Source organism: Ureibacillus suwonensis (assembly GCF_042655065.1).
GTDB lineage: Bacteria > Bacillota > Bacilli > Bacillales_A > Planococcaceae > Ureibacillus > Ureibacillus suwonensis.
This window is the reverse complement of the sequence record NZ_JBHSNQ010000013.1, coordinates 1-57,671: the sequence shown is the minus strand read 5'-3', so window position 1 is coordinate 57,671 and position 57,671 is coordinate 1. Positions and strand designations below refer to the sequence as shown.

The 57,671-nt window shown below is 43.8% G+C and carries 51 protein-coding genes (1 of these 51 running past the window's edge); 8 read left to right on the top strand and 43 right to left on the bottom strand.

Annotated elements, in window-relative coordinates:
- From ACFPOH_RS01440 to ACFPOH_RS01420, 5 genes are all read right to left on the bottom strand, one after another.
- On the bottom strand, positions 1–23 hold the 5' portion of the coding sequence (locus ACFPOH_RS01440) for a nitrous oxide reductase accessory protein NosL (protein WP_390308657.1). It extends 433 nt beyond the left edge of the window; the window shows 23 of its 456 coding nt (coding positions 1–23); its start codon is at positions 21–23; the stop codon falls past the left edge of the window.
- Positions 20–1,303, bottom strand: a complete 1,284-nt coding sequence (locus tag ACFPOH_RS01435; protein ID WP_342470100.1) for a right-handed parallel beta-helix repeat-containing protein — start codon at positions 1,301–1,303, stop codon at positions 20–22. Before ACFPOH_RS01435 ends, ACFPOH_RS01440 begins: the two co-directional genes overlap by 4 nt.
- Before the next feature lie 130 nt (positions 1,304–1,433).
- The gene (locus ACFPOH_RS01430) at positions 1,434–2,063 is read right to left on the bottom strand and encodes a nitrous oxide reductase accessory protein NosL (protein ID WP_390308656.1); all 630 of its coding nucleotides are present in this window, start codon (positions 2,061–2,063) and stop codon (positions 1,434–1,436) included.
- A gap of 284 nt (positions 2,064–2,347) precedes the next feature.
- Positions 2,348–2,656 (bottom strand): metal-sulfur cluster assembly factor, encoded by a 309-nt coding sequence (locus tag ACFPOH_RS01425; protein ID WP_340705477.1) that lies wholly within the window; start codon positions 2,654–2,656, stop codon positions 2,348–2,350.
- A gap of 69 nt (positions 2,657–2,725) precedes the next feature.
- Positions 2,726–3,502: a prolyl oligopeptidase family serine peptidase gene (locus ACFPOH_RS01420; RefSeq protein ID WP_342470102.1), complete on the bottom strand. Its 777-nt coding sequence runs from the start codon at positions 3,500–3,502 to the stop codon at positions 2,726–2,728.
- 124 nt (positions 3,503–3,626) lie between these two features.
- Here ACFPOH_RS01420 and ACFPOH_RS01415 point away from each other — a divergent pair, with 124 nt between their 5' ends.
- Together ACFPOH_RS01415 and ACFPOH_RS01410 are read left to right on the top strand one after the other, a co-directional pair.
- A complete protein-coding gene (locus ACFPOH_RS01415) occupies positions 3,627–4,436 on the top strand; it encodes a Cof-type HAD-IIB family hydrolase (protein ID WP_340710253.1) in 810 nt (269 codons plus the stop codon).
- Between the two features lie 83 nt (positions 4,437–4,519).
- Positions 4,520–5,377: a DegV family protein gene (locus ACFPOH_RS01410; RefSeq protein ID WP_342470103.1), complete on the top strand. Its 858-nt coding sequence runs from the start codon at positions 4,520–4,522 to the stop codon at positions 5,375–5,377.
- Positions 5,378–5,517: 140 nt separating this feature from the next.
- Here ACFPOH_RS01410 and ACFPOH_RS01405 read toward each other — a convergent pair whose 3' ends face one another.
- The 14 genes from ACFPOH_RS01405 to ACFPOH_RS01340 form a co-directional block, all read right to left on the bottom strand.
- Positions 5,518–7,266 (bottom strand): oligopeptide ABC transporter substrate-binding protein, encoded by a 1,749-nt coding sequence (locus ACFPOH_RS01405; RefSeq protein WP_342470105.1) that lies wholly within the window; start codon positions 7,264–7,266, stop codon positions 5,518–5,520.
- 30 nt (positions 7,267–7,296) lie between these two features.
- Positions 7,297–8,190, bottom strand: coding sequence for an ABC transporter permease (locus ACFPOH_RS01400; protein ID WP_342470106.1), 894 nt, complete (start codon positions 8,188–8,190; stop codon positions 7,297–7,299).
- Positions 8,191–8,211: 21 nt separating this feature from the next.
- Complete coding sequence (gene opp4B / locus ACFPOH_RS01395; RefSeq protein ID WP_342581056.1) at positions 8,212–9,174, bottom strand: oligopeptide ABC transporter permease; 963 nt, start codon at positions 9,172–9,174, stop codon at positions 8,212–8,214.
- 34 nt (positions 9,175–9,208) lie between these two features.
- Complete coding sequence (locus ACFPOH_RS01390) at positions 9,209–10,153, bottom strand: ATP-binding cassette domain-containing protein (RefSeq protein ID WP_342470108.1); 945 nt, start codon at positions 10,151–10,153, stop codon at positions 9,209–9,211.
- A complete protein-coding gene (locus tag ACFPOH_RS01385; RefSeq protein ID WP_390308654.1) occupies positions 10,150–11,148 on the bottom strand; it encodes an ABC transporter ATP-binding protein in 999 nt (332 codons plus the stop codon). Before ACFPOH_RS01385 ends, ACFPOH_RS01390 begins: the two co-directional genes overlap by 4 nt.
- Before the next feature lie 217 nt (positions 11,149–11,365).
- Entirely contained in the window at positions 11,366–12,829 is a 1,464-nt protein-coding gene (locus ACFPOH_RS01380) for an alpha-amylase family glycosyl hydrolase (protein WP_390308652.1), read from the bottom strand.
- A gap of 122 nt (positions 12,830–12,951) precedes the next feature.
- On the bottom strand, positions 12,952–13,098 hold the full coding sequence (locus tag ACFPOH_RS01375; protein ID WP_390308649.1) for a hypothetical protein: 147 nt from the start codon (positions 13,096–13,098) through the stop codon (positions 12,952–12,954).
- A gap of 151 nt (positions 13,099–13,249) precedes the next feature.
- Positions 13,250–13,612: a YisL family protein gene (locus tag ACFPOH_RS01370; protein WP_342581052.1), complete on the bottom strand. Its 363-nt coding sequence runs from the start codon at positions 13,610–13,612 to the stop codon at positions 13,250–13,252.
- Positions 13,613–13,803: 191 nt separating this feature from the next.
- Positions 13,804–14,706, bottom strand: a complete 903-nt coding sequence (locus tag ACFPOH_RS01365) for a fumarylacetoacetate hydrolase family protein (RefSeq protein ID WP_342470113.1) — start codon at positions 14,704–14,706, stop codon at positions 13,804–13,806.
- Positions 14,707–14,776: 70 nt separating this feature from the next.
- Positions 14,777–15,952: a DUF418 domain-containing protein gene (locus ACFPOH_RS01360; RefSeq protein ID WP_390308648.1), complete on the bottom strand. Its 1,176-nt coding sequence runs from the start codon at positions 15,950–15,952 to the stop codon at positions 14,777–14,779.
- A gap of 75 nt (positions 15,953–16,027) precedes the next feature.
- The gene (gene addA / locus ACFPOH_RS01355) at positions 16,028–19,765 is read right to left on the bottom strand and encodes a helicase-exonuclease AddAB subunit AddA (RefSeq protein WP_390308660.1); all 3,738 of its coding nucleotides are present in this window, start codon (positions 19,763–19,765) and stop codon (positions 16,028–16,030) included.
- Complete coding sequence (addB, locus tag ACFPOH_RS01350; protein WP_390308647.1) at positions 19,743–23,252, bottom strand: helicase-exonuclease AddAB subunit AddB; 3,510 nt, start codon at positions 23,250–23,252, stop codon at positions 19,743–19,745. Before addB ends, addA begins: the two co-directional genes overlap by 23 nt.
- 134 nt (positions 23,253–23,386) lie before the next feature.
- A complete protein-coding gene (locus ACFPOH_RS01345) occupies positions 23,387–24,034 on the bottom strand; it encodes a TVP38/TMEM64 family protein (RefSeq protein WP_342581048.1) in 648 nt (215 codons plus the stop codon).
- A gap of 11 nt (positions 24,035–24,045) precedes the next feature.
- Positions 24,046–24,597 carry a helix-turn-helix domain-containing protein gene (locus ACFPOH_RS01340; RefSeq protein ID WP_390308646.1) on the bottom strand — a complete coding sequence of 184 codons (552 nt, stop codon included), beginning with the start codon at positions 24,595–24,597 and terminating at the stop codon, positions 24,046–24,048.
- Between the two features lie 260 nt (positions 24,598–24,857).
- On the opposite strand from ACFPOH_RS01340, the gene ACFPOH_RS01335 reads away from it, so the two are divergent.
- Together ACFPOH_RS01335 and ACFPOH_RS01330 are read left to right on the top strand one after the other, a co-directional pair.
- Positions 24,858–25,571 carry an AzlC family ABC transporter permease gene (locus ACFPOH_RS01335; RefSeq protein WP_390308658.1) on the top strand — a complete coding sequence of 238 codons (714 nt, stop codon included), beginning with the start codon at positions 24,858–24,860 and terminating at the stop codon, positions 25,569–25,571.
- Positions 25,568–25,891, top strand: coding sequence for an AzlD domain-containing protein (locus ACFPOH_RS01330; protein WP_342470119.1), 324 nt, complete (start codon positions 25,568–25,570; stop codon positions 25,889–25,891). The genes ACFPOH_RS01335 and ACFPOH_RS01330 overlap by 4 nt, the downstream gene beginning before the upstream one ends.
- Before the next feature lie 369 nt (positions 25,892–26,260).
- Here the strand turns inward: ACFPOH_RS01330 and ACFPOH_RS01325 are convergent, their stop codons facing one another.
- The 6 genes from ACFPOH_RS01325 to ftsE form a co-directional block, all read right to left on the bottom strand.
- Positions 26,261–27,427, bottom strand: coding sequence for a PDZ domain-containing protein (locus ACFPOH_RS01325; protein WP_342581046.1), 1,167 nt, complete (start codon positions 27,425–27,427; stop codon positions 26,261–26,263).
- A gap of 292 nt (positions 27,428–27,719) precedes the next feature.
- Positions 27,720–29,159 carry a S41 family peptidase gene (locus tag ACFPOH_RS01320; protein ID WP_390308645.1) on the bottom strand — a complete coding sequence of 480 codons (1,440 nt, stop codon included), beginning with the start codon at positions 29,157–29,159 and terminating at the stop codon, positions 27,720–27,722.
- A 69-nt stretch (positions 29,160–29,228) separates the two neighbouring features.
- Complete coding sequence (locus ACFPOH_RS01315) at positions 29,229–29,816, bottom strand: peroxiredoxin family protein (RefSeq protein WP_390308644.1); 588 nt, start codon at positions 29,814–29,816, stop codon at positions 29,229–29,231.
- A gap of 164 nt (positions 29,817–29,980) precedes the next feature.
- A complete protein-coding gene (locus tag ACFPOH_RS01310) occupies positions 29,981–31,210 on the bottom strand; it encodes a murein hydrolase activator EnvC family protein (RefSeq protein WP_342470123.1) in 1,230 nt (409 codons plus the stop codon).
- Between the two features lie 20 nt (positions 31,211–31,230).
- Positions 31,231–32,130 (bottom strand): permease-like cell division protein FtsX, encoded by a 900-nt coding sequence (gene ftsX, locus ACFPOH_RS01305; RefSeq protein ID WP_342581043.1) that lies wholly within the window; start codon positions 32,128–32,130, stop codon positions 31,231–31,233.
- A complete protein-coding gene (gene ftsE / locus ACFPOH_RS01300) occupies positions 32,120–32,806 on the bottom strand; it encodes a cell division ATP-binding protein FtsE (protein WP_342470125.1) in 687 nt (228 codons plus the stop codon). Before ftsE ends, ftsX begins: the two co-directional genes overlap by 11 nt.
- A 740-nt stretch (positions 32,807–33,546) precedes the next feature.
- Between ftsE and ACFPOH_RS01295 the strand changes: the two genes are divergently transcribed.
- Complete coding sequence (locus tag ACFPOH_RS01295) at positions 33,547–35,016, top strand: transglutaminase domain-containing protein (protein ID WP_342581042.1); 1,470 nt, start codon at positions 33,547–33,549, stop codon at positions 35,014–35,016.
- Positions 35,017–35,185: 169 nt separating this feature from the next.
- Here ACFPOH_RS01295 and ACFPOH_RS01290 read toward each other — a convergent pair whose 3' ends face one another.
- The 7 genes from ACFPOH_RS01290 to ACFPOH_RS01260 all read right to left on the bottom strand — a co-directional run bounded on the left by ACFPOH_RS01290 (position 35,186) and on the right by ACFPOH_RS01260 (position 45,617).
- Positions 35,186–36,916, bottom strand: coding sequence for a methyl-accepting chemotaxis protein (locus tag ACFPOH_RS01290; protein ID WP_390308643.1), 1,731 nt, complete (start codon positions 36,914–36,916; stop codon positions 35,186–35,188).
- A 238-nt stretch (positions 36,917–37,154) separates the two neighbouring features.
- A complete protein-coding gene (locus tag ACFPOH_RS01285; protein WP_342581040.1) occupies positions 37,155–38,369 on the bottom strand; it encodes a DUF4097 family beta strand repeat-containing protein in 1,215 nt (404 codons plus the stop codon).
- A 213-nt stretch (positions 38,370–38,582) separates the two neighbouring features.
- The gene (locus tag ACFPOH_RS01280; RefSeq protein WP_390308642.1) at positions 38,583–39,062 is read right to left on the bottom strand and encodes a VanZ family protein; all 480 of its coding nucleotides are present in this window, start codon (positions 39,060–39,062) and stop codon (positions 38,583–38,585) included.
- Between the two features lie 350 nt (positions 39,063–39,412).
- Positions 39,413–39,955, bottom strand: a complete 543-nt coding sequence (locus tag ACFPOH_RS01275) for an ECF transporter S component (protein ID WP_342581038.1) — start codon at positions 39,953–39,955, stop codon at positions 39,413–39,415.
- A 318-nt stretch (positions 39,956–40,273) separates the two neighbouring features.
- On the bottom strand, positions 40,274–43,141 hold the full coding sequence (gene uvrA / locus ACFPOH_RS01270; protein WP_342581037.1) for an excinuclease ABC subunit UvrA: 2,868 nt from the start codon (positions 43,139–43,141) through the stop codon (positions 40,274–40,276).
- A gap of 73 nt (positions 43,142–43,214) precedes the next feature.
- The gene (uvrB, locus tag ACFPOH_RS01265) at positions 43,215–45,197 is read right to left on the bottom strand and encodes an excinuclease ABC subunit UvrB (RefSeq protein WP_342470137.1); all 1,983 of its coding nucleotides are present in this window, start codon (positions 45,195–45,197) and stop codon (positions 43,215–43,217) included.
- Between the two features lie 180 nt (positions 45,198–45,377).
- Complete coding sequence (locus ACFPOH_RS01260; protein WP_342581036.1) at positions 45,378–45,617, bottom strand: IDEAL domain-containing protein; 240 nt, start codon at positions 45,615–45,617, stop codon at positions 45,378–45,380.
- A 346-nt stretch (positions 45,618–45,963) separates the two neighbouring features.
- Between ACFPOH_RS01260 and ACFPOH_RS01255 the strand changes: the two genes are divergently transcribed.
- On the top strand, positions 45,964–46,485 hold the full coding sequence (locus ACFPOH_RS01255; RefSeq protein ID WP_342470139.1) for a competence protein ComK: 522 nt from the start codon (positions 45,964–45,966) through the stop codon (positions 46,483–46,485).
- Here the strand turns inward: ACFPOH_RS01255 and ACFPOH_RS01250 are convergent.
- From ACFPOH_RS01250 to thiD, 6 genes are all read right to left on the bottom strand, one after another.
- Complete coding sequence (locus tag ACFPOH_RS01250; protein WP_342470140.1) at positions 46,440–46,820, bottom strand: YhjD family protein; 381 nt, start codon at positions 46,818–46,820, stop codon at positions 46,440–46,442. The two genes, ACFPOH_RS01255 and ACFPOH_RS01250, sit on opposite strands and share 46 nt — an antisense overlap.
- Positions 46,821–47,214: 394 nt before the next feature.
- On the bottom strand, positions 47,215–47,424 hold the full coding sequence (locus ACFPOH_RS01245) for an MbeD/MobD family mobilization/exclusion family protein (RefSeq protein WP_390308640.1): 210 nt from the start codon (positions 47,422–47,424) through the stop codon (positions 47,215–47,217).
- Between the two features lie 89 nt (positions 47,425–47,513).
- Positions 47,514–48,624, bottom strand: a protein-coding gene (prfB, locus tag ACFPOH_RS01240) for a peptide chain release factor 2 (RefSeq protein ID WP_342470142.1) whose coding sequence is annotated in 2 segments (ribosomal slippage) — positions 47,514–48,551 and positions 48,553–48,624 — 1,110 coding nt in all. Because the reading frame shifts where the segments join, the coding sequence is not laid out codon by codon here.
- The gene (locus ACFPOH_RS01235; RefSeq protein WP_390308661.1) at positions 48,550–48,750 is read right to left on the bottom strand and encodes a hypothetical protein; all 201 of its coding nucleotides are present in this window, start codon (positions 48,748–48,750) and stop codon (positions 48,550–48,552) included. The genes prfB and ACFPOH_RS01235 overlap by 75 nt, the downstream gene beginning before the upstream one ends.
- Before the next feature lie 47 nt (positions 48,751–48,797).
- Positions 48,798–51,305 carry a preprotein translocase subunit SecA gene (secA, locus tag ACFPOH_RS01230; protein WP_342581034.1) on the bottom strand — a complete coding sequence of 836 codons (2,508 nt, stop codon included), beginning with the start codon at positions 51,303–51,305 and terminating at the stop codon, positions 48,798–48,800.
- Positions 51,306–51,565: 260 nt separating this feature from the next.
- A complete protein-coding gene (gene thiD, locus ACFPOH_RS01225) occupies positions 51,566–52,390 on the bottom strand; it encodes a bifunctional hydroxymethylpyrimidine kinase/phosphomethylpyrimidine kinase (protein WP_390308639.1) in 825 nt (274 codons plus the stop codon).
- 157 nt (positions 52,391–52,547) lie between these two features.
- On the opposite strand from thiD, the gene ACFPOH_RS01220 reads away from it, so the two are divergent.
- Together ACFPOH_RS01220 and ACFPOH_RS01215 are read left to right on the top strand one after the other, a co-directional pair.
- Complete coding sequence (locus tag ACFPOH_RS01220) at positions 52,548–53,528, top strand: DMT family transporter (RefSeq protein WP_342470145.1); 981 nt, start codon at positions 52,548–52,550, stop codon at positions 53,526–53,528.
- 161 nt (positions 53,529–53,689) lie between these two features.
- On the top strand, positions 53,690–53,827 hold the full coding sequence (locus tag ACFPOH_RS01215) for a hypothetical protein (protein ID WP_342581033.1): 138 nt from the start codon (positions 53,690–53,692) through the stop codon (positions 53,825–53,827).
- Between the two features lie 153 nt (positions 53,828–53,980).
- On the opposite strand, the gene hpf is transcribed toward ACFPOH_RS01215, so the two are convergent.
- The 5 genes from hpf to ACFPOH_RS01190 all read right to left on the bottom strand — a co-directional run.
- A complete protein-coding gene (gene hpf, locus ACFPOH_RS01210; RefSeq protein ID WP_342581032.1) occupies positions 53,981–54,535 on the bottom strand; it encodes a ribosome hibernation-promoting factor, HPF/YfiA family in 555 nt (184 codons plus the stop codon).
- 489 nt (positions 54,536–55,024) lie between these two features.
- Positions 55,025–55,429: a flagellar export chaperone FliS gene (fliS, locus tag ACFPOH_RS01205; RefSeq protein ID WP_342470147.1), complete on the bottom strand. Its 405-nt coding sequence runs from the start codon at positions 55,427–55,429 to the stop codon at positions 55,025–55,027.
- A 213-nt stretch (positions 55,430–55,642) separates the two neighbouring features.
- On the bottom strand, positions 55,643–56,782 hold the full coding sequence (locus tag ACFPOH_RS01200) for a flagellin (RefSeq protein ID WP_390308638.1): 1,140 nt from the start codon (positions 56,780–56,782) through the stop codon (positions 55,643–55,645).
- Positions 56,755–57,384, bottom strand: a complete 630-nt coding sequence (locus tag ACFPOH_RS01195) for a flagellin (RefSeq protein ID WP_390308637.1) — start codon at positions 57,382–57,384, stop codon at positions 56,755–56,757. The genes ACFPOH_RS01200 and ACFPOH_RS01195 overlap by 28 nt, the downstream gene beginning before the upstream one ends.
- A 24-nt stretch (positions 57,385–57,408) precedes the next feature.
- Positions 57,409–57,671 (bottom strand): ATP-binding protein (locus ACFPOH_RS01190; protein ID WP_390308636.1); only part of this gene is annotated, 263 nt, incomplete at its 5' end.

Here is a 57,671-nt window from a genome sequence, read left to right as displayed (position 1 = left end):
AAAATAAACGTTTTCCATTTCATATTAGGACACTCCTTCTCCAAATAGCGATGCATCCGATTGTAAGAATCAATCCAATGATGAGTTGAGGCAAATGGAATTGAAAATGGAAGGCTTTGTCCCTTTCAAATTGGGTTGCCGGTGTTTCATCCACCAACAGCTGTTTGGCGGTTTTATTGGTTTGTTGATCGATTTGATTCAATAAAACCACGCTCGGCGCTTCCACATAATATTGGTACACCGGTTTTCTCACCATCCACTGGCCAAAGCTTTGCAATGCCACATAGGACTCGTCCCCGATTCCATCATCGTCGATATCAATCCCTGCATAGTCATCGTAATAATTTTCCTGCAGCTGAATGCCTTTCACATCTGAACGGACATTCACCAAATTCCCTACAAAATAGTTTTTGACAACCTGGTTCGTGCCCGATTGAATGGATTCAATCGCCGTTTGATTCATTTGAAAAATATTGTCGGAAATCGTGACTCCATCGGATTTTTGAATGGAAAGGGCAACCCGGTTTCCTGAAACGGTATGTTTTTGTATTTCGATATTCTTGACCTCATATAGGGTGATTCCCGTCCCGTTAAACCCATTTTGATAGGAAATATCGTTATTGAATAGGCTTACATTTTCCGTCATCATAATCATAAAACCTGTCACATTTTTCCGGAACTTGTTTTCTGATGCTTCAGCATCTTCACTATACATAAAATGGGTTCCGTACCGGCTGTTTTCCACTCTATTGCCTTTTACGGTGATTCCCTTTGCGTTTTCAATGTAAATTCCGTCCTGCACTTTGGAAATTTTATTATGTTTGATGGACAGGTCGTAACTGTCATAGATGGCGATGCCGTTTCGTTTATTGGCAAAATCTTGATCATTACCCGTAACGGCAACTTGCCGGATATCGATTTGTTTGGAATTGTAGATTTCGACCCCGCTGTATACATGGTTCATTGATACGTTTGAGAGCTGAACATTTTCCGAATTTTTAATGAGAATCCCTGTTCCGGATGTGCGCAATTGCAAATTTTGAATGGACACATCCTTTGCCCCCGTAACCGCAATGACCGGTTCTTCTGGATTTTTGGGAAGAAGGATGACTTTCTCATCCCCAATCAATGTAATCCCCTTGGATATGGATACATTCCCTTCATATGTACCTGCCGGAAGATGAATCGTTGCCCCTTCCCCGGCATCATCGATGATTTGCTGCAAATCCATGTTGGCGTCCGCTTCATGGACAAAGGCTACAAAGCAAATCAAGAATACGAGGTGGCTTATTATATAACGCACGCTGATCAACTACTTTCAAACGGTATTGGGCCGTCCAGAAAACTCTAAAGACGGCCTTCACAATTTTTACTTTAGTTCTTTTTTCAATGATTTTTCAAGATGGATTTCATTAATGGTTATGTCCATCGTGTTACATATTTTGCATGTTTTGCATATTTCCTTGTTGTTGCTGTTGTTGTTGTTCCGCTTGTTTTTTCAATTTAGCTTCGCGTCTTTCTTTTGCTTCTTGTTTTACGACATCAAGCGCTGTGATTTTGTAGCTAGGGTTGTCTGCGATGAATTGATCTGCATCTTCTTTGTTTTTAAAGAATACGTAACCCCAGTTCATTGGAGATTTTAAATCTGTTTTTACGATCGTTGCATCATCCACAAGTACCCATTCCAATGTATTGTAATCACGCACATATTTTTGGTTCTTTTCATTGTGCGCCAACTCCGCGTTCAATAAGCAGCCGATATCATCATAGAAAGCAATCGTGCCATCTTCTTTGATCGCTTGACCGCTGAATTTTCCTAAATCATCTGTCACTTCATAAACTTTCATATTACACATTTCACATTTCGTATCGGCAGTCGGTTCTTCAAGGCGTGCATCCGGTTTGGATACGGTAACTTTCTCATCTTGTTTGTCTTTGCTTACTTCCGTTTGTTTTGTGTCGTCATTTGCATTTTTTGAATCGTTACTTGCGTCATCCGATTGTCCACAAGCAGCCAATGTGAACAAGGCGAGCAACATCATGAGTGTCAATAATTTCTTCATTCTGATAAGACTCCTTCCAAAATATTACTAGTATAAGTTCTACGCCTATTACTTTACTAAGAAGTTGTGAAAAAAGATGAAAGTGTCTGTTAAAAAAATGAGAAATAAAATTGGCAATTTTGTTGCATGCCCGTTTCATTCCAAACAAAAAGAGCGAACCGGAAAACTCAACGTTTTCCCAATTCGCTCTGCATTTACAATCAAACGAGGTGTCGGAAATGCCTTTTTCGCGCTTATATTTTAACCAAATTATATGATTCAATACATCCGTTTGATTACTGCAATCATCGGATTCCCAATGCCATTTTTGCGTAGCGGGACATCATATCTTTATTCCATGGCGGATTCCATACAATATTGACATCCACATCTTTGATTTCCGGAAGTTCGCTCAACACCGTTTTAATTTGATCCACAATGATTGGACCAAGCGGACAGCCCAATGAAGTCAGTGTCATGGTAATTTTGCATACACCTTCATCATCCATATCCACATCATATACCAAACCGAGATTGACAATATCGATTCCCAATTCAGGGTCAATGACGTTTTCCAAAGCACCAAGAATACTTTCTTTCATATCCGCATCCATTGCCATCAGCCATCGCTCCTTTCAATCCGAAAATGATAACTGTTCTCAATCATCATACTATACTAAAAATCAAAATACAAAAGTTTCGTCTTCTGTCAAATGTTTTGCAAGGAATTCTGTCACTTTCAGCATCCCTTCCCGATTCACTTTATGCCCCTGGTTTTCATCAATGATCAATTGCAAATGTTCCGGCTGTTGATAGTATGGACGGGCCTGTTCATAAAAATGTACCGCGTTTTCCATAGGAACGGTCACATCTTTTTTTCCATGCCAGAATATCACAGGGCGATTGTTTAATCGTTCCGGCGTTTTTGATATATCATATTCAGAAAGAGCGGTATGTATCTGTTCGATTTGCTCATCGCTCAAAGGAAGCGGAATCCCCGCTTTTTCAAACTCCGCCAGCTGATAATCCGCAAAGGCGTTGTATCCCGGTGCACCCATGCAAATGCCGGCCGCATCAATCCAATCATATTTCTTCAAACAGCCGCATGTTGTAATTCCGCCCATGCTTGTTCCTGCAATACCCAATTTTTTCGGTTGGAAACGGGACCGGATTTCATTGTATAACTCCCCAACCTCATGTATAGAATTCAATACGATGTTCCAAAATTGCAAATTCATTTTTTCTTCGGATAATCCCTCGCATCTGTCGCCATGCAATAGGGCATCCGGCAAAATCACGCGAACCCCTTTTTTCACTAGTTGATAGGCATAATGTAAGTTGTGTTCTTTCGCACTTGTAAATCCATGTAAAAAAATGAGAACGGGTGAACATTCATTCATTTCTTCATTATAAAAATGAATCAGCGGAATATCCTGCCATAATTCTTCATCTATTAACATTAACGCTTCACTCCTCAACAACTCTCTCTAATCAATTATGTTACCAAAAATTATAACTGGTGACAAAATTTTGACGAACTCCAATCGTCGCGATAAAATCGTAAAGACAGAAAGGGGACTTTCCATGAAACAACATCTAATTGTTTTGGACCTGGATGGCACTCTATTGACGGACAATCATACCATTTCGCCTAAAACAAAACAAACCTTGATGAAGGCGAAAGAAGCCGGCCATCTAATCATGATCGCCACAGGAAGACCATTCCGGGCGAGCAATATTTATTATCAGGAATTGGGATTAACCACTCCGATTGTCAATTTCAACGGAGCTTATATACATCATCCAAAAAATCCGTCTTGGCAGGCCATCCACTCCCCCATCGATATGCGGGTGGTGCACGACGTCATAGATTCAGTGGATAAATACCAGTATGAAAACTTAATTGCCGAAGTCATTGATGATGTGTATATACATGTGGAAGATCCGACGATGATGAACATTTTCAAAATGGGGGATCCTAAAGTGACCATCGGAAATTTGCGCGGCAACTTGAATGAAAATCCAACAAGTTTGCTCATCCACGCCAATGAAAACAACGTGCCTTTGATCCGCCGGCATTTGCAGGAGGTGCATGCGGAACTCATTGAACATCGGCGCTGGGGAGCACCTTTCAATATTATCGAAGTGGTGCGGAAAGGATTAAATAAAGCGGTCGGCGTTTCCCTCATTGCAAAAGATTTGGGCATCCCAAGGGACCGCATCATCGCCTTTGGGGATGAAGACAACGACTTGGAAATGATCGAATATGCCGGCATCGGGGTTGCAATGGGCAACGGCATCAACGAATTAAAAAGCATCGCCAACGAAGTGACCGGAACAAACAATGAAGATGGCATTGCAAATTTCTTATCAGAAAGATTAAAATTATCATAACATGATTCCATCATGAGGCACCCTTCCTTACCAATTTTTGAGAAGGGTGTAATAATTTTATAAAGGATGGAAAGGAGAGTAAAATGATTCTATTCACAGATAGCGCGAGCGATTTGCCAAAAGCTTATTATGATGAGCATAATGTGGTCTTTTTCCCGCTGAGAGTCCACCTCAATGATACAGAATATGATGATGTCATCGGCATTGATCCAAAAGAAGTTTACGATGAAATGAGAAAAGGCGCTGCACCAAAAACTTCCCAAGTATCGCCTGAAATGTTCTACAATACCTTCGAAAAATACGCCCAAAGCGGTGAAGAAGGGGTTTATATCAGCTTTTCTTCCCAACTGTCCGGCACTTACAACACGGCTGTCATGATTGCCGAACAATTGCAGGAAAAGTATCCGGATTTCAAATTAAAAATCATTGATACGAAATGCGCTTCCCTTGGACAAGGCCTTGTTGTGAAAAAAGCCGTAGAATTGAGAGATGCTGGAGTCCCTTTCGATGAGCTCGTTGAAAAAGTGGAACATTACGCAAAACATATGCAACATATTTTCACCGTGGAAAATCTGGATTATTTGGCAAGAGGAGGGCGCATTTCAAAATCAAGTGCGTTTTTCGGCGGCTTATTGAGCATCAAGCCCATCCTGCATGTGGAGGACGGGAAGCTCATTCCTCTTGAAAAAATAAGAGGAAGAAAAAAAGCCCTTGCCCGGATGGTTGACATCATGGCGGAACGCGGCGGAGATTTTTCGGATAAAATCGTCGGAATCTCCCACGGGGATGATTTGGACACGGTGGAAGAAGTGAAAAAGTTGATTGAAGACAAGCTCCGTCCGAAAGGCTTTGATGTCACGATGGTGGGCGCTGTGATCGGTTCCCATTCCGGCCCTGGCACATTGGCGATCTTCTTTACGGATAAAGATTATCAGGAATAAATGTTTAAAGCACCTTCCCTGATTGACGAAGGTGCTTTTGATTTTGTGCTATATTCAACAATATCCACGCTGAATGTGTCCATATCGACCATTTTTGTGACAATATCCTCTGATTTTGTATACATCATGACCGTTGTCCATTATTTACTCTTGATCGGCTCCTTCGCCAACAGCTCGATTTCATGCAATTCAGTAGGATTTTCAAAATCGATGCTGTAATTTTTCACCCGCTTGTTCACCGGAACGATTTCATAGCTGAACTGAAGGGGAATCACCGGCGCTTTTTCCGCCATATATTGCTGCCAAATGCGGAACTGCTCCGCGCGGTAAGATTGGTCAAAGGCTTCCGGTGAATCGATTTTTTGGATCGTTTCTTCTAAAAACTCAGAAGTAAACCGGCTAAAATTAAAGGCATCGGATTTGCCGTACAATCCGGATGGCGAAGGGTTTGTCCCCGTTCCCCATGCCGCCATAAAGACATGGATTTCCGGATCATCGGCCTCCACTTTATCGTAAAAAGCATTCACTTCAATCGGCCTTCCTGTTGTTAAAGTGACGTTCAAACCGACATCCCGCCAGTTTTGCAAATAGTAAGCGGCAATTTCATCCTGGATCGTATCCCCCGCCATTGTGGCAAATTTGATTTCCAGCTTATTCCCTTTTGGATCTTCCCGGAAACCGTCTCCATCAATATCGATGTAGCCTGCTTTGTCCAAAATCTTTTTTGCCTTTTCGGGATTATACGTATATCCTTTCAAGGTTGCATCATGGTAGGTTTTAAAGGCTGGCGGAATCAATGAATTGGCCCGTTGCCTGAAATTGAAAAAGAGCACTTCGCTAACCGCTTCCACGTCCAACGCGTACCCCATCGCCTGCCGTAAAGCCTGATCCCCCACCGGCGTCGAATTTAAATCGGTCACCACTTCCCGCTTTTTCGGATCCCATTTTCCCAGCTTGAATCCCAAGTAAGAATAATATAATTCCGGACGCCCCAAAATCTCGATGTTGTCATATTTTTGGATTTCAGGCCATTTGGTTGCGGTGAATCCCGACACAATATCATACTTTCCGGAGCCGATCGCGACAGATACGGAACTGGATGGAACAACTTCCACAAAGACGCCGTCCAGCTTCGGTTCGCCTTTCCAATAGTACGGATTTTTCACGAATTGCACCGATTCGCCGGGAACGATTTTATGAAATTTGAATGGCCCGAGGGTCACGGGGTTTTTCCGCACGGCGTCGCTTTCAATCAGCTTCTTTACAGGAATGCCTTTCAGCTGGTGGCTGGGCGCCGCATAGGTCCATAAACCGTCCCCGCCGGAAAATATCGCAGGCGACAACTTTTTGAACCGGATTTCCAATGTGCGCTCATCAATTTTCCGGATGCCGGAGATGGTTTTCGCTTTTCCTTCGTGGTATTCTTCCACCCCTATGATATTCTTGAATTCCGTATCGTAGCGGACGCCCGTATAATCCGGATGGGCAATGATTTCATAAGGCAGAATCAAATCTTCTATTTTCAGCGGCTCCCCATCGGACCACCGGACACCTTCCCGGATGGTGATGGTCACTTTATTCTCCTTTTGGTTCACATCCATGGAAGCGATGCCTTCATCATTGATCAAAAAATCGCCGTCCATTTCAAAAATGGCGTTTGAGGCATAGCTCATAATCGCGCCATCATAGCGGTTTTCATATAGTTCCGCCAAAAACACCCCTTGGAAAGGTTCATCTTTGACAATCCCTACTTTTAAGATGCCTCCTTTGATGGGTGTCCCTTCATTTGTGACGGAAGTTGGGAGCGTCACGTTTTTTGAAAAGGCATTTGAACCCGTCAGTGCTGTGATCAGTAAGACTGCGATGCAGAGTGAAATGATTCGTCTCATGATGTCCTCCCTTGATGCTGTTATATTCCATTAGCCCAACCGCTGCTTCACATCCACGGATCTCCTTAATGCTTGGCCGATATAGTTGATGGCGAGCATCATGAATAATATCAATAGGGATGCCGGAAGCCATACCCACCAATATTGTTGCAACACGGCCGGATTGTTCGCATAGCTCACCAATGTGCCCAATGAAGGGGTGGTTGGCGGCAGACCGAATCCCAAATAAGAAAGACCCGTTTCAATCCCCACGTTTCCCGCAAAGTTCAACGTCATCTCGACAATCAACAAAGAACTTAAATTTGGCGCCACTTCCCTCCGGATGATGGCAAAATCGCCCGTTCCCAACGTTTTTGATGCGCTCACATAATCCCTTTTGCTTTCGGACAACGCCTTTGAACGGACAAGCCTCGCCGTCCCTGTCCATAAAAACAGGCTCATAATCAAAATGAACGTTGTGACCGAATACTTTGGCACAAGGGTCACAAAAACGATGATGAACAATAATGAAGGAATCGTAACGAAGAAATCGATGATCCTCATGATGATATAATCGACCCAGCCGCCGAAATAACCGCAAATGAGCCCCACAACAATCCCGATCAAACCGGTGATCAGCGTGATGGCAAGGGCGATGAAAATGGAGTTTCTGGCCCCGATGATGAGCTGCCCTAAAATATCTTTGCCGCCCTGGTCCGCACCCAACAAATACTTTTCCCCCGGCGGACTGTAACGGTCATACAAATTGATGCGCATCAACTGCTCCTGATCGATGAAGAGAGAGGCAATAAAAACAAATAGAATGAAGAATACTAATAACATGAATGAAGTCATCGCGATACGATCCTTCTGAAACTCCCGAAATACCACCTGCATGCCTCGGGCGCGCCCTTTTTTGCGATATCGTTTCTTCTTACGTCTCATTGTTCCACCATCCCCTCCTCTCTATTCAATACGAATGCGGGGGTCCACAATGCTTAATATGATGTCGGAAAGCAGACTTCCAAGCAAAGTCAAAAATCCGTAGAGCATGACCAAAGCGCAAATGACGCTGTAATCCCTTGAAGCGATGGAACTGACAAACAACTGTCCCATCCCCGGATAGCCGAAGATCGTTTCAATAAAAATGGAGCCGCCCAAAAGCCCGGTGATGGTAAACCCCAAAAAAGCGGCAATCGGAATAAAAGAGTTTCTAAAAATATGCTTCGTATAGATTTTTCTCATCGGTACCCCTTTGCTTCTTGCGGTTCGTACATAATCCATCGTTTTGGCATCGATAATTTCCGAACGCAAATACTGGATCACCCCGGTTGTCCCTAAAATGGCATAGGTGATTGCCGGCAGAAGGATGTGGTAGAATCGGTTCCATATGTACTGGATGGTTCCTGGTTCCACTTCAATGTCGACGCTTCCGCCCGTCGGAAACCATTGCAATTTGTAGCCGAAAATATATAAAAACAATAAGGAGAGCACAAAAGTCGGAATGGCATAAGTGATGAAACTGTAGAACACGATGGTTTTATCCAACCTCGATTGTTGGTACCTTCCCGCCAAAATCCCCAATGGAATGGCGATCAGATACAATAAAATGACGCTGACAAAAGACAGCCAAAAAGTGTTCAACGCCCGCTCTCCAATGAGGGAAGCCACATCCCGCTGAAAGGTGTAGCTCTTGCCGAAATCCCCCTGCAGCGCGTTTTTCACCCACCGGATGTATTGCACCGGCAACGGATCGTTCAATCCCAATTCTTCCTTCAATTCTTCAATCCGCGCAGGATCCGTTTCCGGCGTAATCATGCCAGTGAACGGGTCCCCCGGCATCATCTTCGCCATCCCAAACACGAGGATGCTCAGTGCAATCAATTGGGGAATCATCAGGAGGAGACGCCTTATAATCGTTTTCCACATTGTCCCGACCTCCCTTGAACGTGAAATTCCATACTCATACAATTTCTTTTTTGCTTGAAGCGGAAACGTAATGGGTATCCGAAAGGGGAATCAGGTCATACACTCGTCCATTTTCATCAAAGGCTTTATGGATATGCTTTTCATACACTTTTTCAAAGGCTTGTCGGGCGGATTTCCGTTTTTCCCTTCCGACCGGTGTTGATGCCGGTATGGATGAAAGTAGCCGTTTGGTGTATAGATGTTTCGGATTTTCGTATATATCCTCCTTCGTGCCGCATTCCACAAACCTTCCTTTATACATGATGTAAATATAGTCGCACATATGCTTTACGACCCCTAAATCGTGGGAGATGAACAAATAGGTCAATCCGAATTCCTTCTGCACATCTTTCATAAAATTTAACACTTGTGCTTGTACGGATAGATCAAGGGCGGAAACCGGCTCATCGGCAATGATCAGTTTCGGGTTCGTGGCAAGGGCCCGTGCGATATTGATGCGCTGCTTTTGCCCTCCTGAAAATTCGTGCGGGTATTTCTCTTTCGAATCGGCGGGCATCCCCACAATTTCAAGGAGTTCATCGATTTTCTTCATTTCTTCCCTTGGCGGCAAATGCAAAAAATTCCGGATCGGTTCTGCAAGGATATCCGCGATCCGTTTTCTCGGATTTAAGCTGGAATGGGAATCCTGGAAAATCATCTGCACTTCCCGGTGAAAATGGGAGGTGCGCGATTTCCGATCCTTCGTCACATCTTCCCCTTCAAAAAGGATTTTTCCTGATGTAATTTTCTCAAGGCCGATCAGCGCTTTTCCCGTCGTCGACTTCCCGCAGCCCGACTCCCCCACAAGCCCGTACGTTTTTCCCTGTTCAAACTCCATATCAATCCCGTCCACCGCATACACCCAATCGATGACGGAATTAAAAAATCCCCCACGGATCGGATAATGCACTTTTAAATCAACGACTTGCATGAAGCTCAATCAGCTTCCCCCTTTTCATCACGGAAACGGAAATACTTCCAGCACGTACATTTGACGAAATGGTCCTTTGAAATTTTGTGAAACTTCGGCTGTTCTTCATGGGCTTCTTTTGGAATCCATGGAATGCGATGGGAAAATCTGCATCCGCTTCTCGGCAAATTGATCAAAGAGGGTACGATTCCTTCAATGACATGGAGGCGTTTCTTTGTGGAGTGAAGTTGTGGCATGGAGTGGAATAATAATCTTGTATATGGATGTCTCGGATTGGAGAACAACTTCTGCACCGGCGCTTCTTCAATGATTTCTCCCGCATACATCACCATCACCCGGTCGGCCATTTCCGCAACCACCCCCAAATCATGGGTGATTAAAATGATGCCTGCACCGGTTTCTTTTTGCAGCTCCTTCAACAAATCCAATATTTGTGCCTGAATCGTGACATCCAAAGCCGTCGTCGGTTCATCGGCAATGATGATTTTCGGTTTGCAAGAGATGGCGATCGCAATCATCACCCGCTGCCGCATTCCCCCGGACAGCTGATGGGGAAATTGTCTGGCCGTCTGTTCCGGCCGATGGATGCCGACTTGCTTCAACAATTGCAAAACTCTCTCTTCCCGTTCCACTTTTGACAATTCCGTATGATAGGTCAACGCTTCTTCGATTTGATCGCCTATTCGCATCAACGGATTCAAAGCGGATAAAGGATCCTGGAAAATCATCGCAATTTCCGCCCCTCGGATATGATCCATTTCCTCTTCGGACAATTCCAAGAGATTGCGCTCCCCGTAAAGGATTTCTCCCGTCACCCGCACATTCCGCCCGTGATGGAGCCTGATGATGGAAGTGGCCAGGGTGCTTTTCCCGCAGCCAGACTCCCCGACGATGGCAAGAATTTCGTTGTTTTTTAACGTGAAGGAAACCCCATCCACCGCATCGTAAAATGCGTCATTTATCCGGAATCCGACATGCAAATTTCGGACGGCCAACAAGTCCATTGGGAAATTCCCCTTTCCCTTGCAATCGATGTTAATGAATTGTATGAATCGAAGTGGAAAATCATTAACTTGGGCAACCGGTTACAAGGGGAAAATTGAATGGCCATCCCCCTAAACACACCAGATTTTTCCACTCTAATACAAAAGCATCTTTTCCGGAAAAAATAAAACAGCGAAAACCCAACCATTTGGATTTCGCTGTTTTATTTCATTTCAATTATTCCGCTTTAGAGCGTTGACGTTTTCCCCGTTTGATCAATGCCACGACAAAGGCGATGAAAATAATATAAACAAATGCCAATGCGATGATATATGAAATATTGATGCCTTGTTCATCAATCACTTGATAAATTTCAACAACTTCCCGATCCTGGACAATTCTGAAAATGCCGTCATCGCCTTCGCGGAATATTTCACCTTCCAAAGTTCCTCGGATTTCTTTATTCTCGCCGACCAGCTCTTTTGGAATTTCAATTTTCTTTCTTTCGCTTGTATTGTTGATGACGACGATCCAATTTTCTTTATCGGATTTGCGTTGGAAAACGATTAATCCACTGTCGTTCTGAATGAGATTAAACTCCCCTTTGCGGAGGGTTTCCGATTGATTTCTCAATGTTTGAATATCTTCAATATAACCTTTCAGTTCTGTATCCGTTTTAAAATTATAAAGTTGGTGCGCTTCCGGACCCGCCTTTCCGTTCATGGCGATTTCCGTACCATACTGCATGACAGGTACCCCCGGCAAAAGCAAAGCCGCACCCAATACCATTTTCAACCGTGTCGGAGGATAAATTTCAGCAGTATATAAAAAGCGGTCCGAATTGATATGATCGATCATGATTTGCGCAGGGACGTCCGTTTCCCCCTTGGCGAACGCATTGAAATATTTCATTAAATCCGCCGTATCTTCATCCACATTTTTGAATGCATAACGGAAAATATCGCTCACTTCATTGAAATATTCCGCATCAAAATGTGCATCGCTTTCACTGTTGGAAATCACATAAATCGACTCATCGATGGATTTGATGGCATCAATCATTTCGTTCAAAAAGTCTGTATCCGCATCTTCCATATTGGTTAAGCGGACACCATCCAACCCGTATGTGGAAACGAAATCAACAACCGCATCAATCAATGCCTGTTGCACTTCTTCATTATCCAAATCCCAGCGAACTTTTCCATCCGCTTTCTCCAAAATCCAGGAAGCTTTGGATGGATCCTTCGCCCACTCATGATTTTCGCTCACATTGGAAAGCGGGAAATCCACCATGACGGACATGTCATTGTCTTTCACGAATTGGATCAACTTCTTGAATTCATCTTCCGTGCCAAAGTTTGGCTCTATTTCACGGTAGCTTGTCACAGATGAACCATTATAAGTTTCCGTTGCAAAGACCGGTCCAAGGGAAAGGATGGAAAATCCCATATCTTTGATTTGGGAAAATTTATCTATGATTCCTTGGAAATCCCCTCCGGCAAACTTCTCTACATCTTTCGGATCGGTTTTTGAGCTGTCATCATTGCTGTTCGTGGCGTTAAAATACCGGTCAACCAATACATCGTATATACTTTCATCAGCAATTGAGCGCTTCTCTTCCGCGCTTGCTACTGGCGTCAATAAACTTGCAGACAATAATGTAGCCATTGCTGTCGTTTGAATCCATTTCTTGAGTTTCAAAATAATCCCTCTCCTTTAAAACCAATCAACGACATTTTACCAAAAATGTGGACACTGCTCTCCATAATTAAGAAAAGTTTTATCAATTCCGCTTGTATATTTGACGAAATTGTGACAAATAATCATGACCATTTCCCGTGCCCGCCTTGCTCTTCCTCCAATTCATCCCCTTCTTCCTTCCGGGTATGCACCGGGTTTTGCAAAAAAGCGAAAACAAGGAAAAATATCATCAGACAAGCGGTGAATACAAGCATGAAAATTGAAATCATCATCCATTCCCCTTCATTTTCTCAGTTGAATTCATTTTAGAGGAATTGAGAAAGAATTTCTATTACTTCCGCTCCATTTCTTGCGCAACGACCAAAGATTCCAATAAAAAACGCAAAGTACGAATCCTTGTACTTTGCGAATCGCAATCATTTAAGCTAAGAAGTTCATACCCATCGGCAATTTGAATCCGTAGAATAATGTCAAAAATAAGAAAATGACAAACAGAATCCAAAATGCAGTCGCTGATTTCCCTTTGGATTGGCGGACAAGCACCATTTCCATCATACTGATCACCAAAATGCCCAAAATGAGCTTAATGCCATAGTTCATGCCTTGGCCGTAATCCATCGCTTCAATAAATAAAGCGCCGCCCGTGATAATGATTAAAATATAGAATAGACGCAATGCCATATGTAACCCTTTATTCGGTTTGATGGCCCCAATAAGGAACAAGATGATTCCGATAAACCATGTTGTAATGTGTAAATGTGTCGAGCTAGTCAAAAAATCCATTAATTCCCCCACCTCTTGTTCATTTTTCATTCATTGTCCATGCTATCATGGGATTTAGTTTAATTCAAATATAATAACCTTTATTACTTGGAAGTCATTTTAATATATAGAAAAAGAACCCGCAAGTTTTTTGCATTTTATTGCAAATATTTACGGGTTCTTCCATTCATTTTAGCGAAATTCAAAGGTTTTTATTCAAAACGGTTTGTCAATGTACCGATTCCTTCAATGGAGATTCTCACGACATCCCCGGATTTTAAGAACTGTGGAGGATTCATGCCTTTCCCGACCCCTTTAGGCGTTCCCGTCAAAATGACATCGCCGGGCTCCAACGTTACATGATGGGAGATGATGGAAATCAATCGATCGATCGGGAACATCATATCTGCGGTATTTCCGTTTTGCCGCACTTCCCCATTCACCTTTGTCACGATCGTCAAATTTTGAGGATTTGGAATTTCATCTTTCGTCACAATGTAAGGGCCCATCGGACAAGTGGCATCCAAACTTTTGCCCAAGAAATATTGTTGATGGCGCTCTTGAACATCACGGGCTGTTAGATCATTGGCGATCGTATAGCCGAAAATATAATCATAGGCCAAATTGACAGGAATGTTTCTGCCAACTTTTCCGATGATCACCGCCAGCTCCCCTTCGTAGTCAAGGGAGTCGGTTTTGTCCGCATGGATGGACAGCACTTGATTGTCAGCCGCAATCGCTGTCGGAGATTTTGTGAAAATGACCAAATCGGACGGAGCAGCTTCTCCTCCCATTTCCTTTGCATGTTCATCATAGTTTTTCGCCACACAAATAATATTTTTTGGGGTTCTTGGGATCGGCGACAACCATTCAATCTCGCTGAAAGATAATTTGAACTTATCCGGTTTGTCCGATTTTTCCGCTACTTCCACCAATCTGCGGATCTTCTCAACAAAATCATACCCCAATGCAACGCCTTCAATAATCGTTTGCGGGAAGGATGGGAACACTTCAAGGGATTCCTGGATCGCCAATACATCCCAAACGGCTTCTTCTTTTTTTACTTTTGGACCAAATTTCAATTGATTATTGAATTTAAAGGATAGAATCTTCATCAGTAATAGCCCCTTTTCATTTTCACAAATTATTTCTGATATTAATAACAATATTACATGAAAAAAACCGTTATTGCTCCATTTTCTTTAACGTTTTTCCGTACGTCATCCGTTTGACCAGGTATTCCAGCGGACCTTGCCGGAACTTGATGAACCATAGCTCGGCAAAGGCGGCTTGAATCACATAAATGCTGATGGCAATCACTATTCCCATCAAGACATCCACTTTGCCGTAAAGGCCGAAACCGTAATTGTAGAACAACAACGTACAAATGACGGACTGCATGAGATAAAGGGTCAAGGACATGCGGCCCGCTTTGGCGATCGGGCTTAACAGCTTCGGAAGGAATGGGATGAGGCAAAGGAGCACAATGGCTGATGCATATCCGATTGCGACAATCGGTCCTCCCATATAAACCCGGACATATTCCCATAAGTAAGTCCGCGTTGTATGGAATGGATAGCTTTTTAAAAACAGCCCCCCCGCAATGCAAACAATGGCAAGGATAATCCATCTCCCTTTCAACTCTTTTGCCCTTTCCACCAGTCGCCATTTTGCCGCTGCCGCTCCGACCAACATATATGGAAGGATCGTAAACATGGCACTGATCCACATTGACGGAGACATTTGGATCGCCAAATCATTTAGGCGCTGCATGAATGCATCTTTCCATGTCCCGATTCCGTAGGCAGTAATGGCATCTTCTATCGCACTTATATCGACAAACGTTTCATACTCATCATTGGCAATCTCTGCCATCGCATAAACGGAAATGATCAATGTATGGAAAAGTCCATTCAAAACCAATGCAATGGAAAGCATCCAGCCGCTATTCAATCTCAGCAGCAAAATCAGAAAAAAGCCGCAAACCGCATACATCGTAATGATGTCGCCCCACCAAAGGAGAAAGGCATGCAGCAATCCGATGATGAGCAGCACAAGGAGGCGCTTCAATGCAAACGGATAAAAATTCGTCCCCGTCCATTCCGCTTTCATGTACTGCATCGCCAAGCCGTAGCCGAACAGCATGGAAAACAAAGGATAAAAGCTTCCTTGCACATATATATCAAGCAATTGATAGTTCAGTTGATCATGAATGTCCGTGAACCAACTGTTCAAATCATGGACATGGGGAAGCGGTTGGGAAAAGGCGAACATGTTGACAAGCAAAATGCCGAGCAGACTCACTCCCCGCATAATATCGAGGGTATGGATTCTTTCGTTTAACGTCGTTGGTTGAAACATTTCATTCGACCTCCTAAATACAATTAAACTACCATTTTCCTAAATAACTTACAAGAAAAATTGACGAATGATGTTTCAAACCAGCGACCCCAATTGCACCTCTTTCCCGGCATCGAACAAGTAGAGCATCTTTTCATCCACTTTGATGCGCAGAATCTTTTCGACCGCTTCCGTATAAAGTCGGATTTGTACCCCATAGCGTTTCGTCATTTCACGGATCAGCGCCTCTTCTTCCTCAAAGGAAGGCAAAATTTTATCCGTTTTGTAATCAAGAAGCACCCATCTTCCATCCTCATCCAGCATCAGGCAATCGACAATCCCCTGAATGATTTGGGAATCGCCGTCCGCATCTTTCACGCTTAATGTGAACGGCACTTCCCGGTACAATTTTTGCGCATGGCTGAACCGCTGTCCGATTGGAGTCTGGAAGAAATGCAACAGTTTTTCCAGCTCGATTGCTTTCCGTTCTTCTTCCGTAATCAATTGTTTATTGGCAAGCCCATCAAGGAATTGCTGCGCTTCCTCCATGCTTTCAAACCCTTGCTGCGGCACATGTTGCATCGCCGTGTGCATCGCTGTCCCGATTTCCGTCGCCGTCAGCTGTTTTTCTTCCATAAACAATGGCCGCTTCACAAGGGATTTACCGCGTTTTTTTAAGATGAGCTTCATGATCTCCGCATCCTGTTCTTCATCCTGCCGCAAGTTTTCAATGCGCTTCATTTCGGATACGCTTGTTTTCGATTTTTTCTTCGTCGCCCGTTCAAACGGGTATGCGTAAGTAAATCGGCGGTTGAGCTCTTGCAGCAAGTGTTCATCCACTTCTTCCATTTGTCCGTTGGTTGCCGACTCTTCCGCTTCCAACGGTTTTTTCAGGAACGTTTCATTGGAGATGACACTCACTTTCCAGGCGGACGGATGCGGTATCGGCATGTATTCTTCATCACTGAATTCTTTAAAAGCCTCATGTCTGCTGATGGCTGGACCGATCCAATCAAGGTAACTTTTTGCTCCCGCCCTTACATAGTCCGGCAGCATCTCATGGTGGGGCAAGCTTTGCATTTCACACCAACTGTGTTTCGTTTTCTCCCAATCTTTCACGGAGCCGACGAGAATGAGACGCTCTTTCGCCCGGGTCATCGCCACATATAAAATCCGCATTTCCTCAGCAATCATTTCCAATCTTTTCTTTTCCTTCATGGCCAAGAACGGCAATGAAGTGTACATGATCCGGTTGTCCGGGTCGATCGCTTTCACTGCAAGACCGTAAGTTTGATCAAATAGATACGGTTCGTTGAAATCCTTCAGATTGAATTTGTTGCCCAGTCCCGCCACAAATACAACGGGATATTCAAGCCCTTTGGATGAGTGGATGGTCACTAAACGGACCACATCATCCTTTTCTCCAATGGCTTTGGCGATGCCCAAATCTTCTCCGCGGGCTTTCATCCGGTCGATGAACCGCAAAAAGCGGAACAAACCGCGGTAAGAAGATTTTTCGAAAGTCAATGCCCGGTCATGGAGGGCACGCAAATTGGCTTGTCTCTGTTTGCCGTTGGACATGGCGCCAACCATTTCATAGTAATGGGTGTCCAAATAAATTTTCCAAATCAAATCGGAAAGGCTGCCTCGCCGTGCCATATCCCTCCACGTATCAAGCTGCCGCAGAAACTTCTCAAGTTTGGATTGGGTTTGGGCTTCAAGTCCTGAATGGCCCTGTTCAACAAATTTTTTGACCGCCTCGTAAAAAGGCGCGTTCTTTTCGGTTAAACGGATCAGCGCCAATTCATTTTCCGTAAGTCCCACAAATGGCGCCCTTAAAACCGATGCCAATGGAATATCCTGATACGGGTTGTCGATGACTTTCAACAAATTCATCATGATCATGACTTCCAAAGCATCGAAATATCCTTTCGAGCTTTCCGCATATAACGGGATATTGGCCGCCTTGAATTCTTCGATGATATCGTTTGACCACGTCATGGAACGCATCAAAATGACGATGTCGCTGTAACGCAACGGGCGGGTTCTTTTCGCCGGGTCTTTTTGTTTCGTATCATAAACGGTCGCCCCGGCCTCCATCAATTCTTTGATGCGCTGAATGATGTAGCGGGCTTCCTGCTGGGATTTTTTCATCTCTTCTTCCAAGATGGCTTCCAAATCCTCTTCCTCGTCACTTCCGGATGAAGCATCGGGCTGTTCTTCGTGGATGATGGCCAATTCCACCGGCACTTCTTCCTCATTGTACGGCGCGCCCGGTTTCAAAGCCGCCTTCTCGTCGTAAGTGATTTCCCCGACCTTTTCGCCCATCACCTGCTCAAAGATGCAGTTCGTTGCGTGGAGGACTTCCTTCCGGCTGCGGAAGTTGGCATTCAAATCGATTTTTAAACCGCTTGTTTTCGGCTCTTCCTCAAAGGTTAAATACTTATGTAAAAAGAGCATCGGTTCCGCCAGACGGAAACGGTAAATCGACTGCTTCACATCCCCGACCATGAACATGTTGCCATTGCTTTTATCGCCGCTTTTCACCAGTTGCAAAATCGTTTCTTGCAACATGTTCGTATCCTGATATTCATCCACGAGCACTTCTTTGAACCGCTTTTGAAATTCCAACGCGACAGGAGACGGCTTGATCTGTCCATCCTCTTCCACCGTCAATATTTCCAGGGCGAAATGTTCCAAATCCGAAAAATCCATGATGCCTTTTTCCAGCTTTGCCTGCTTAAATTTCTCGCCAAATTTCAGAGTGAGTTCGACCAATGTTTCGATTGCCGGTGCCATGAGGCGGATTTCTTCAATGAGCCGCTCCGGCTTTCTTGCAAAATACGTTTCCTGGATTTTTTTTACGACCTCTTTCGCCTTATTCCGTTTATCCTGCGCTTTCTTCTTCAATTCCTCATCGCAGGAATCTTTCGCCACCCGGGCAAGGGTCTCCCATTTCAACGTTGTAAAGAAATCGTACGCTTCTTGCCAGGAAGAACGGATGCGCCGCAACGCCTCCTGAATGAGCGCCAAATCCAATTCCACCGTCGCCCCATAGGGGTACGGACCATCCGGCATCAAAGCATATTTTCTGACCGACAAGAGATGAGACTTTGCTTCCTCCAACTGAAATTCAATGGCATTTTTCACATGTCCGATGAAAGGCAGCTCATCCACCGTGATGTGATCCGGAAGCCGGTATTGCTCCACAAGGGATTGTAGCCATTTTTTCGGTTCCGGATGCACCATTGCATTGTCATACAACTGTTCGATGAGCTTTTCAATTTCCTGGTCATCCCGGTCGGAGGTGAAACTGTCCACCAACCGGTAAATGCGGTTCACGTCCGAATCCTCTTCCGCACTGTAGGCTTCTTCCATGACGTCTTTTATCACATCATCCCGCAATAAAGAGATTTCCCCTTCACTGGCAATGCGGAATCCCGGATCAATGTCAATCATGTATGCATATTGCCGAACGATGGATAAACAAAAGGAGTGCAATGTGGAAATTTGCGCTTTATTGACAAGGCTCAACTGCTTCCGCAAATGGGCATTATGCGGATTCTTCGCAATTTCCTTTTCCAAGGCACCGGCGAGTCGATGGCGCATTTCCGCTGCTGCGGCGTTTGTAAAGGTCACGACGAGCAGTTCGTCCACATCAATCGGATTTTCCTTCGAGATGACTTTTTCAATCATCCGGTTGACCAGCACAGCCGTTTTCCCTGAACCGGCCGCAGCAGAAACGAGAATGTCCTGCCCCGTTGCCCAAATGGCTTTCCATTGTTCGTCAGTCCATGTGGCGTCCTTTGGTTTAGAAGGAATCGGATTCATCAGCATTCAACTCCTTGCGAATTTTATCAATCACGTTCGGCAGCTTGTCCGCCTGCAACCGCAGATATTCGCCTTCCGTCGGGTCGAATTGGCACACCGACTTGAACTGGCAATAATCACAGGCCGTTTTGTTTTTCAACTTAAACGGCCGGATGGAGGTGTCACCGCTTAAAATGGATTCCCCCGCTTCCTGGTGTTTTTTGCGGACAAATCGGCGCAAATCCTGCATCGCATCAGGATGGACCACTTTCGAAGTTTTGGCAAATTCCTGCTTTTTCGTAATGGATACCGGAATGATGATTGACTTGCCATCCTCTTCCAGACGTTCATCCATTGCCATCACAGCCTCCTGGTCTTCCGCCAGCAGCCCTCTCATTTTGAACATTTTCAGCCGTTCTTCTTCGACCTGCATTTCATTTAATTCTTTCTCGATTTTTAATAGCGGATTTTGCACATGGACGTAGAGCACTCCTGCCGGCAATGCCGATTCTTTCAACAAGATGAACGAGTTTTCCACCGCCACATCCAAATACGTCAACAATTGCAAAGATAGGCCGTAGTACACTTCATTCAAATCCAAATCTTTGCCCGATGATTTATAATCGATGACGCGCAAATACGTTTTGTCCCCCACTTTTGCATAGTCAATCCGGTCGATGCGGCCGCGCAATTGCATTCTTCGTCCGCTTCTTAACGGAATTTCCAATGGCGGCAATTGTTCTTTCGGACCAAAAGAAGCTTCCACGGCAACCGGCTTGAAAAATGAACTTTTCGCATGATGCGTCAAGGCGATCATCGTTTTTTCGATGATGCGCATGAGTTTCCGCTGAATGTAGCGGTAACGGGAACTGCTTAATAAGATTTGGTGGGAGAAGGCCGGCACAATCCGTTCCACCGCCTCACGGGCAAGATATGCGCATTGTTCCCGCGTCAATTTATTCCATGGCAAATTCAAACGGTTCGTTTCCATGGAAATCCATTTTAATGCTTCATGGAACAAGTCCCCCATTTCAAAGGTTTCCAGCCGGAACTCCGGCCGCTGTTCCAAGCGGAGGCCATAAGTTGCAAAATGGGCAAATGGACAGCTGAAATATTTTTCAATGCGCGACACGCTGGAAGTCAATTCATCCCCGTACAATGCTTCCGTCAACGGCTTTTGCAACGGTTCCGAAACATTTTTCTGTTTGAGCGGCTTCATCACAAGATCAAGCACCGGTTTCCATTCTTCTCTCCGTTCATAAAATGCCTTCAACGCTTGCCATTCCGGTGCCAGTTCCTCCGATTCCGCCTGCTTCAACTGGGTCATCAGGTAGGCAAGGGAAGTTCTCGGATGGCGCAAATATGAAAGCACATGGGACCGATCCCACTCTTCAATCGGATCGACGAAAATCCGTTGTTGAGGCAGCGTGCTTTCACCATCCACTTCAAACAAATTGAGCAGCCGCTGAACATATAGGGATGGCAATAGCGCCTTGCTTTCCTCGTCGCTGCTTGAATAAGTCACATACAACCGGTCCGTCGGAGAAGAAAAGGCACGGTAAATGTAGAAGTTTTCTTCCATTAAACGGTGTTTTGAAGTCGGGAACAATTCCATATCAATGCTTGAAAACCATTCCCGATCCGAGTCGTTCATCAGCCCTTCATAGTCGATCCGCATCGGATACACCCCGTCATTCACGCCGATGACGAACACGACTTTCATATTGTCAAAGCGGGAAAACTCCAATTGGGAAACCGTCACTTCATCGATGGCCGGAGGAATTTTGGAGAAAGTGAGGGTATTATAACCTTCATCCAAAATTTTCGCGGCCTCCTCCACCGTCAAAGGCTGGTCACCAAACATGACAACGAATTGTTCAAGCACATTCACCCATTGGTTCCAAGCCTGGTCATGTTCCATCGCTTCTTCCAAACGGCCGCTTTCCAGCTCTTTATCTTTCAACGCCTGGAGTTTTTCGAACACTTGCAATTCATCCATGCAGGAGAATAAAGCAAAGGCGATTTCCTTCCCGTTCCGGGCTTTCTTCAATTCCCGCTCCAATTTCAGCAATGGCTCCCGGACATACCCTTTCATTTCATCAATGATCGCTTGGACCTTCTGTTCTTCATCGGTCTGTCTTTTTGAAACATACTCCAGACCGCGGTATTTTTTATAAAACCATCGATCATCCTGCATCCACCGATCCCCGTAAATTCCTTGGGCAATGACGAAGTTTTCGAATAGATCCGCCTTCTCCCGCATTTCTTTCACATCGGAATGGAGCGGGAAAAATAAATCCGTTTTCACACTGCGGAAAATCGGCTCATATTTCCAACGGGATGTAACCACTTCCAATACGGAACGGCTGAATTCAATTAATGGATGATGCAACATCGGCTTTTTCTCGTTCGTAAAAACCGGGATGTCATATTGGGCGAAAATTGTCGAAATCAACGGATCATACACTTCCGCTTGCCGATACATAATCCCTATATCACGATAACGAATGCCCTCCTCTTGCACCAACCGTTTTATTTCCCGGGCAATTCCATGAACTTCTGCCCGGCGGTTGGATCCTTCAATGATTTGGACAAAACCTTCCGCTTCCATCTTATCCGGAACCGGCTCATGAAACTCTTGTTCCACATGCCGCAAATCTTTATTTCGATAACGATGCACCGTTTGCATATGTATGCGCGGTTCGATTTCAATCCCAAAATTTATCGCTTCTTGCCGCAATTTGTCGTACATCAACGCCGCGCGATGGAACACCGCCTGCTCATCATCTTTATCCTTTTCATCTTCAAATGGAAGAACCACCGTCACCCGTTTGGTCAGTGCCAACAGCTGCTTGATGATCTCAAACTCCCGGACGGTAAAGAAAGTGAATCCATCGATGTATACATGGGTATCTTTCAATTTTTCGGAGTTCTTCATTTGCCGGATTAAAAACGGGTACAGTCCGTCCCCTTCCACATACCTGTCTCCCAATATTTCTTCCAATTTTTGAACAATGATTTGCAAGTCCTTCGTTTTCGCAATCAATGTATGAGGAGCTTCCGATTGTTCAAATTGGCCGATCGCCACTTTCAACGCCTGGCTATCGATGTTGAACTGATTAAATTCCCTGATCATCTTTTCAATTTCTTCCGTAAATCCCGGTTTGTCCGCAGCTTGGCCGAATAAAGCAAATTGGTCTTTATTCTCTTCCAGCAGCCGTCTCAGGAGCATGCGATAGCCGATTTTATCCACTTTATCTTTGGCGATGCCCCCGGTTTCCTGCAATATATGCCAGGATAATCGCTTGAAAGTCATGACCTGGGCCCGAATCAAACCTTCGATCCCATAGTGGTTCGTCAGCTGGTATTCCGTCGAAAAGGACATTTGATCCGGAACTATCAAATAAATGGGGGGACCAAAAGGATTGGATTTCACTTCTTCCACAATTTCACGGTGTATTAAGGCCGTTTTTCCTGTCCCGGCCCGTCCGCTGATGATTCGTAATGACATGCCGCTCCTCCTTCTTTATGAAAATTGTAATATAATTATAGTATATTTTTTCATCGATTCGTCACCTGACGATAATGAAAAAAGCCCCGAAAATGTCTGATTTTCGGGACATTGCGGAAATTTTGCCACCCCGCTCATTCTTTGGGTGTCATTTTCAGCTTCTTTTGTTTTCTGATTTTCGAAACTTCTTTCAGCTCTCGTTCAACGCGTTTATTCAAATATTTTTCAATGATTTTTCCTATGATCCACAACAGGACTATGGCCACGATGACGAGGATCAATTTGATTGGGCTGCGCAACAATGCCCCAATATCATACCCGAGCAAACTGATGGTCAAAATCATGACAAATTTTCCGGTCAACAATACAACCAAATAGATTTTTTTCTTTATATTGGAAAGTCCCGCGACAATATTCACCAGTACCGACGGGGTGAAGGGAAAACACAACAAGATAAACAGCGGGGCGATCCCTTTCATATCCACCCAACGGATGAGCTTCTGCATTTTCTTATATTTGATGAATTTTTGCACTCTCGGATATTTTCCAAATTGCCGGACAAGCAAAAAGACCGAATAGGATCCCGATACGGTTCCAACCCAGGAAAGCAAAAATCCCATCCAAAGGCCATGGGAACTGGCATTTGCCACGACAAACGCCACCAAAGGCAGGAATGGAAGAAAGGCTTCCAAAAAGGGGAAAAGTAAACCAATAATTGGTCCCAGGGTCCTGTACTGCGCTTCCAAAGCTTCGATGTTTTCAATGGTAAACCAATCACTCACATGTTCCACCTCTATCGATACTGAATAATTAAATGCAAGACCGTCACATGATCGGTTGGATTTTCATACTGGTGGGGCTGATTGGCGGAGAAAAGGAGGGTTTCCCCTTCCGTCAAACTTTCCCGCATTTCCCCGCATTGGACTACGGCTTGTCCTGCAATGACCGTCACCGTTTCCTCCACCCCTTCCGTATGCGGTTCACTTTTATGGGTCACCCCGGGATCCATTTCAATTTTATAAAATTCCCATCCCCTTTCCGGGTCATAGGGAATGATGGAGTAAACGCGATATTTTCCGTCCTCTTCCGAAACGTATGTAGTTGGATCCACGCTATATTTTTGAAAAAACGTTTTTGGCGGCTGCAGGAGGGATGAAAAAGAAATCTTTAATCCTGCGGCAATTTTCCATAAAGTCGAAACGGTCGGATTCGCTTCCCCTTTTTCAATTTGGGCAAGCTGAGCTTTGCTTACATCAGTAGCTTTTGCCACATCATCCAAACTTAAACTGCGCTCTTTCCGGATTTTTTTTAATTGCATGCCAATGTAGCGATTCATTTGTTCCATTTTTTGTTCCACCCTATTGTCTATTTTAAAAGACAAATGTATACTATATAAAACGAAAGAAGAATATTCTGACGATTTAATTATAATACGTAATTAGCATTAAATGGTAAACTTTAGACCGATTTTCTTCATCATTATAGTACACAAATGGATCCCATTGTACTGTAACGAATCGGTGTTCATAAAGTTGCAACAGGGGATCATGTATCTCGAAAATTCGGATGAAAGGGTTGGATGGCGTGGCAACGGAAATCAAGGAAATGAAAGAAATTGCAAAAACTGCGACGGAAGATTCGTTCTTCCAGGGAATGAAAGATTGCATTCCCACATTGTTAGGTTACATAAGTATCGGTTTTGCCTTTGGAGTCGTAGGGATTGCTTCAAAATTATCCATTTTGGAGATTTTTCTCCTGTCGGCTCTTGTGTATGCCGGAAGCGCCCAGTTCATTTTTGCCGGGTTGTATGTGGCAGGCGCACCGATGTCCGTCATCATCATCACCACGTTTATCGTCAACTTGAGACATTTCCTCATGTCCCTGACTGTCGCCCCATACTTCACCCGCTATTCCGCATTGCGCAATGTCGGTTTCGGTTCTTTGCTGACGGATGAAACCTTTGGCGTTGCAGTGACGAAAATGGGCCGGGAAAAACAGCTGGGCGGCCGCTGGATGGATGGTTTAAATTTGACCGCCTATTTGACGTGGATTGCCGCCTGTGTTCTTGGGGGGCTTGTCGGAAACTGGATTCCAAACCCTAATCGATGGGGCCTTGATTATGCCTTGGTGGCGATGTTTATCGCGCTGCTTGTACTGAATTTGGCGAACGCAAGCAGAGGGAAGCTCATGCATTATTTGAAGTTGATTGGCTGTGTGTTTGGCGCCATGTACATTCTTTCTTATTTCATGCCGAGCCATTTGGCGGTGCTTTTATCCACCGTCATCGTGGCGACGATTGGGGTGATCACGGAAAAATGACGACAACGTTATTGATGGTTTTATTAATTTTGGGATGCGCCCTCGTCACTTGGTTGCCCCGCGTCATACCATTTATTTTGGTGCGGAATCTTGAATTGCCGCAAGTGGTGTTGCGCTGGCTGCAATTTATTCCTGTTTGCATTCTGAGCGCGCTGGTTTTTCAATCATTATTGAATACGGAAGGCAAATTCGTCACGTTGAATGGGGAAAACACGGTTGCTTTTGTGCCCACACTGCTCGTTGCCCTTTGGACGAAGAGTTTATCGAAAACGGTGATTGTCGGGGTTTTGACGGTGGCAATTTTGCGGAATTTCTTTTAGAAGGGAATATTGGATAGGAAAGGGCGAATGGAGAAGGTTCGCTCTTTTTTGTTTTTATGGCTGTGGTGTGCGATCTTGCGCGGGCGGGTTTGTTTTTAAATGGATATGTTGCCCGCTTGCTCGGATAAACCATGCTCTTGCTCGGTTGCGGCACCTGCTTGCTCGGATGCAATCCCCGCTTGCTCGGATAAACCATGCTCTTGCTCGGTTGCGGTCCACCCTTGCTCAGATAAATCATCCTCTTGCTCGGTTGCGGTCCACCCTTGCTCAGATAAATCATCCTCTTGCTCGGATATGCCATAAACACCCCAATTTTATATAAAAAAACGGCTCAATTCCCATCTTCAGGAATTAAGCCATCTGCACATTCTATTCAACCACCAGCAAACCGATCCGGTAATGGTCTTTGCTATATACTTCATGCTGCGTCAAGCGCAGTTCATTTTTATGATTCAACACTTCCAATTTGCAGTAGGCGGCATTGATTTGAAGGGCTTTATACAACTCCAATTCATTATGCACTTCCATTCCGTTCACTTTGCGGATAATCTCTCCGGCCTGCAGCCCCATTTTTTCCGCCGGCGAATCCGGCAATACCGCTGCAATCATCACGCCGCTTGGACGGGCAGAAACCGCATACACATCCCGGCGTTCGCGAACTTTAAAAATATATGAAATCAATAAACGGAAGAATGCCCCTGCAAACACCGTCACTACCGCCGCGATTGGATAAAAATAGCCGACAAGTCCGCCGATGAGAACCAATTCTCCTAAAATAAGAACCGCCCTTGATAATTTAGGATAAACATATAGCGGCAAGGAACGTCTTGTCAACTGTTGGAATCCTACAACAAAAGGGAATAAAACCAAAGAAAATTGCTGGTGGTTCAATGAAAATTGCGGCCACCAAGGAAAATAAGCATCAATTGCTTGTCCGGGCACAACGAAAAAAATCGGCAACAGCCACAATTTTTTCGTAAAGAAAGCGACGCCATTCAATCCCCTTTTCGATTTTTCAATCATCGGTGATGCGTAATTCATGCCATGTTTCTTGATTAAACGGCTTTCCGCAATCAGCAATAATCCTGCGACCAAAGCGCTTGTCACAGCCGCACCTTCCATCACGTCCACGCCCTGGATCGTCAACCCCAGCCATTCAAACGACCAATGTTGATCATACATCACCATTAAAGAGCCGAGGCTTAATCCCATCAGGACGATAGGCGAAAGAAGATGGAAATTGTAAAGAAGCAGGCCGAGGATACTGAAGGCCGTCACAAAGAATAACAATTCGATGGATTGAGTTAATCCGAAAAGCAGGGTAAGCACTGAAATCATAAGTGCGAACCAGATTCCTTCCTTGATGAGGCCGATCAATTCCGTCCAACCCCACAAAATCCGGATTTTAAAGAACTTTCTTTCCCTTTTGACACGGACGTATCCCAGTACAATCGCCATCAATATGGAAAGATATAATAATGGATTCATAAACATTCTGCCAATTGCCTTCAACAGTTCCAATAAAATCTCAATCACTCATCCCACCGCCGTTTCCTACTAACTACTGTTCATTGTATCAAAGTAATAAAAATTTGCGTAGGGGGAAATCAGGAATTTATTAACAGAAATGATTTCCATATAGAAAATGACAGGAGTTTTATGGATTTCTTTGAAACAAAGGTAATTTCATCACTAAAATATATTTACAACCAGGCAAAATCCATAAAGACATTCACCGCCCTAAAGATCTGAAATAACCCGTCAAACATTAAAGAGCAAATGGGAAAACCTCATTGTTTCCGCCATTTGCCCTTCTCTCACAAATCCGCTATATATTCCCTTTGATTTTGTGCAACATGACGCTCAAGCCCATTTTCAACTGCACATCATGTTCCATGTCTTCCTTATATGAAGCCACTTGATCGCGGATGCTTGCGAAGAATTCATCATCCATATGCCGTCCGCTTTCGAGATCGTGTTTCTCCCGATAGGAGGCCACCGCTTCCGCCGTTTGTTCATCATAAAACCCGTCCGTTCTTGACAAGTTGTATCCCAAACCGCTCAACACTTTTTGAACATAGGCCACTTCTTCGCTATAATCCCCTTCCGCGAATTCACCCCGGAGCGGCATGATTTCCATCGCAAACAATGGATGTTGCTCCACTTCAATGTCCGATTCGATGCCTTTTCCATGTATCCATTCCCGATCAGGAGTCAGCCATTTATTTGTAGATAATTTCAATTCCCCGCCATTTTCCAAATCGTACGTTTCTTGCACCGTTCCTTTTCCAAAGCTCTTGAGTCCTACAATGATTGCCCGGTTCCAACTTTTTAACGCTCCCGCCATCACTTCGCTGGCCGATGCACTGCCCTCATTTTGGAGAACAACCAACGGAATCGTCTTCATTCTTTTTAAATAATCGTCATCCACATCCAGCTTTGCCGTTTTAAATGCTTCCATCGTTCCTTCCGCATTTTGCATATATGCGAAAATGTCCCCTTCTTTCCCGATGCTACTTACGACGCCCGCGACGCTATGTAAATAACCTCCAGGATTGTCTCGCAAATCAACTATCATGCCATCCACTTTTTCCGATAACAGCCGTTTCGTTGCTTCCACCCATTCTTCCACCGTGTCTTCCCCGAACATCGAAATGGAAACATAGCCGATTTTTGATTCTTCTATTGGAATGACTTTCCATTTCACTGTCTGGTTATCAATTTCCGCCCGCTCCACCGTGATTTTTATATGCCTGTCTGTGCTTGGACGATAAATGACCAGCGACACTTTTTCACCTGGCTCTCCTTGAATTAATTGCAGCAACTCCCCAAGGGTTTTGCCTTCCAAACGGACGCCATCCACTTCCACGATTTCATCAAACGGACGGATTCCTGCTTTTTCAGCGGGAGATGATTTCACAGGTGAAACGACGATAAATCGCCCATCCTTTTCCGTAATTTCAATGCCGATGCCTACCCGCTGCCCTGCCAAAGACTGGCGATGAATGGCCGCTTCCTTTTCCGTATAATAGGTGCTGTATGGATCCTTGATCGCTTCCGTCATTCCCCTTAAGGCACCTTCAATCAATTCCTCATCTTTCGTATCAAACACCGATTTCTCTTTGATCAGGGTAAAAGCCTGGTCAATGACCGGGATATTGCTTCCTTTCAAATCCGTTTCCTGCTTTGTCACGCTTTTCCAATACACAATGATGGCTAACAACACACAGATGATGGCAAAAATGAAAAAAAATCGACTCTTTCGCACTCACTATCCTCCTCTCGTTCAATTTATGTGGAAAAGAGGAGCAATAACACATGCAAAAGAGCGATTTTTTTATTCTAATGCCGTCACATAATTTCGCAATGTATCCAAATCCAACGGTCCCAATACTTGCTTTTCAATTACGCCCTTGGAATTGATGAAAAAGGTGGATGGCAGCGTATAAACTTTGTATGTCTCCCTGACATCTTCTTCCTCCATCAACAGCACCGGGAAGGTTAAATCATAACTTTTCACGAAATTCTCAACACTTGCCATTTTGTCGTTGAGTGTATAATTCACCGCGACAATTTCCACATTATCTTCTTCCGCATACTTTTCGTAATACTCCTGGAAATGCGGCATTTCATCTTTGCAAGGCGGACACCATGTCGCCCAGAAGTTCAAAATCACTTTCTTCCCTTTTAAATCGGAAAGGGTCAACGGGTTTCCATCCAATGTATTTAATGTGAAATCCGGCGCCGGCTTTTCTAATCCGACACTTTGGGGACTGCCCTTGCCCACTTCATATCCCGGTGTATCATCATCGAGGGCATTTTTTTTGTTTTCTTCCAATTTATCATGGATAAACATGCCCGCCGCAATCGCGACCAAAGCGATGATCACAATTGCCCCAAGCGCTTTTTTCATGTTGTTGCTCATTGAACCCCTCCAGCCTGCTTCCTTTGAAATTATTCTATCTTATAGCATATCATAAAATCCGGCCAATGAATTTTGATAATGTTTGACAAGATTGAAAAATAAATTTTTCAATTAAAAAAGCCGTTTAGAAAGAATTTCACTTTCTAAACAGCTTGTTTCCTACATTATAGGGAAATATAATTCAACGGATTTTGTACGCCCGCTTTTTGTCCACGCCATGTACCGATATGCACTTCGAAATGCAAGTGAGGACCTGTCGCGCGTCCAGTGGCTCCCATTTCACCAATTTGTTGGCCTTGTTTTACCACATCGCCAACGCCGACATTAAATGCTCTTAAATGGGCATATAATGTTGTATAGATTTGGCCGTTAATATTGTGCGTAACCATGATTACATTTCCGTACGTGCTTAGGGCGGATGCATAAGTGACCACACCATCTGCTGAGGCTAGGACTGGCGTTCCTGCACGGTTAGCCAAGTCAACACCATAGTGGAACTCAGGACCATAACCTAAATTTCTCCAACCATAACCGCTTGTCAACACACCATTTGTCGGTTTCATGAAACCGCTGGATGAAACCGGTAAATTTCCGGAAGACTGAGCTTTGCTTAATTGTTGTCTTTGAAGTTCCGCGATTTGGTTTTCCAAGTCTTGACTGATTTCAAGATACTCGGAATATTGTTTCTCCAATAATTTTTTCTCGCTTAATAGTTTTTGTTGCTCTTTTTCGAGTTCGGCAATCAATTTATTTTTTTCTTGTTTTTGGGAATCCAAAGAAGCTTTTAAGTTTTTAAGTTGGTTTTGTTTTTCTTCCAGTTTTCTTTTTGTATTTTCCAATACCACTTTTTGGTCTTCCAATTGTTTTTGGTCTTCTTTTTGTTCACGGATGATTTGGCGGTCAGCATCGATCAACGTATTGACCGCTGAAAAACGGTCAATAAAATCAACGAAGCTGTTGGCGCCCAACAACACATCCAAAAATGAAACCGAACCGTTTGCCTGCAATGCACGGGCGCGTTCTTCCAACAATGCATTCCGTTCATCAATCTTTTTTTGCAATGCTTCAATTTTTTCTTTTAAAGCGGCAATTTCTTGATTGGCTTGTCCAATCTCATTTTCTACTTGTTTGATTTCTTGATTTGTTTTTGAAATTTGGTCTATCAATTTATCAATTTGGGCTAACAATTGTTTCTGTTTGGATTCATTGGATTTGATTGCGCTGGATTTTTGATTGATTTGACTATTCAATTCTTTTTTCTGTTGTTCCACTTGCTGCTGTTTGCTTTTTAAATCGGACAAATTTGCCGCATATGTAACAGGTATCTGTATGAAAAGCAGTACAGCGATCATCGCCGTAATGATTTTGAAATGGCGTTTAAAAAAGTTTCCCATCAAATGGTGCCTCCTTGTTTCTAATAAACTCTCAAGAATTTCCGAACCGACATGAAGCTGCCCCATACACCGATGAAAATGCCAAGTGCCAAGACGATCAGGTTCACTTCATAAACCAGAGGGGTCACTTCAAGCAGCTGCAACATGTTTCCTTGAATTTTTGGAGTCAACTTGTTGTACACATTATAGTAAACGACCGATACAACAATCATCGGAAGGATGGACCCAAGCACGCCAAGCCACAATCCTTCAAATAAGAAAGGAATGCGCACGAAAGAGCTTGTCGCTCCCACCAGTTTCATAATTTCAATCTCGTCTTTGCGGGCGACAATGGTAATACGGATCGTATTGTAGATTAAGAAAATCGCCGTAAATAAAAGACCCAAAATTAAAACCAGGCCAATGTTGCGGCCAGTATTTAAGAAATTGAACAGATTTTCAACTTTTTCTTCCCCATAAATGACGTCATATGTATGATCGAGCTTATCAATTTTTTTCGCAAGATCCGCCGTCTGCTCCGGATCCTTCGCTTTTACATATAAAACGTTCCGCAATGGATTGCTTTGTTCATATAAACTGAAATCTTCGCCATAGTTTTCGATCAAAATCTTCAATTCATCTTCCTTGGAAGAGTACTTGACTTCCGCCACTTCCGGCAAGCGTTCCACCTGTTTCATGAGCTTGTCTTCAGCGGCCTTCATTTCTTTCGGATCGTTGATAATATCGATTAGAACGCGGATTTCCACATCATTTTCGATATTATCCGCGATATGATTTAAATTCATCATCACCAATGCGAAAATACCGACCAATATGAGCGTCACCGTAACCGCACTGATCGAGGCGAAAGACATCCATCCGTTCCGGCTTAAACTCTTTAGACTTTCACGGAAATGCCGCTGGAGGGTTCTAAATTTCATAACCGTAATCACCTCCAAAGACGTCCCGGACAATCATGCCGCCATCAATCGTAATCACCCGCTTGCGGATTTTGTTTACGATTTCACGGTTATGCGTTGCCATGACAACGGTTGTCCCCAAAGAATTGATATCTTCAAAGATTTTCATGATATCCCAGGAAGTTTCCGGGTCCAGATTTCCAGTAGGCTCGTCCGCAATGACCACTTTCGGCATATTCACAATGGAGCGGGCAATGGAAACCCGTTGCTGTTCCCCACCGGACAGCTCGTTCGGGAACATGCGGATTTTATGTTTTAATCCGACCAAATCCAACACTTCCAATACCCGCTTCCGAATTGTTTTCGGCTGCTCTTCAATGACTTCCATTGCAAAAGCGACATTTTCATAAACGGTCAACTTCGGAAGCAACTTAAAGTCTTGGAAAACAACCCCCAACTTCCTTCGAAAATGGGGAATCTCCCTTTTCTTCAATTTGGAAGTATTGATTCCGTTGATGATCACTTCACCGGAAGTAGGAATCTCTTCGCGGTACATCAGCTTGATAAAGGTCGACTTCCCCGCACCGGAAGGGCCTACCACATAAACAAATTCACCTTGTTTTATATCGACAGAAATACCGTTTACAGCCACCACACCGTTTGGGTATTTTTTGTAAACCTCTTTCATTTGTATCATTAATATAATCACCTTGGTTCTATCTATAGTCATTCAACAATTTCTATTATAGCACTTTATGTGGTTAATAATTTTACATTTTCTTTTCATTGACCATCATTATTTTTTTAAAAATACAAATTAATTATCAATCTATCAGTAATAAAGGCCTTGTCAATGAACCGGATTTATATTCCGCAAATGAAATTGCCCGTATTTTTTCTTTTGGAAGGAATGGATGTTCCGCATTTTTTACATTTATGGATCTCCCCCAACAATAACCGGACCGATTCCTCCACCGTACAATCCTGAAAAAAGCGAATTGTATTACGAATAGTCATCAAAAAAGAGCTGTTGATAAGTTTCTCCATTATCCATCCTCCAGTTTCCGCCCGTCAGCGAGCTTCAAATATTCGAATTCCCGCCGGTAAAGTCAAGGATTGGCGAAGGACGATCCGGCAAGTTTTATCGCTCTTATTGGAAGGAGGTCATTTTCATATTATAAATGGAAGAAACTTTGCAAACATTGAAATATCTTCGCTTCAAAAGCCCTTGACCTTTGGAGGAGGGCTTTTATAATTACCTCGTTTTAGGATGAAAGTTTGAATAATAAGAATTTTTTATATAACCAATTATACCAATATATAACTAATTAAGTAGTCGTATAGATGTTGTTTCAATCTCAATTTAATTCTAAAGACTTTTCAATTTCCATTCGTGTTTATGATAGAATACTCCCAAATAATAAAAGGAGGGATACTATGAAATTCGTAAGAGGCTCTGTTTCCATCATCCTATTTATTGTTTTATTGTTCATCGGATCAACTGAAATTTTTGCAGCATCCCCGATTGATAAGAAGGATGTGGATCCGCATCATGATTTTACGGTCTATTTTAATCAGAAAGTCGATCAAAGGACTGTCCATATAAAAAACATCCACGTTATTGATCAAAATGGAAAAATAGTGACGGATAAAGAACCGAAATTGGTCGATGGAGGATACAAAGTCGTTGTGGAGGCACCGGAATCCGGCTATGCTTATGGTTCAACATACCGGTTGGTTGTGACGGACAATGTTTTATCGGAAAAGCAAAAGCCATTAACAAATGAATTGCAGATGAATTTTACCATTAAAAATGCCACCGCAAATTCGGACGCATCCAACCATCATACAAAAACCGTCGCTTCGCTGACAGCAACTGCCGATTCTTCTTTAAATCCGCTGAAAGAGCAAATCAGAACCGCATTCCAAAATCGGCAAACCTCATTTTCCATCAAGTATTACGGGGACCTGAACAATTTGACGGACAAAATTACAAAGACGGTGGAAGAAGTATTATCCGAGGATGAATATTTGTTTTATGACTACCGAAACTATCGCTTTACTTGGAATGGAAAGGGAAATGAAGCGACCATCAATTTCACAGCAACGTTTTATCAAACAAAAGAACAAGTGGATTATGTGAATAAGCGGGTTCAGGAAATTTTAGCGAAAATCATCAAATCATCGATGAACGACCACGAAAAAGTGAAAGCCGTCCATGATTATGTCGTATCAAATGTGGCATATGACACAACTTACAGTCAGGCGAACAATGCACCATACTTCGCTTTGACGAAAGGGAAAACACTGTGCAATGGATATGCGATGTTGGTCTATAAAATGTTGGAGGAACTGGATATTCCGGTCCGGTTGATCAGCGGTAAAGCTGGAGGCGATAGCCACGCTTGGAATCTCGTTCAACTGGATGGCAAGTGGTATCACTTGGATGTTACTTGGGACGATCCTACTCCGGATAAAAAAGGGCAAGTTACATACGATTATTATCTGTTGGCCGATGATGAGATCCGCCAAAGCCACAGCTGGAAAGATGGAGGATCCACCGGTATCGAAAAGACATATCCACGCGCAAATACATATTATATAGAAGTACTGACAAAACGCGGCGACAAGAAGCTGATGGAGAGCTTAGGACTCCAATATTTGACTTCCGACTATACAGTGGATGACAATAAATTCTCTACATATTTAAAAACAAAGATTTCCAAAAAAGAAAAGAACTTCACGTTCCGGTACGTAACAAACAAACCAAATGTACTTAACAATTTCAAACAGATCATTTCCGCAGCCACAAACGGACTAAAATATAAGAACTTGAACTGGAATGTGAGTGAGATTCAACGTACGAAAGAGAAAGACTACCTCGTTTCGATCACCGTAACTTATTAAGGTGCCAGGCAACAAAGCTAGGCACCTTTTTTTCTGCCCGATGCTGCAGAGCGGAGAAACTTCAAGATAAAAAGGAGAATTTGAGCCTTCCCAAATTCTCCTTTTTCCATTTTGGGGCGGGGTTTGTCCCGCCCTTGATTCTATTTTTTGTAAAGATTTCCATCCCATCTCAGCTTTCCATTTTAAATCGGCTGACCAATTGGTTGAGGTTTTTGGCCAAATCGGCGACTCCTTTCGAATAGGAAACGATTTCATCCATGGCACTGGTTGATTCTTGGATCAAAGCGGTATTCTGCTCGATTCCTGCCGAAGACTCCTGTGCCACGACCGTGATATGGTTGACGGCATCATTGATTTGTTCACATTCAAGGAATACCTCCTGCAAATGATTGGAGATGGTTTCGATTTTCGACTGCATTTGTAAAATCGATTGGTTGATGTCATTGAATGTTTCTCTTGTTGTTTTTATTTTCGATGTCCCCTCCGTCACTTGCAAGAAACTGTCTTGAAGGGATTGCACCGTTTCTTTTGATTCCCGTTGAATGCCCTCAACAATCTTCACAATATTGCCAATGGAATTGGACACTTCATCCGCAAGTTTCCGTACCTCTTCGGAAACAACCGCAAATCCCCTTCCATGTTCTCCGGCGCGTGCCGCTTCAATCGCCGCATTTAATGCCAATAAATTCGTTTGCTCCGCAATATCCTGGATGATTTTGACCAGTTCTGTAATCATGTTGGTTTGGGCATCCAAAACCTTCACTTTTTCGATGGAGCGCTTCACCCCTTGATGGATGGATTCCATTTGTTTCTCGTAGTCGGCCATCAACTCCGTGCCTGTTTTGGTCATTTCAATGACGTCATTGGATGAATGCGCCAATTTGACTCCTTCATCCCGCGCTTCTTGGAGATGATTTGTAAATCGAACCATGATTTCCGACACTTGGCTAGTTGAATTGGCTTGATGATCCGCCCCTTCCGACAGTTCCGTCATCGAAGCATTGATTTGTTCGTTCCCTTCCTTCACTTCACTGGCACTCGCCAATAAATGATCGGATGAATCCACCAACCGGCTTGAACTGTCATTGATTCCATGGATGATCTGTTTCAAATCGCCGATCATTTTTTGGAATGCATTGGTCAATGCGCCAATCTCACCGTTGCGTTTCACTTCAAATTTGACGGATAAATCGCCATTTCCCACTTTTTCGATTTCATTGGTTAATTTCTTTAATGGTTTAATCAAATAAACCGAGAAAAGATATACGACAAGTATGCTTATAAGTAAAATAATGCCGGTAATCATGATTAATTGTGTCCTGTTGGAATCCATGACGTCAAAGAAAGTGGCCGCATCCAAGTCGGCACCGACAATTCCGATGACTTCCCCGGATTCGGATCGGATGGGCACATAGGTTGTAACAAGCGCCCCGAATTCTTTTGTATTGGAGATTTGCACTTGCGCTTTACCAGTTTCAAAAGCTTTGACAATATTCGGGTATAGGGTTACGTCTTCCTCATCCCCCATTTGCGATGCTTCATCCGAATCCAGAGGGAAACCGTCCACCATATAAAAATATGTATAATCATCACCTGTTTTTTCTCTTCCCATGGTAAAGAGATATGTAAGCCCCGTACTTTCCCTCAAATCATTCAATTTTTCGCGCAGCTCTTTATAATAAGCGGTATCAGGCCCCTTCGCCAACGTAATTTCCTGTTGATATCGTTCCGCATCAATCAGACGGACGGCGCTTTCCGCAATATTCCGCGCCACATCGCTCAAGGATTCTTCCGCCAGTTTCACGGACGATCTGTAACTCGTGCAGGAAATAATGATGCAGGAAAGCAGTATAATGGAAGAAAAAACCGCAATCATTTTTCCAGTAATACTTCTTTTCAACTTGCTCCCACCTACCTAATTCATTGAATGCTTTACATACGTAAAAATACTTATGTACTTATAGTAGAATCGATCATGTTGATCACTATTCTAAAATACTATGAGTTTCCTGAAAATTCAAGATAAAGAATATATTACAAATCGGAAATTGCTCCTTTAAATCGGCAAAAAAAAGCCAAACCCTTATATAAAAGAGTTTGGCGTTGGATAGAGATGTCTGGGAAAATCCGGGGACCCTTTAGGATTCCTGACCTAATGTCGTATATCGGATAATGATGCTTCCTGTGCGGGATTCGCCTGTCAATTTTAATACTGGGGCATTTTCGATGATTTTATCGAAGTGCATCGTTTTGGCGAAGAATTGATCTTCCACCGTACGTGTCACCACATCTTGCAGGCCGAGGTCGATTTTTCCTACATTGGTCGATGCGGTACCGTTGATGGAAACGTTTTTCGGAACGTACAGCTCCACAGCGCCGGCAACCGTTTGAGCTTTCACTTTCCGCGCGTTTTTATCATTTGTTGTAACAATGACCGCGCCGTTTGCCGATTCCGCTTCCACTTCTCTGAGTTCTCCATCTATATAGATTCGTCCATTCACCGTTTGAACTTCCAAATCTTCCCCTTTTACATGCACAATTTCAATCGGGCCATTGCCGGATTCCACATCCGCATTTTCAAATTGGCCAACCGCATATTTGATTGGTCCGTTGTACGTGCGCAATTTTACGAGTTTCGCATTCACACCGTCAATGGACACGCCGCCGTTCAACAGCTTCATCAACACAATATCATACTGTTTTTCCGGAATGGAAAGTTGCACATTCACTTGCGTCAACTTGGATGGGCATTTCAATTCCAATTTGCCATCATTAAATCGGACAAAATCCCGCTCAAATTCGGCAATCGTCTTATCCTCATCATTGTCGATGGCAAATGTTTTGACTTTCGCCACGACTTTCAGCTCATTGGAATCGGAGCGTACCGCTTCCACTTTCCCGTTTGGAATTTCGATTTGGATGCCTCTCACTTCATCGCCGTTAAAGGAATATTGCTTTTCAAATTCCACTTTTGGATTACTCAAAGGAAATTCAATGTCCAATTCTTTCAATTTTTTGAAAGCGGTACCGATGACGCCCATCATGCTTTTGGAGAATTCCGTCAAGTCTTCTTTCACTTCATTCACGATCTCGTCCATTTTTTTACTGAACTCTTTGTTATTAAAGTTTTTTCCAAAAATATCTTCAAAGCCTGTTGTTTTTTTCGACTCGGATTGCTGCTCTTGGTGGGATGACTGTTCGTTTGTTGGTGGCAATGGAACTGCGTTGGATTGAGATTCGGTCGTTGTGGAACTTTGCTTTTTATTGAGCGCTTCAAGCAAAGTGATCGCTTCTTCCGCAGAGATGGCTCCTTCTTCAACTAATTTGATGATCCGTTTGCGTTCGTTATCCATATTTACTGCCTCCCTCATAGTTCTATATCATCATATACGTTAGAATTCCCAAAAAAGTTTCCTGTTTTATCAAAATTACAAAGTTTTCAATTTTATGTTAAGAATACATTGGATTATTATGAACCATTTTCGGTGACGGCATACGGTTCAAAGGATCGATGATGGGGCAAAAATTTGACATTTTCATTGCGGTTTTTCGGAAAACCATATTCTTTAATGGTTATAGGCAAAAATGATGATCACCAATAAAATCACGGGAACGCCCACTATAATGGACAGGATGGAGATGGCGATATGTACCTGCTCTTTTGATTTGGATATACTTTTCAATAACAGATAAATAGACATTCCCAGTAAGCCACCGATGGTATTTAATATTAAATCATCGATATCACTTGCCCCACATTTAAAAATATATTGCAGCACTTCAATGGCCAAGCTTGTCCCAATGATTCCCCCTAATACTTTCCAAAAACGGAACTGTTTCATATTGTCTGCAAAGTAGACTCCCAATGGAATAAACATCAAGACATTTCCCCATACATTTATCGTAAATCCTTGTTCGGAAATCATGTCAAAGGGAACGATGTTAATGCTTCGGCGGACATCTCTTGCCAAAAATACCGTATCAACCAGCAGATACGAATAAAATACTAAAACAATCCAATAAGCCATGTTTAAAAATTTTTTCATTTAAGATTCCCCCAAAATTCTGTATTCCATCTTTTATGCTAGCGGAAAATTCTTAAGTTAAAGCGATATAAATCTTAATTTAATCTTAATTTTTTATCCCAATCTTCTAATGGTTTGTCTACAATTTCTTTCTAAGACTAACCCATGTGGTGACGGATGATGTGACAATTGGATTGAAAGCTTTTGAGCCGTTCAGTTCCGTTTATGATTTATCAACAAATAAAAAAAGCCGCCGATCTCCCTTCTCTAACCGGGATCGGCAACTTTATTGATGAATAAATAGGTTAAGTGAACCTATTCCTCCGAATTTTAGAAATATAAGATGGATGTAAACGGAATCTAGCACATTTTTATCGAGCGAAGGATGCAATGTACGGAATTTTTTTCAATACGAGGCAAACCGGGATGGCAATCATCATTCCGATCGCGTTTTGCACCAGATCCCCTGGAATTGAAGCCAGCGGAATAATCAAACTTGAAAACATGATGGCTTCCCCGATGTAATATACACCAATCATCACAGGAACGGATACAATCATCGCAAAAATGTTTTTCGGAAGGCTTTCCCCTTGGCTTCCCTTTGACCAAGCGATTTTTCCGACAATATATCCTTGAAATGCTCTGGATATAATCGTAATTGGGGCCCATACAAGCCAGCCGCCAACAAGGTCAAATAACCCCATTCCAACCGCCCCTGCAATCGCTCCTTTTTTGGGGCCAAATAAAATGGATGCAATAAATAGCATCGCCGTTCCCAGATGAACCAACCCGCCATTTGAAGCAATCGGCAATTTAATATTCAAAAATACGGTGGATATGAAAACAAGGGCAATCAACATCGCCTGGATGACCAAATCAACGGTCTTTGTCCTTGAATTTTGCATATTCTTCATCCCCTCTTATTGCAATGAAATTTATCATTACATTAGCAGAAGATTGACATCTATAAAAGTGTCAATTATTAATAATAAGACCATGTCAGTTTGATGGGTGTTTGGGAAAAGAAAACATTTCCCTTCTTCAATGCAATCATCGCCGAAGTGGAATATTTTTTCGCCTAGGGGATGAATTTTATCGCCACATTTGGAAGGATAATCGCCTAGGGGAAAAATTTCACCTTCCCGAAATGAGTGCATCTTCAAAATAAATATTTTTCTTTTATACAAATAAAAAATAGTAGCACCGTTCTGCGTGCTACTATTTTCTACTGCTTACTTATCCGCGGCTTGGGCCAACAGCTTTTCCATCCGTTTGCGATCCCGTTCCAAAATCGGTTTCAAGTAGCGGCCGGTATACGAATTCTCATGCTCGGCCACTTCTTCAGGCGTGCCTGTTGCGACCACCGTGCCGCCTTTGTCCCCGCCTTCCGGACCCAAGTCGATAATATAATCCACCGTTTTGATCACGTCCAAGTTATGCTCAATCACTAGCACTGTGTCACCATTTTCCACCAGGCGCTGCAACACCGAAAGCAGTCTTGCAATGTCGTCCGTATGAAGTCCGGTCGTCGGCTCGTCCAAGATATAGAAGGATTTTCCTGTTGAGCGGCGATGCAATTCAGAAGCCAGCTTCACCCGCTGCGCTTCCCCACCGGACAAGGTTGTGGCAGGCTGTCCCAATTTCATATAACCGAGCCCGACATCCACCAATGTTTGAAGCTTCCGGTGGATTTTTGGAATGTTTTCAAAAAACTCCGTCGCTTCTTCAATGGTCATATCCAATACATCGGCAATGTTTTTGCCTTTGTATTTCACTTCCAACGTTTCGCGGTTGTACCGTTTTCCATGGCAGACTTCACATGGAACGTACACATCCGGCAAGAAGTGCATTTCGATTTTGATGATGCCATCGCCGGAGCAGGCTTCGCACCGTCCGCCTTTGATGTTGAAGCTGAATCGGCCTTTCTTATAGCCGCGCACTTTCGCTTCATTCGTTGAAGCAAACACTTCGCGGATGTCATCAAATACGCCTGTATATGTGGCCGGGTTGGAACGGGGCGTGCGTCCGATTGGCGACTGGTCGATGTCGATCACTTTGTCCAAATGTTCAAGGCCGGTGATTTCCTTATGTTTCCCCGGTTTTGTTCTTGCCCCATTCAATTCATGGGCCAGTTTTTTGTATAAAATCTCATTCACCAATGTGGATTTTCCGGAGCCGGATACACCGGTCACCGCCACAAACATGCCCAATGGAATGTCCACTTTGATGTTTTTCAGATTATTTTCCGCGGCGCCTTTAATCGTAATTTTACGGCCATCCGGTTTTTTCCGGTCGCGGGGCAGTGGGATGAATTTCTTGCCGCTCAAATATTGCCCTGTGATGGATTTTTCATTATTCATCACTTCTTCCGGCGTTCCGGCTGCCACTATTTCCCCGCCGCGGGAACCGGCTCCGGGACCGACATCGATCAAATAATCCGCCGCAAGCATCGTATCTTCATCATGTTCCACCACAAGCAACGTATTGCCAAGATCCCGCATTTGTTGCAACGTATGGATCAATTTGTCATTATCCCGCTGATGCAATCCGATTGATGGCTCGTCCAGCACATACAATACCCCTGTGAGCCGTGAGCCGATTTGGGTCGCCAAACGGATGCGCTGGGCTTCTCCCCCGGATAACGTTCCGGCTGTGCGGCTCAATGTCAAATATTCCAAACCGACATTCAATAAAAACTCCAGGCGGTCCTTGATTTCTTTCAAAATCAAACGGGCGATTTGCATGTCCTTATCCGATAATTGAATATCGGAAAAGTATTGATACAGTTCCGCAACGGATAAATCCGTCACTTCCGAAATATTTTTTCCGTCAATTTTGACGGCGAGGCTTTCCGGTTTTAACCGTTGCCCCTTGCAGGTTGAACATTTCTGCTCCGTCATGAATTTTTCCATCGTCTCCCGCACCCAATCGGATGTGGAATCCCGGTAGCGGCGTTCGATGTTGTGCACGACGCCTTCAAAGACAATATCTTTATTGTGGACGCTGCCATATTCGCTTTCGTAATAGAAATGGATTTTTTCCCCGTTCGAACCATATAAAATGATGTCCAATTGTTCCTTCGGCAATTGGGATACCGGCACGTCCATCGGAATGTTGTAATGGCTGCACACCGCTTTCAGCAACTGCGGGTAGTATTGGGAGCTTGTCGGTTCCCATGGCGCGATGGCATTTTCTTCAAGGGTTTTATTCCAATCGGGAATCACCAAATCGATGTCCACTTTTAATTTGGAGCCAAGTCCATCGCACTCCGGACATGCCCCGAATGGACTGTTGAAGGAGAACATGCGCGGTTCCAGTTCCCCAATGGAAAATCCGCAGATGGGGCACGCATGGTGCTCGCTGAACAACAATTCCTCATGCTCCATCACATCCACGACGACCCGTCCATCGGCAAGTTTCAGCGCCGTCTCCAACGAATCGCTCAACCGCGCTTCAACGCCTTCTTTGATGATGATGCGGTCCACCACCACTTCGATGTTGTGCTTTTTATTTTTATCCAGTTCAATGTTATCATCCAAGTCACGCAGTTCCCCATCGACGCGGACACGGACATAGCCCTGTTTTTTCAAATCTTCCAAAAGCTTCGCATGCGTTCCCTTTTTCCCGGAAACCACCGGCGCCAACAGCTGCACCTTTGTCCGCTCCGGATATTCCATAATGCGGTCCACCATTTGTTCAATCGTTTGGGATGTAATTTCAATTCCATGAGTCGGGCAGACCGGCTTCCCGATGCGGGCAAACAACAAGCGCAAGTAGTCGTAAATTTCCGTTACCGTCCCCACCGTTGAACGGGGGTTGCGGCTTGTCGTTTTCTGGTCGATGGAAATCGCCGGGGACAACCCTTCTATGGAATCCACATCCGGCTTGTCCATTTGTCCCAAAAACTGGCGGGCATAGCTGGACAAAGACTCCACATATCTACGTTGCCCTTCCGCGTAAATCGTATCAAAGGCCAAAGAAGATTTCCCGGAACCGGAAAGGCCCGTCAACACGACAAGCTTGTCCCGGGGAATCGTTACATCAATATTTTTCAAGTTATGGGAACGTGCACCTCGCACGACGATTTGCTTATTTTCCACATTCGTCACCTTTCTGTTTTCGAGTAGCGGGGGATTTCCCTTCCCCCTTGTTCTTTTTGACCGGACCATTCTGTCACATCTCTGATTTCAATTCAAAAATGGTATCCCGCAATTCCGCTGCCCGTTCGAAGTCCAGCGCCTTGGCAGCTTCTTTCATTTCTTTCTCCAATGCTTCAATTAATTTTTCCAATTCGGATTTCGTCAATTTCTTGCCTTTTGTCACTTTTGTAATATATTTTTCTTCCTCTTCCGCCGCATGGGTTGCGCGGATCAGTTCCGGAATTTCTTTTCGGATCGTTTTTGGTGTGATGCCATGTTCCTTATTATAAGCTTCCTGAATGGAACGGCGGCGTTTCGTTTCTTCAATGGCTTTTCTCATCGAATCCGTGATGGTATCGGCATACATGATGACATGGCCATTGGCGTTCCGGGCTGCGCGCCCAATCGTTTGGATCAAGGATGTTTCCGAGCGCAGGAACCCTTCTTTATCCGCATCCAGAATCGCGATCAATGATACTTCCGGAATATCCAATCCTTCCCGCAGCAAGTTGATGCCGACAAGCACATCATAAGTCCCTTTTCTCAATTCGCGAATGATTTCGATCCGCTCAAGGGTTTTGATTTCAGAGTGAAGATAGGCCACTTTGATGCCCATTTCCTTCAAATAATCCGTCAAATCTTCCGCCATTTTTTTCGTCAATGTGGTCACAAGCACCCGTTCATTTTTCTTCGTCCGCTTTTGAATTTCATCCACCAAATCATCAATTTGGCCTTCAATTGGACGGACGTCAACCGTCGGATCAAGCAGTCCCGTCGGCCGGATGATTTGTTCAATCATTTCCGGACAATGCTCTTTCTCATACGGTCCAGGCGTTGCGGATACATAAATGGCTTGATGGATATGCTGTTCAAATTCCTCAAATTTCAACGGGCGGTTGTCAAGGGCTGAAGGCAATCGGAAACCGTAATCCACCAACACTTGTTTCCGGGCCTGGTCGCCGTTATACATGCCCCGGATTTGCGGCAATGTCACGTGGCTTTCATCCACAACAATCAAGAAATCATCCGGGAAATAATCCAGCAACGTGTACGGAGTGGCTCCCGGTTCCCGCAATGTCAAGTGGCGGGAATAGTTTTCGATGCCGGAGCAGTAGCCCATTTCCCGCATCATTTCCAAGTCGTATTTTGTGCGCTGTTCCAAACGTTGCGCTTCCAGGAGTTTTCCTTCCGCTCTGAATTTTTCCAGTTGTTCTTCCAACTCTTTCTCGATGTTTTCAATGGCCTTTTTCATTTTGTCTTCTCTTGTAACGAAGTGGGAAGCCGGGTAGATGGCGACGTGATTGCGGTCCCCGATGATTTCTCCGGTCAATGCATCCACTTCCCGGATACGGTCGACTTCATCCCCGAAAAATTCGATGCGGATGCAATGTTCATCCCGGGAAGCCGGGAAGATTTCCACTACGTCCCCGCGCACCCGGAACGTACCACGCTGGAAGTTCACATCATTTCTTTCGTACTGGATGTCCACTAACCGGCGGAGCAGCTGATTCCGCTCGATTTCCATCCCTTTTCGGATGGACACCACCATCTCGCGGTACTCGTCCGGATCCCCTAAACCGTAAATGCAGGAAACGGATGCCACAATGATGACATCTCTTCTTTCAAACAACGCGCTTGTGGCGGAGTGGCGCAGTTTATCAATCTCGTCGTTGATACTGGCATCTTTTTCGATGTATGTATCCGATTGCGGCACATACGCTTCCGGTTGATAGTAGTCGTAGTAGCTGACGAAATATTCCACTGCATTGTTCGGGAAAAACTGTTTGAATTCGCTGTATAGTTGTCCGGCGAGGGTCTTGTTATGGGCAATGACCAACGTCGGTTTATTGACTTCCTGGATGACGTTCGAAATGGTGAAGGTTTTCCCCGTTCCTGTCGCACCGAGCAGCGTTTGATGCTTTTTGCCTTCCCGGATGCCTTGAACAAGCTGGGCAATCGCTTTTGGCTGATCGCCACTCGGCTGATAGGGAGCGTGCAATTCAAAAGTATCGGCCATATTTCACTCGTCCTTTCCCAATATGTCGTATGAATATTTTAGCATATCCTACTGTAAATATCATTCATTTCGCGAACGTACATTCTGAAAAACGTGTTTACAGGCACAAAAAATGCCGCCTTTTGCATGCTTGTATAAGCTTGTGCAAAAGGCGGCTTTTTTTATATGGATAGTGGTGGCTCAGTTCAGTGACTCCTGCAACTCATTCAATTCCTTCGCATATTTATGGAACGCTTCTTCATTTCTTTCATCCAACGCCTGATCGATGAAATCCCTTAATTGTTCAATCCGATGTAATCTTTGTAATCGGTTCAAGAACAAGTCTACGTAAATTTCGTTCAACAATTTTTCAGAATCGTTTACTGCTGGATTTGACCCTGCTGCACTAGAGAAGTTTGCGTAAAAATTATTTTTATCCATCGATATCACCCCGATTCCTTTTTTCTATTATAAAAAATCGGGTGTGAATTTTCAATATTTTTAGAAAAATAAAACTCTTGCAGTATAATTTTAGTCATTTCTACTTTCTTTTTCCTTTTTATTATGTGTAAAAAAGCATATATGTGCATGAATTCACTTTTTGATTTTCCGCATCATTATGCGAAATGGAATGCCGAAATTTTGATTTTGGTCGCAAAAACGGGTTGAAATATCGTTTTTCAGTTTATTCTGTATTTTCAAAAATTTGTATTGATTTTCTAGCACTTTCCTATTATTATGATATTAGAACTACCAAATTACCATATTTTTAGAAAGGGTGAAAAAAATGGCTGATTTGAAAGATTTCGATTGGTATTACATTACTCCTAATACGTATGTCGTAGAACCTGTCGAGTATAACGGCAAATCTTGTTCACGGGTCTATGACAAATTCGAAATTTTTTACATCGATAAGAAACCGCTGAAACTCCTCAATGACACTTTCAGAAAGCTGGGCACCACTTACAAAGCGTCTATGGACTTTTCAAAAAGGTTTTTGGGGAAGGGGAAACATAAAGTTCCAATCGTTTTGTCTTATGATCAACCATACGTCTTTTTACCGGTCCTATCACCCTCTTCTTCAAAAAATATTTGGATTGCGCAACATGCGATTATTAACATCCGAAAAGGCAAAGATGGCACCATCATCACTTTAAAAAATGAAGTGGAAATCGAATTGCCCATCCACTACACTTCTTTCTGCGCACAATACGCATGTGCCACAATGCTTCTAAAATATGCGTTAAAACAGAGAAAGCTTTTTCAAAGGGAACTGGATTTTCTGGATGACCCGGATGATGACAAATAATCATTCAACAATTCCTCAACACGATTTCGCAACCGGATATTGGAATACCTTCTGACTTCGGAAACCTGCTTGTAATAAAACAGGTATTCTGTGAACAGGTCGTCCCTTTTCCCTTGAACGACCTTTAAAGAATTCTTTTTCAAATAGGATTTGGTGTTTTGCAAATCTTTCTCGGCCAACTTTTTGGCTTCTTCAATCAAGTGTACATACGGCCGCTTTAATTTAAACGGACCTTTCTCTATAAGTTCATAATCTTTTTCCAACACGATGAGCAACATCGGCAAATAAATGGCTGATTCCAAATACGGCACAGCTTCAATCGGGATGTGCGCCATACAAATTCCTCCCTGATAAAAATCTTTGGATAGGAACAAATGTTCTATTTCTATTATAGAACATATTCCATGAAAAATGCAATTGTGGATTTGTTGGGGAGAAGCAAATTTGATCAAAATACATAACTTTCTGAAGAGGGTGTGATTCGGAGCTCACCCAATCTTCCCCCTGTAAAAAGGGTGGGCTCCGTGTTCATATGAAATGGCTGCCTGAAAGTGGATTGATATCGACTTTTTGGCAGCTTTTTTCTTTTTTAAATGGAGGGTGCGGTTTTGAACTATGGGAGGCCACTTTGTGGGGATAAAATCCATTATTGGTGTGGATGCTGCCTAAATGGGGTTAGATGATGGTTTATTTAGTGAGGATGAAGGGGGATTGGGGGATGAAGGGCATTTATGGGGGAGCGTTTCGTGCAGATTCACTCTCAACTCCTGCCAATGCATATTTCACTTGCGCGGATAGCACCTCTGCTTGCTCGGATAACTCCTCGACTTGCCTGGATAACTCCCCTACTTGCCCGGATAACTCCTCTGCTTGCTCGGATAGCACCTCTGCTTGCTCGGATAGCACCTCAAATCCCATCACCACTTGCACAAATAACATCTTTCAATGTGCTTCGCCAAAATTGGCTCCTATTCAAACAAAAAAACGTGCAGAACCATCCATTGATTCTGCACGCTTTCAACCATCCATTATTTTTTCGATGCGATTTGGGAGCGCAAATATGCGTTAATAAACATGTCAATCTCGCCATCCATCACCGCTTGGACGTTTCCGGTCTCCACATTCGTGCGGTGGTCTTTTACCATGGAATATGGATGGAACACATATGAACGGATTTGGGAGCCCCATCCGATTTCCTTTTGCTCCCCGCGGAGTGCGGCCAATTCTTGCTCCTGCTTTTCAATTTCCAATTGATACAATTTCGCTTTCAACATGTTCATCGCTTTTTCGCGGTTTTTGATTTGGGAACGTTCCGCCTGGCAAGACACCACAATGCCTGTCGGGATGTGGGTGATGCGGACAGCGGAATCCGTCGTGTTGACGTGCTGGCCGCCTGCACCAGTGGAACGGTACGTATCGATTTTCAAATCTTCCGGACGGATTTCGATTTCAATTTCATTATTGAACTCAGGCATCACTTCGCAAGAAACGAAAGAAGTATGACGGCGGCCGTTTGCATCGAAAGGCGAAATGCGCACGAGGCGATGCACCCCTTTTTCCGCCTTCAAGTAACCGTATGCGTTATGGCCTTTAATGAGCAATGTCACCGATTTGATTCCGGCCTCATCCCCAGGAAGATAATCCAGCGTCTCCACTTTGAAGCCATGTTTTTCCGCCCAACGCGTATACATGCGGAGAAGCATGGAAGCCCAGTCCTGGGATTCCGTACCGCCTGCTCCCGGGTGAAGCTCCAGGATGGCATTGTTTTTATCATATGGTTCGCTTAATAAAAGCTGCAACTCAAAGTTTTCCAATCTTTCCTCGAACTCTTTCAACTCCTGGACGAGCTCTGCCTGCAAATCTTCATCCGGCTCTTCTTTCAACAGTTCAAGGGTCATTTCCAAATTTTCTTGAGTGGAAGATAAATCATTCAGTTCATTCACGATGGATTTTAAACTATTGACTTCATTAATGATGCTTTGGGCTTTGTTTTGATCATCCCAGAAATCCGGCATCATCATGATTTCTTCCAACTCTTGAATGCGGGCTTCTTTGTTTTCTAAGTCAAAGAGACCCCCTGAAATCCGCCAATTTTTCGGCTGTATTTTCCAACGTGTTTCTCACATCTGATAATTCCATAAAAGTTCCTCCATTTATCCATTTGATTTTGAATAGGAACAATAGCGGCATCCCGCCGCCATGCACATCCTCACGAAACAAAACCGCGCCATCGGAAAGATGACAACGGTTTTGGATAAATACCATTGTACGTAAAACCTGAATTTCACAAACCCATCTTATGCAAAATCACATTAGGATATTGCGCCATGGCAGTTTTTATATTTTTTGCCGCTGCCGCATGGACATGGGTCATTTCTTCCGATTTCCTGTTTTTTGCGGATTGGTTGGCGTTTCGGCTTTTCGCCGTCTTCTTTCGGATTCACCGCTTGTCCTTTTGCCACTTCTTCACGTTCCAAGTTGCTGCGGATTTGTGCTTTCATCGCATATCTTGTCACGTCTTCGCGGATGGCGGCAACCATATCTTCAAACATCGCGAAACCTTCTTGCTCATACTCACGCAACGGATCTGTTTGTCCATAAGCGCGGAGGTGGATACCTTGACGCAATTGGTCCATTGCGTCGATATGGTCGATCCATTTCGTATCGATGGAACGGAGCAAGATGACTTTCTCGAACTCGCGCATGCGCTCAGGCGTCAATTCTTGTTCTTTTTCGTTATAGCGTTCAATCACTTTATCGTAAATAAACTCGATCATTTCTTCAGGGGATTTATCTTGAAGATCGTTCACCGTAATCTCGCCTTCATCGAGGAGATTGGCTTTGATATAATCTTCCATCGCCTTGAAGTTCCAGTCATCTTTATTGCCTGCCGTATGCGTATGCACCATGTTTTCGATGGATTCGCGGATCATGTTTTCCACCAGTTCGCGCATGTTTTCGGATTCCAACACCGCGTTCCGCTCTTTGTAAATCACTTCCCGTTGTTGGCGCAACACTTCATCGTATTGCAACAAACGTTTACGGGCATCAAAGTTGTTGCCTTCCACGCGTTTTTGGGCGGATTCCACCGCTTTGGACACCATTCTTGACTGGATCGGCTGGGAATCGTCCATCCCCAATTTCGTCATCATGGCTTTCATGCTGTCGGAACCGAAGCGGCGCATCAAATCATCTTCAAGGGACAAATAGAATTGGGATACCCCAGGATCCCCCTGACGTCCGGAACGACCGCGCAACTGGTTGTCAATACGTCTGGATTCGTGGCGTTCTGTCCCGATGACCGCAAGTCCGCCAAGCTCTTTGACCCCTTCGCCGAGCTTGATGTCCGTACCACGGCCGGCCATGTTGGTCGCGATGGTCACGGCGCCTTTTTGTCCGGCTTGGGCGATGATTTCCGCTTCCCGTTCATGGTTTTTCGCATTCAATACGTTATGCGGAATTTTATGTTTTTTCAACATCTCCGAAATGATTTCAGAAGTTTCAATGGCCACCGTACCCACAAGCACCGGTTGCCCTTTGGCATGGCGTTCCGCAATGTCTCTGACCACCGCTTCAAATTTCCCTTTCATTGTGGCATAAATGAGATCCGGTTTGTCGATACGGGCAACCGGTTTGTTTGTCGGAATCACCACAACGTTCATATTGTAGATATTGCGGAATTCCTCTTCTTCCGTTTTCGCTGTACCGGTCATACCGGCCAATTTTTTGTACATACGGAAGTAGTTTTGGAAGGTAATCGTTGCCATTGTCATGGATTCGTTTTGGATTTCCACGCCTTCCTTCGCTTCAATCGCCTGATGAAGCCCGTCGGAATAACGGCGTCCTTTCATCAAACGGCCAGTGAAGCTGTCGACGATGATGACTTCCCCGTCTTGCACCACATAGTCCACATCCCGGTGCATCGCCACATGGGCTTTCAAGGATTGGTTGATGGCATGGAGCAAGCGGACATGGGACAAATCGTACAAGTTGTCGATACCGAACGCTTTTTCCGCTTTCGTAATACCGCTTTCCGTAAGTGTAACGGTTTTTGTCGTTTCATCATACGTGTAATCTTCATCTTTTTTGAGCATGCGGACGAAAGCATTCGCCTGAACATAAAGTTTGGCGGAACGCCCTGCATGTCCGGAAATGATCAACGGTGTTCTCGCTTCATCGATCAAGATGGAGTCCACCTCGTCGACAATGGCGAAGTTTAATGGCCGTTGCACTTTATCCTCTTTATAAAGCACCATGTTGTCGCGCAAATAGTCGAAACCAAGTTCATTATTGGTGCTGTATGTAATGTCCGCTGCATAAGCCGCGCGTTTTTCTTCTTTCGTCAAGCTGTTCAAGTTGAGCCCAACCGTCAAACCTAAAAATTCATACAGTTTGCCCATTTCTGTGGCGTCACGTTTTGCTAGGTATTCATTGACTGTCACCACATGGACACCTTCGCCTGGAAGGGCATTCAAATAAACAGCCATTGTGGAAGTCAATGTTTTCCCTTCCCCGGTTTTCATTTCAGCGATGTTTCCGTCATGCAACACCGCGGCCCCCATCACTTGCACGCGATAAGGGTACAAGCCGAGCACTCTTCGCGCGGCTTCACGGCAAACAGCGAAAGCTTCAGGCAACAAGTCGTCCAAACTTTCACCGTTTTGATAACGCGCTTTGAATTCCTCTGTTTTATTGCGAAGTTCTTCATCAGAAAGCTTTTCCATTTGTGGAGCCAATGCATCCACTTCATCCGCGATTTTATTCAACCGTTTCAATTCTTTTTTGTTAACATCGAATAATTTATTTAAAATATTTGCCATCGAAAATCTTCACTTCCCATTCAGTCTTAACTTTCATTTTATCATTCGTGGAATATTGGTGCAAATAAGCGCCATTGTTTTAAAGAAGTTGTCAGATTTAATCGGGAGAAAGATGACAGTATGAACCACAATTATTATTGCTCAAAAGACAATAAATTGGAAGGGAGAAAATGAATGGAAATGGATTGGGGGAATGGGGATTCTCACAAATAAGAAAAGCAGTTTATGCCGGGACACCAACACACACTGCCTTTCACCAATTAAACTTCCGTTATTCGCACTTCCTCTTCCCCATACAGCTTATAAGCGCGATGATCAATCATTCCAGGGGCATATTCGAAAGGAATGAAGCGTTTGATGCCCGCTGTGACAAACTTTTTGGCATTCGCCACCGCTTCTTCAATCGGTTTTCCTTTCGCCAGTTCCGCCGTGATGGCTGCCGAATAGGAACAACCTGCGCCATTAGTATGGATGGTATCAATTCGAGGGGCTTCCAATCGGATCATTTTATTCCCATCGTACAAAATGTCCACTGCCGGCCCTTCAAGACGGCCGCCTTTCACAAGCACATATTTTGGACCGAGCTGCAGAAGGTCTCTTGCCGCGTCCTGCAAATCCCCGATGGAGTTGATTTCCTGGCCGCCGAGCAAATAAGTGGCTTCCGGCATATTCGGCGTAATGATGGTCGCCTGTGGAATCAGCTTCGTTTTGAGCGTTTCCATCGCATCAAAATCAAGGAGTGGCGAGCCGAATTTCCCGAACATCACCGGATCGACGACGATGTTTTCGATTGAAGCGGTTTCCAGCCAATTTGCCACCAATTCAATGATTTCCTTTGAAAAGAGCATGCCGGTTTTCAATGCATCGATGTCCTCTTGTTCATTGATGATGAGAAGTTGCGCTTCGATGGCATCTAAAGGCTGGATGAACAAGCCTTGTTCTTTGCTTGGATGTTTGGCGTTGATGGCGGTGATGGCCGTAAACCCGTACACCCCAAGTTCCTGGAAGGTTTTCAAATCCGCCTGGATGCCGGCACCACTGCGGGCCGCTGCTCCTGCCACTGTACATGCTTTAGGTAATGTCATGACTTTTGCTCCTTTTGTCAAACCCTAGTAGAATTTTAAATTTATTTTAATTCTTTTATGGCATGGATGAAAATATTCAAAACCGGCAATTTGTATAAGGTCAGATGGAGGAAGCAGGAAAAGGCCAAATGCCTGCATCTCCAAAAGGGCACCAATCATGGAATTTCCACATATACTAATGGGCACCCATCAAAGCCACTACGCTACGGAAGAAGGTTGTCCATTGTCAGAAAGGAAAAATCCATCCGTTTCCTATATACTTCTTGCCTTGTTAATCATCATTTGGGGTGTGAGCTGGCCCATCTATAAACATGGGGTTCAATTTATGCCTCCGCTCCTCTTCGCCGGCATCCGTTCCTTTATCGCGGGAATCCTCCTGTTCATATTCGCGTGGAAATCGCGGCATTTGATCCGGTTCAAAGAACATTGGAAGTTTTACGTCATCTCGGCAATTTTAAATAATATCCTTTACCTTGGCCTGCAAACGGTCGGGATGGTGTATTTGCCGGGGGGACTGTTTTCCGTGCTTGTCTACATCCAGCCGGTGCTGCTCGGCATTTTGTCCTGGTGGCTTTTGAATGAACAGATGACCATCGCCAAAATGGCAGGCCTGGTGCTCGGCTTTACCGGGATTGTGCTGGTGAGCATGGATGGCTTGATGATCCATCTCTCGGCCATCGGGGTGATTCTCGCCCTTGCCACGGCACTTGCTTGGGCCAGCGGGGTCATTTTTGTCAAGAAATTAAAAACCCGCATCGATTTCTATTGGATGGTCGTGATGCAATTGATCCTTGGCGGCGGAACGCTTCTCCTTTCCGGGTACTTCTTTGAAGGCGTCCATGCAATCGTTTGGAACGTGGATTTGATCAGCACCATCGTTTGGGGCGGAACGGCAGGAATGGCTGCGGGGCAAGTGATTTATTTTAAACTGATGAATGAAGGGGAAGCAAGCAAAGTCGGCGCCTATACGTTTTTAGTGCCGATCATCTCCGTCTTCGTCAGTGCCATCTTTTTGGATGAAGCCATCACGAAAAATTTGTTTATCGGGATGATGTTGGTCGGTTCAAGCATTTATTTGGTGAATCGCAACATCGGAACGGGGGCAGCTACTGGTCATCACTTGAAGAATAACAGATAAGGGGACTTCTCCATTTCAAGCCGGGGATAAGGAAAAGTGTTTCATGGGGGAGCAGACATAATATTTAGGGGCTGTACGAATTTTGGGGGCTAACCCAAAAACTTTAGGGGATGCTATACGATTTTGGGCGGCTAACCCAAAAACTTTAGGGGCGGCTGTACGTGCTGCGGCGCTTGTGCAGCAGTGTGGCACAACCTTCAGGGGAGCGCTGTACGATTTTGCGGTGGCTTGTGTGGAAGTATGAAGCGCAACCTTCAGGGGCGGCTGTACGTGCTGCGGCGGCTTGTGTGGAAGTATGAAGCGCAACCTTCAGGAGCCTCCGTAATGACTGCGGCAGCTTATGTGAAAGCATGTCACACCCCTTCTCTGAACCCCCCGATGCATTATCGTTAATGTGAAAAAGCTCCCTGCTGACATGCAGCAGAGAGCTTGGATTCGGTTTGGGAAAAGAATTAAGTTGTTTCGATTAAGCCGTATTTTCCGTCCTTGCGTCTGTAAACGATGTTAGTGCTGTTTGTTTCCGCATCAGTGTAAATATAGAAGTCATGGCCGAGCAGGTTCATTTGAAGGATGGCTTCGTCTTCGTCCATTGGTTTCAAATCAAATTGTTTTGTACGAACGATTTCAAATTCTTCTTCTTTTCCGTTTTCATGATTGTTTGGAACAGAAGTGCCGGCGAAGTAAACGCCTACACCTTCACGGTCACGGAGCTTGCGGTTGACTTTTGTTTTATGTTTTCGGATTTGACGTTCAAGTTTATCTACAATCAAGTCAATTCCTGCATACATATCTTCATGACGTTCTTCGGCACGGAGCGTTAAGTTTTTCAACGGAATTGTTACTTCCACTTTCGCTTTCTTGTCATTGTATACTTTCAAGTTTACATTGGCAGTTGCGTTAACTCCTTCATTGAAATATTTTTCAATTTTCTGAACTTTGTTGATAACGTATTCACGTATTGCTGGAGTTACTTCAATGTTTTCACCACGAATGTTAAAGTTTAGCATGTAAACTCCTCCTTTACTTACCCTATGTAAATTATATTCTACATAAGTTTGCAAATTCCTTCTATAATTTATGTGATGTTTTTAGGAATTCGACAAATTTTCAAAATCCAAAAAAGGAATGAATAAATCAAGGAAAATTGGACAAAGATGCCCTTCCATGACCGATTTCAACCGCCATTGATCTGTCATCCGCAACCGGAATACAACTGCCGAAATCCTTCAGTGCTTATAACGTTTATACCCTAAGTACATACGGACAAACACCCTTTGCTAAAAATTACTGTATATTAATAAAAAGATTGGATCCATACCTGGAGCATTGTCGAAACATCTTTCCTTTTTCCGCTAATTTACATACAGGAAATGCGAAGGTGCGCATCAGGGAACTTTCCATTTTTCCTGATTTTAAAAAACGCCTTGCAGCCAAACAGAAGGATGCAAAGCGTTTTTATGGGGAAATAGGAAACACGCAGGATATTTCAAAGCGATCTACACTTGTTGCACATTTTGAAATTGCTGTTGGCGGTTCAGCTTGATGACCTCTTTCCAAGTATCGCGGAACTCTGTTGCCAGCCCAATCACTTCATCCACCATTTCGGTGTCGTTTTTTATATTCGCTTCAACCAGGCGGCGGTTCATGTATTCATATAATGGATAAATTTGTTTGGATATTTCATATTCCATGTTGAGCGTAACCATTAATTCCGTAATGATATTTTGGGCTTTTTGAAGATTCGTATTTTTCTCTTCAATGTTTTTTTCTTCCATTGCCTTTTTCGCCAAATTTAAAAATTTAATGCAGCCGTTGTAAAGCATTAATGTCAATTCCCCAGGAGATGCAGTGTTCACACTGTTTTGTTTGTACGCCTTGTAAGCGTTAAGTTGAAACGACATATACGACTCCCCTTTTAAACACACATATAAAGAACTACGATTATTTTACTATCATTTTATCATATTTTTGGTATTTTGTAGATATTTAATCTTAATACTGTAATTGGATGAACCGTAATGTATGGTCGTTCCAGCCCCTCTGTTCCGGACATTTTACATAAAGAAAAAAGAGATACTAATGAATCTAGTACCTCCTAAAATATCCGAACCTGACTAACCAAGAAGATTTAAAACCCCGGAAGATTGTTGATTGGATTGGGCCAACATGGCTTGCACCGCCTGAGATAAAATGCTGTATTTCACTTGTTTCAACATTTCGCTTGCTATATCTGCATCCCTTATACGGGATTCGGATGCGGTCATATTTTCATTATAGTTCACTACATTATTCGCGATATGGTCCAGGGAATTTTGATACACCCCAAATTTTGCCCGCTCATCCGAGATGATTTGAATGGCAATATCTATTTTTCCAATTGCTTGACTCGCATGATCCCTAGACTTTACATCAACGGAATCAACTCTTAAACTCGCCGTTGTGGCATCCGTCAAATCGACAATAAATTCATTTCCCGAATTTGGGCCGACTTGTAAAATTAAACCTAATACAGAATTTTGTTTAGTCGCTTCAGAACCCGAGTCGCTGCCACTGTCTGCATCATCAGAAGGAGAGCCGGGAGAATCAAGATCATAGGGTCCTGAGATATAAATCCCTGAATTATTGGTAACGGCATCTCCGACCGCAATGAAATGATCCCCCATAGAGACAACGTCATATAATCCGTTATTCCAGTAATTTGAAGGCACACGGATCCAGGTTTCGCCATCCAAAGAAATTGCGTGGCCCAACGTTTCTGAACCAACTATCACAAAATGCCCACCTGTCCATCGAACTTTATTTAACGGAGAATTGGTGATTGAAGGGCCTATAAATTCAGTATCATCCGACCAATTAATCCCATCCGTGGAATAATAGATCTTGCCAAGTGTCCCATAACCAGTAACGGCGACATATTTTCCATTGCCATACGCGACACTTGAAAACGTTCCAGATATAGGCTTGCGGAATTCCCAAATCACCCCGTCACTTGAGACGCCGGTCAATGATGTGCCGGAAACAAAGAATTCATCGGTTTCTTCATTCCATATGACATCCACTATTCTTCGATTCGTCCCATCATTGGGGACCGCCATTTCATCCCATGTTTTCAAATCGGTTGAAGAATACATGGTCATATAAATTTTCAAGTTGTTCCCGTATGCGCCCGTCTGTTTCCAGCCAACCGCGACATAGGCACTTCCATTCGAAGCAATGCTCGAAATTTCTATACCTGTATACGGACTTTCGAGCACAATATCCGGAATGGTTTGTTTCCATTCGTAAGCATCTCAGAGACAAAAACGCCTCCTTGATTACTCACCGCAACAAATTGCCGGTTATCTTCATCCCACACGACATCCTTGAAGTAGTTCGACCCAAGAGTGATTTCATCGCCATCCATGTTTTTCAGGACAGCCCCTTTCGACCAATTGGTGCCGTCATATCGGATGACCCCATCTTGTCCAACAATGACTAATAGGTCCCCATTATACTCGACACCATAGTGATCCCAAAGTATATTAATACCGAGTTCCTCTTGCCGTATGTGATAAAACCGCATCGGCACCAGATTGGCAGGCAAATCCTCCTCATCAATGGGAGGAATCAGCGGTTCATCATCAATGGATTGGAAATATTGATCGTAATAAGAAGGGTCCTTCTTCACGTTCAACAAGTGGATTCCATTAAAATTTGTATTTTTGGCAATATTGTCTATACTTTGTTTCAATTGATCGATTTCATTTTGCACTAATTGGCGGTCTTCCTTTGTCAAAGTATCATTTGCGGCTTGCACGCTTAATTCCCTCATCCGATGCAACAGGGAATGGATTTCATGTAAACCGCCNAAATGCATACATACACTTGCCAAATTCCATGGTTAACGTTGAGAGATTGAGTCTTTGTATCGGTGACTTTCACCATTGAAGATGATTAAATGAGAATGATGAATCAGCCGATCAATGACGGCCTCTGTTAAAATGGGATCGCCAAAGACATTATTCCATTGGCTAAAAGGTAAATTGGTTGTCACAATGATGCTTTTGGTTTCATAACACATGGAAATAACTTGAAATAATAACTCTGCCCCCTGTTTATGCAATGGAATATAGCCCAATTCATCAAGAATCAAGAGATCCAACT

What these genes read in the sequence shown, in the direction of transcription:
- ACFPOH_RS01430 (WP_390308656.1), bottom strand. Translation starts at nt 2,063, where the DNA reads ATGAAGAAATTATTGACACTCATGATGTTGCTCGCCTTGTTCACATTG.
- ACFPOH_RS01425 (WP_340705477.1), bottom strand. Translation starts at nt 2,656, where the DNA reads ATGGATGCGGATATGAAAGAAAGTATTCTTGGTGCTTTGGAAAACGTC.
- ACFPOH_RS01420 (WP_342470102.1), bottom strand. Translation starts at nt 3,502, where the DNA reads ATGTTAATAGATGAAGAATTATGGCAGGATATTCCGCTGATTCATTTT.
- ACFPOH_RS01415 (WP_340710253.1), top strand. Translation starts at nt 3,627, where the DNA reads ATGAAACAACATCTAATTGTTTTGGACCTGGATGGCACTCTATTGACG.
- ACFPOH_RS01410 (WP_342470103.1), top strand. Translation starts at nt 4,520, where the DNA reads ATGATTCTATTCACAGATAGCGCGAGCGATTTGCCAAAAGCTTATTAT.
- ACFPOH_RS01405 (WP_342470105.1), bottom strand. Translation starts at nt 7,266, where the DNA reads ATGAGACGAATCATTTCACTCTGCATCGCAGTCTTACTGATCACAGCA.
- ACFPOH_RS01400 (WP_342470106.1), bottom strand. Translation starts at nt 8,190, where the DNA reads ATGAGACGTAAGAAGAAACGATATCGCAAAAAAGGGCGCGCCCGAGGC.
- opp4B (WP_342581056.1), bottom strand. Translation starts at nt 9,174, where the DNA reads ATGTGGAAAACGATTATAAGGCGTCTCCTCCTGATGATTCCCCAATTG.
- ACFPOH_RS01385 (WP_390308654.1), bottom strand. Translation starts at nt 11,148, where the DNA reads ATGGACTTGTTGGCCGTCCGAAATTTGCATGTCGGATTCCGGATAAAT.
- ACFPOH_RS01375 (WP_390308649.1), bottom strand. Translation starts at nt 13,098, where the DNA reads ATGATTTCAATTTTCATGCTTGTATTCACCGCTTGTCTGATGATATTT.
- ACFPOH_RS01370 (WP_342581052.1), bottom strand. Translation starts at nt 13,612, where the DNA reads ATGGATTTTTTGACTAGCTCGACACATTTACACATTACAACATGGTTT.
- ACFPOH_RS01365 (WP_342470113.1), bottom strand. Translation starts at nt 14,706, where the DNA reads ATGAAGATTCTATCCTTTAAATTCAATAATCAATTGAAATTTGGTCCA.
- ACFPOH_RS01360 (WP_390308648.1), bottom strand. Translation starts at nt 15,952, where the DNA reads ATGTTTCAACCAACGACGTTAAACGAAAGAATCCATACCCTCGATATT.
- addB (WP_390308647.1), bottom strand. Translation starts at nt 23,252, where the DNA reads ATGTCATTACGAATCATCAGCGGACGGGCCGGGACAGGAAAAACGGCC.
- ACFPOH_RS01340 (WP_390308646.1), bottom strand. Translation starts at nt 24,597, where the DNA reads ATGGAACAAATGAATCGCTACATTGGCATGCAATTAAAAAAAATCCGG.
- ACFPOH_RS01335 (WP_390308658.1), top strand. Translation starts at nt 24,858, where the DNA reads ATGAAAGAAATTGCAAAAACTGCGACGGAAGATTCGTTCTTCCAGGGA.
- ACFPOH_RS01330 (WP_342470119.1), top strand. Translation starts at nt 25,568, where the DNA reads ATGACGACAACGTTATTGATGGTTTTATTAATTTTGGGATGCGCCCTC.
- ACFPOH_RS01315 (WP_390308644.1), bottom strand. Translation starts at nt 29,816, where the DNA reads ATGAGCAACAACATGAAAAAAGCGCTTGGGGCAATTGTGATCATCGCT.
- ACFPOH_RS01310 (WP_342470123.1), bottom strand. Translation starts at nt 31,210, where the DNA reads ATGGGAAACTTTTTTAAACGCCATTTCAAAATCATTACGGCGATGATC.
- ftsX (WP_342581043.1), bottom strand. Translation starts at nt 32,130, where the DNA reads ATGAAATTTAGAACCCTCCAGCGGCATTTCCGTGAAAGTCTAAAGAGT.
- ftsE (WP_342470125.1), bottom strand. Translation starts at nt 32,806, where the DNA reads ATGATACAAATGAAAGAGGTTTACAAAAAATACCCAAACGGTGTGGTG.
- ACFPOH_RS01295 (WP_342581042.1), top strand. Translation starts at nt 33,547, where the DNA reads ATGAAATTCGTAAGAGGCTCTGTTTCCATCATCCTATTTATTGTTTTA.
- ACFPOH_RS01285 (WP_342581040.1), bottom strand. Translation starts at nt 38,369, where the DNA reads ATGGATAACGAACGCAAACGGATCATCAAATTAGTTGAAGAAGGAGCC.
- ACFPOH_RS01280 (WP_390308642.1), bottom strand. Translation starts at nt 39,062, where the DNA reads ATGAAAAAATTTTTAAACATGGCTTATTGGATTGTTTTAGTATTTTAT.
- ACFPOH_RS01275 (WP_342581038.1), bottom strand. Translation starts at nt 39,955, where the DNA reads ATGAAGAATATGCAAAATTCAAGGACAAAGACCGTTGATTTGGTCATC.
- uvrB (WP_342470137.1), bottom strand. Translation starts at nt 45,197, where the DNA reads ATGGCCGATACTTTTGAATTGCACGCTCCCTATCAGCCGAGTGGCGAT.
- ACFPOH_RS01260 (WP_342581036.1), bottom strand. Translation starts at nt 45,617, where the DNA reads ATGGATAAAAATAATTTTTACGCAAACTTCTCTAGTGCAGCAGGGTCA.
- ACFPOH_RS01255 (WP_342470139.1), top strand. Translation starts at nt 45,964, where the DNA reads ATGGCTGATTTGAAAGATTTCGATTGGTATTACATTACTCCTAATACG.
- ACFPOH_RS01250 (WP_342470140.1), bottom strand. Translation starts at nt 46,820, where the DNA reads ATGGCGCACATCCCGATTGAAGCTGTGCCGTATTTGGAATCAGCCATT.
- ACFPOH_RS01245 (WP_390308640.1), bottom strand. Translation starts at nt 47,424, where the DNA reads ATGTTATTTGTGCAAGTGGTGATGGGATTTGAGGTGCTATCCGAGCAA.
- ACFPOH_RS01235 (WP_390308661.1), bottom strand. Translation starts at nt 48,750, where the DNA reads ATGGTATTTATCCAAAACCGTTGTCATCTTTCCGATGGCGCGGTTTTG.
- secA (WP_342581034.1), bottom strand. Translation starts at nt 51,305, where the DNA reads ATGGCAAATATTTTAAATAAATTATTCGATGTTAACAAAAAAGAATTG.
- thiD (WP_390308639.1), bottom strand. Translation starts at nt 52,390, where the DNA reads ATGACATTACCTAAAGCATGTACAGTGGCAGGAGCAGCGGCCCGCAGT.
- ACFPOH_RS01220 (WP_342470145.1), top strand. Translation starts at nt 52,548, where the DNA reads ATGGAATTTCCACATATACTAATGGGCACCCATCAAAGCCACTACGCT.
- hpf (WP_342581032.1), bottom strand. Translation starts at nt 54,535, where the DNA reads ATGCTAAACTTTAACATTCGTGGTGAAAACATTGAAGTAACTCCAGCA.
- fliS (WP_342470147.1), bottom strand. Translation starts at nt 55,429, where the DNA reads ATGTCGTTTCAACTTAACGCTTACAAGGCGTACAAACAAAACAGTGTG.